Genomic DNA, 57,671 nt, shown 5'->3' with positions numbered 1-57,671 from the left:
ATGATAAGGATGGAAACTTGAAAAATCAAGTTACTTCCGGGTCATGGGTTGCCGGACCGATCATGAAGATCGACACGACAAACCGGCAAATTTATTTTATAGGCTTGGGCAAGGAGAAAGAGATCGATCCTTACTATTATGTCCTTTATCGTGCCGACTTGGACAAAACTAATGCGATAACATTATTGACTCCGGAGAATGCTTCCCATAACGTGAATATATCCCCGTCGAGCAAGTATTTCGTGGATAGTTATTCACGGGTGGATATGGAGCCCGTGAACGTGGTACGTGACCGGAAAGGTAAAGTGATTGTCGAGTTGGAAAAGGCGGATTTGGAAAGCCTTTATGCTTTCGGCTGGAAGAAGCCCGAGCGTTTTAAAGTGAAGGCGGCAGATGGGGTGACGGACATTTATGGCGTGATGTGGAAACCGGCGGATTTTGATTCCACGAAAACTTACCCGATTATTTCGTCCGTTTACCCGGGACCTTTCTTTGAATACGTGCAAACCCGTTTCACGGTAAACGATGACATGAATACCCGTTTGGCTCAAGTCGGTTTTATTGTTGTATCCATGGGACACCGGGGTGGAACGCCTATGCGGGGGAAATATTACCATACTTACGGGTACGGTAACCAGCGGGATTATCCTTTGGCTGACGATAAATACGCGATTGAGCAATTGGCACAACGTTACCCCTTTATTAACGTGAAAAAAGTGGGAATATTCGGTCATTCCGGTGGTGGGTTTATGTCCACGGCGGCATTGTTGACTTATCCGGATTTTTACAGTGCAGCGGTATCTTCGGCAGGGAATCACGATAATAATATTTACAACAAGGGATTTGTTGAAATTCACTATGGCGTGAAGGAGAAAAAGCAGGTGGTAAAAGACAGTGCGGGAAACGAACGGGAAGAAATCACTTTTGAAACCCGGAGCAAGACGAACCAGGAATTGGCGAAAAATTACAAGGGAGGATTGTTGATCGTGACCGGGGATATGGATCGCACGGTGCATCCGTCACATACCCTGCGAGTGGTCGATGCCTTGATTAAAGAGGGGAAGAACTTCGATATGCTCGTGTTGCCCGGTAATTCTCACGGATTCTCCGGTGAGGCGGAAGAGTTCTTTGAATGCAAGTTGTGGTTCCATTTTGCTAAACATCTGTTGGGGGATGCCTCGGCGGATTATCAGGGGGATTTGAATTACTTTTTGGAAAGATAATGTATTGTATGTGTACTATAATGTAAATCCAGTAAAAGATTAATTATGAAATTGAAAACAATTCTTTGTGTAGCAGCAGGATTATTTTTCATGCAGGCTACGTCGGTAACTTATGCCGGGGAGAGGAAGAAAAAGGAGTCCAAGAAAGAGAGTGTGGAGAAGAAGGAAACGGCGTATGACAAATTGTTCAAAGAGAAGAAGTGTGAAACCGTGAAAGGGATGGTCACGATTCACAAGATGGACGGGAAAGTTTATTTTGAATTTCCGTTGAACCTGTTAAACAAGGATATGCTATTGGGGTCTACGATTACCAAGATCACGAATAACGGTTTTGGAAGCGTGGGAGAGAAACCCTATGATCCGTTGCATATCACGTTTACCAAATTGGATTCAACAATTAATTTGTGTTTGGTGAACACGAATTACACGTCCAATGATAAAAAAATCAAAGAACGTATTGCTGAAAGCACGACTCCGGCAGTGATGAAGGCTTTTAAAATAGAGGCATATTCACCGGATAGTACTGCCGTTGTTTTTGACGTGACGGATTATTTTCTGTCTGACGACGACAACATCAGTCCCTTCTCGGCTTACGCGCCTATTTTATACCGTCGCCGGTTGGATAAGGTGTTCAAGAGAGAGGATTCACAAATCACGAAAATCAAAGCGTATGCCGATAATATCAGTGTCGGTTCGGCATTGAATTATGAAATCAGTGTCAATGACGAACGTTATTATTATATCTACAAGGCTCCTTTTACAGCCGAGATGACACGCAGTTTGATCCTTTTGCCGGAGGAACCGATGCGTCCCCGTTATGCGGATCCCCGTATCGGTATTTTTATCGGGGGAATGTCCGAGTTTACCAGTGATGGTTCCGGTGTACAGCCACTTTATTTTGCAAACCGTTGGAGATTGGAGCCGAAAGACGTGGAAGTCTACAAGCGGGGTGAATTGGTAGAACCAGTGAAGCCGATCGTGTTCTACGTGGATAATACTTTCCCGGAGGCTTGGGTAAAATATATCAAAGAAGGGGTGGAGCAATGGCAAGCTGCTTTTGAGGCGATCGGTTTCAAAAATGCTATTGTCGCGAAAGATTTCCCCACGGATGATCCTGAATTCGATCCGGATAATTTGAAGTATTCTTGTGTTCGTTATTCTCCTTCCTGGACTGCGAATGCGATGGGACCCTCCTGGACAGACCCTCGTACGGGAGAGATTTTGAATGCTTCCGTTTATTTATATCATAACCTGATCGAGCTGGTACAAAACTGGCGTTTCATTCAAGGTGGTCCGGCAGACCCGTCTGTTCGTAAAAAGGTATTGGACGAAAAGACTTTGGGTGACTGTATCCATTACGTGGTAGCCCACGAGATCGGGCATTGTTTGTCATTGATGCACAACATGGGGTCTTCTTCGGCAATTCCGGTAGACTCGTTGCGGTCCCCGTCATTCACGCAAAAGTATGGTACGACTTATTCCATCATGGATTACGCTCGTAATAATTACGTGGCACAACCTGGTGATGCAGCCCGTGGGGTGAAGATGACTCCGCCGGACTTGGGCGTGTACGATATGTATGCTATCCATTGGTTGTATACTCCTATCTTTGATGCTGCAACACCGAAAGATGAGGTGCCGACGTTGGATAAATGGATTACCGAGAAATCCAATGACCCGGTTTACCGTTACGGGAAACAACAAATCTATTACCGGATTGACCCGAGTTCCATGGAGGAAGATTTGGGAGATGATGCTGTAAAAGCTGCCACGTATGGCGTGAATAACTTGAAATATTTATTGAGCCACTTGAACGAGTGGGTTGGTGAGGATGATAAAGATTTCCGTTTCCGGGAGAATATTTACAATGAAGTGATCTACCAGTATGTCCGTTATATCAATCACGTGATTTTTAATATCGGTGGCGTGTATTTGAACGAGCGTTATGCAGGTGATGCCCGTCCTAGCTATCAATCTGTTGAAACCGAGAAACAGAAACGGGCTACCCGTTTCATGTTGGATCAATTGAAAGATTTGTCTTGGCTGGATAACGAGGAATTGTTGAAAAACTTTGAACTTCGTTCCAGAATTACTTCCGATTTGGAAGATATGATCCTGGATGGTTTGATGAAACGTTTCGGACCGGTAGCTATGAGTGCCGATAAAGCAGGCAAGGGCGCTTATACCCAGCGTGACTACATGAAAGATTTGATGGATTTCGTGTGGAACCCGACAAGACAAGGACGTTCATTGACTAATTTGGAGAAAAAATTACAATTGAATATGACTTCTTTCACGATCGGGAATACCGGAATCAATATGAACCGGGCTAACCCGCTAGCTTTCTCTGCCGAGAATTTGATGATTCAGGTTCCGGAATACGTGAAAGCCAAGAGCCGTGAAATGTATGGTGAAATCCCAGAACATTGGATGGGGATGTTTACCAACCGGGAAGTGGTAGGACATACCGGGTCATGTTGCCAGGGTGAAGATGTGCAAGGTTTTGGGTGGCATCTTTCCGTGACTCCTCCTTATGAACCGTTAGAGCATCTGTATTTCGAGTATTTACAGAATACACTGGCTTTATTGAAGAGTAAAGCAAATACCGGAAATTCGGATACTCGTCAACATTATCGTTTGTTGATCTACAAGATCGAACAGGCATTGAAAAAATAGTTGTATTCATGTTGATAAATAAGTTCGAAATGAAAAACGGAATCTATATATTATTAGCCTTTATCTTTCTTTTAGGAGCGAGCGGAAACGTGGACGCCAAAAATAGAAAGAAAGAACAAAAGGAGACGAAGAAAGAGGTGGAAACTCCCTATGATAAATTATTCAAGGGGAAGAAATGCACCACGGTCGACGGATTGATGAAAGTACATTGTATCGATCAGAAAGTTTACGTGGAATTTCCCTTGGCTTTGTTAGAGAAGGATATGATGTTGGCTTCATCTATCGAGAACATCAGTGATAACGGGGAAGGTGTGGTCGGTCAGTTTGCCGGGTATCCTTTCCGTATGCGTTTTACCTTGCAGGATTCTATGTTGCAAGCGAGAGCTGTGCTGTTTGATCTCCCTGTAAATACGGGTAAAGAGGTAAAAGTAAACCGTGCTTTGGCAGAAGCATCGCTACCTGGTATTTACGCCAGTTTTGACGTGAAAGCCTACACTCCGGACAGTACGGCTGTCGTTGTGGATATGACAAAACTGTTTTTGGAAAGTTCATACTACACGAACCCGTTTGCCGGTTACGCGGGAAACTCGTTGTTCGGTTTTGTTTCTCGTGAGCATAAATTCAGAAAAGAGCGTTCTTCTATTGTCGGGATTAAGGCTTATGACGATAATATAACCGTTCTGTGTAATATGGGATATAACGTGGATCATAAGGTGTTCGGGGCATTCATGATGAAGAAGGATGTACCCGTGACGGCGACGATCAACAAGATGTTGCGTTTGTTGCCTGCCGACCCGATGATGCCTCGGTTGGCAGATTCCCGTATAGGAGTCGCTCATGTTACTAAAACCGATTATTCCGGGGGAAGCGAAGGATTCAAACCGGTTTATTACACGAAACGTTGGCGTCTGGAACCAGCCGACGAGGTGAAATATAGAAATGGAGAGTTGGTGGAACCAAAGAATCCTATTGTCTTTTATTTGGATACTTTGATGCCTGAATTTTGGAAGCCTTACGTGAAGGAAGGCGTGGAGGCATGGAATGAAGCCTTCGAGAAGATTGGGTTCAAGAATGTACTTTCTGTTCGGGATTTTCCGGCTAATGACCCGAATTTCAACGCGAATAACGTGAATTATAATACAATTCGTTATGCTCCTTTGTGGATGTATTTTATCCAAAATTCGATACAGATAGATCCTCGTACGGGTGAAATATTGAATACGTCGATGTATATTCACGATAACGTGGTTGCTGGATTGCACGAAGATCGGTTAATGAACACCATGGCTTCTGATCCTTCTGTACGCACGTTGAAGCCGACTCCTGATTTGGATGGCGAAGCGCTTCGGTTGAAGGTGATGCAGATCACGGGAAAATGTTTGGGATTGGAGGAGAATATGGGGGCAAGCTATGCTTATCCGACCGATTCTTTGCGTTCGGCATCCTTCACGAAGGTGCATGGATTGAGCCCGTCTATCATGGATTATTTCATGTTTAATTATATCGCCCAGCCGGAAGACGTGGAGAAGGGAGCTCGTTTGACGACAACAGGCTTGGGTGCCTATGATTTTTATGCTATTAAATGGTTGTATACTCCCATCCCGGATGCCAAAACTCCGCAAGATGAAACGGCGACATTAGACAAATGGATTCGTGAACATCAGGACGATCCGATGTATCGTTTCGGGATACGCCAGCCTTCATACGCTTCGTATGATCCGACCTCTATGTATGCCGACCTGGGAAATGACCCCGTGAAAGGTTTGAAGTATGCCATTAATAATATAAAAGCTTCGATTCAGAATGTATATACCTGGTATGACGGAAACGAGGATCGCAATATGGCTAAAAGAAAAGGAATGTACAATTCTTTGGTTTCGGCGTTACGTTCTAAATTGGGCTACGCGTATGCCTTGATCGGTGGAATGTACTTTACCGATAAACGCGAAGGAGATGTGCAACCTTCTTATCTGCCCGTGGATAAAGCCCGTCAGAGAGAAGTGATGAAATATATGGTAGAACTTTCCCGAGATCTTTCTTGGTTGGACAATGAGTCTGCATTGAAAGAGTTTGAAATCGGGGATAAGGCTGCGGCAAAGAACGAAACGGAAATTATCTACGGATTGTTAGATCGTATTCGTTACATCGCTATTGCGGCAGAACGGGGTGGTGAATATTCTCCCCAGGAATATATCAATGACATTTACAATATCATCTGGGAGCCAACGATCAAAAATCGGAAGTTGACCATGAATGATATGAAATTGCAAAGTAATTTCTTGGCAAGCATTATCGCGACCTCATCGGTTACTTTGCCGGCAGCCGTGTTTGAAGTTCCCCGTGAAGCATTCCGTTTGACTGATTTTCAAGCTCAATGTGCCCGGAATATCCAATGTCGTGATTATTCCTTGCTCGAGAATGCAGCATTCCCGGTAACTTTCGGGGAGGATGGATTAGTTTTGGCTCAAGAAAGAAAAGGTTTTGGAGAAATGCCTTTCATTGAGGCAAAACCCTATCCGACGACGCATCTCTTTTACAGTATGTTGCTAAAAACCAGAGACATGTTGAATACGGCTGTTTCAAGAAACACGGGAGAAGCTAAAGCATATTATGAACTTTTGTTATTCAAAGTTCAGAAAGCGCTGGACAATAAAAAATAAGTTTGCCTTGAATAAGGGCGGGACAGATTGTGATGAGTTGTTTTAACAACCTTCAGGAAAAAAATAAAAAGAGGTTGTCAATTTATTTTGAACAACCTCTTTGAAATTATAAAAGAAAAAAAAATGAAGATTCGGAAATATTTAATTGTATTATTCTTGCTGGGAATTGTTCTACCTGCCGCGGCACAAAAAAAGCCCCTTGATATGGAGGCTTATAAATTGTGGCGCAGAGTTGAAGGTCAGCATATGTCGGATGACGGGAAATGGATCACCTATCGTTTCGTGTATATTGACAGCGACGAGCATGAAAAAGATACGCCTGTCACTTACCTGCATCATAACGAGTCTGGGAAAACCTACGAGTTGGAAAATGTACGGCAAACCAATTTCTTTAATAACGGAAAATGTTTGAAATACGTGGTATCTCCATCTCCGCAAGATACTTCCGGGTTGGTGAAAGATTCCGTTTTCCTGTTGACTTTAAAGAATATGAAAAAACAGTTGTGGGATAGACCTTATGACTGTAACGAATCCTCTGATTCTCCCGTGATGACTTATTCTTATCCTATCGGTAAGAACGAGAAAGGCAATGACATCAAGAGGTTGGTGATTTGGAATTTTGAAACGGGAGATTCTACGGTTATGGATAGCCTGGATTACCATATACTGCTGGATAATAATAAAACGATCATCTACACGAAAGAGCGTAACGGTTATAAATCCTTGTATGCTGGTCCGGTGAAAGGAAAACAACGGTTGATTTATGGTGACCCGGATGCCCGTTTGATAAGTTTTTCTTTGGACAGGAGAGATTTGAATGGTGTATTCACCGTAGCGTCGGACACGTCTTACCTGAAGGATCCCGATCTGTTGTATGCTTTTAATTTGAAAGACGGCAAGTATAAACAGATCATGGATGTCAAGGAAATCGAACTTCCGGGAGATTATAAGGTTCGGGGAGGAATACACACCCCGTTCAATAACGGGAAGTATATCTTCGTGGAGGGTTCGCCTAAAGTTCCGGCTCCTCGTCGCCCTAAAGTAGAGCCGGACAAGAGTTTCGAGCTGGAATTGTGGAAATGGGATGATGAACTCTCCCAAAGCCGGCAAAGACACGGGCGAGGTTATCGGCGCAATGTTCCGAAGTACGTTTACCATATCGATACTAAAAAATGTGTTCTTGTATCTCCACCCGAGATGGATAATATGTTCAATCCGACTTGCGATGAATACAATTACGTGATTATCGCGGATGAATCTCCTTACCGGGGACTCACGGATTGGCGTGACGGAAACGCGATGGATTTGTATCTCGTGAGCCTTGAAACAGGGGAACGGAAATTGATATTTTCGGATTTCCGCCAGCGTCCGGTATGGAGCCCGAACGGGAAGTATGCCTTGTTTTACTACGGGGAAAAGAAAACGTGGTATAAATTAGACCCGACCACGGGAGAGTTGACAGATATATCCACGGCAATTGGTTATCCCGTGTACGATGAAGACCACGATAAACCGGTTCCTGCCGGCTCATATGGTATTGCCGGTTGGCTTGCCGGGGGAAATGAAGTTGTCCTCTATGACAGGTATGATATGTGGGTGGTTGACCTGACGGGTAAGAATCCCACTTATTCGCTTACGGACGGTTGGGGAAGGAAGAACAACGTTTCTTTGCGATTGTTGAAAACGGATTACGATTCTAAATGGATCGATACGAAGCAAAATATTCTGTTGAGAACCGTGAACACGGAAACTTTGGATCAGGGGGTATATGCGTTGACGCCTGCCCGTAAGATTCGTAAATTAATGGAAGGGCCTTACGCATTCAATTTTAACCAAATGACACGTGACGGGAAATATTGTATGTTCATTCGCCAGAACTACCAGGAGTTCCGTGATATATGGTGGAGTAAGACCGATTTTGCCCGTCCGGTGAAGATTACGGACACGAACCCGCAGCAGAAGGATTATCACTGGGGAAGCGTGAAATTAGTCGAGTGGACAAATTTCGAGGGCAAACGGAACCGGGGGCTGTTGTATCTGCCGGATGGTTACGATCCGTCGAAACGCTACCCGGTCATCGTGAACTTTTATGAAACACACACGGGAGATATTCACGTGAATCCCGTGCCTGCCTTGAGTAGTGCCATGATTAACGTGGTAACCTACGTGAGCAACGGGTACGTGGTCTTTATGCCGGACGTGCATTTCACGGTAGGAGCTCCCGGGGAGAGCAGCTACAATGCCGTGGTGAGCGGTTCCCAGATGTTGATCGACCGGGGAATTGCCGACAAAGACCGTATCGGGATACAGGGACATAGCTGGTCGGGCTATCAGGTGGCTTACCTGGTGACCCGCACAAATATGTTCCGGTGTGCTAATCCCGGTGCAGCCGTTTCAAACATGGTTTCGGCTTACACCGGAATTCGGGAAGGAAGTGGAATGCCCCGTATGTTCATGTACGAGGAAACACAAAGCCGTATGGGCAAAACACTTTGGGACGATCCCGAAATGTATATTAAAAACTCCCCGATATTCTATGCCGATAAGATACAGACACCTTTGTTGATTTTCCATTGTGATAAGGATGAGGCGGTGCCTTACTCGGAAGGATTGAATTTATTCCTAGCCATGCGTCGTTTGCAAAAGCCCGCTTGGTTACTGAATTACAAGGGCGACAAGCATTTCTTGTACAATAAAGCGGCAGAGAAGGACTGGACGATTCGTTTGCAACAATTCTTTGACTATTACCTGAAAGATGCTCCCATGCCTCGTTGGATGAAGGAGGGGATAAATATCGACGAGAGGGGGATAGACCAAAAGTATGATTGAGTGAAATAGTCTAACGTAAAAAAACTCGTTTTACAGCTGTAAAACGAGTTTTTTATTGCAAAATAGTTGTGGTGCGAACGAGTAGAATCATTCGTAAAATTGTTATTATCATTTTTTTCTCTATTTTTGTGACCGCAAGAGTTTTTTCTGGTGTAACTCATAGAATTATGTCTGAAAGTGATCAAAATAGCGAAGATTTTTTATTTAACTCCATTCGTGCGGGTAATATTGCGGCTTATGAAGTCTTATTTAAAAAATATTTCCTGTCTATGTGTATGGTCGCTTGCCGTATTGTTGGAGATGAGGATGTTGCAAAAGATATTGTTCAGGAGGTGTTTATGCGTTTGTGGGAAAAGAGGGAAGCTTATGATTTTTCAACCACACCGGATATATTTTTATATGTAACTGTCAAAAATAAATGCTTCGATTATTTGAGGATGCAAAAGAAAATGCCTATTCAGGATAATTTAGGAGCTGCTGACAATGAATATTTTTTTCGAGACATATTGATTGAGGAGGAAACATACCGGATTGTTAACGAGGCAATCGATGCACTGCCGACTCAAAGTCGTCGAATTATAAAATTGAGTTTGGAAGGTAAGCAGAATAAAGAAATTTCAGAGGAATTGGGGATTGCGGTGAATACTGTTAAATCGCTTAAATATAAAGCGATGGATGTCCTGCGAGTGGCGTTGAAGGATTATTATTATGTGTTTTTGATTCTGCTGTTAAAAATATAATTGAAAAAAAAACGAAAAGTTCACTCATCCCTTTTTGAAATTTTGACGTTCTGTAAATAGAAATATAAATTAGAATTAGGACGTTTTATGATGGAATATCCGAAAGATTATAAAATATCTCGTTTGATCGCCAAAAAAATGATCGGAACAATTCTTCCCGCCGAAGAAGAAAAATTGGAGGCGTGGTTGAAAGAGGATGTTCGGAACGGGGAATTGTTTCAACGTATCCTTGAAGGGAAGAATGTTCCTGACAGAGATTTGTACGCCGAACGTTTTGAAGTGAATGAGTCATGGGTGGTGATAAAGAAGCAGTTGGTAGAACAAGATAAACGCTGGAGTATATCTCCCTGGTGGATGGGGATAGCGGCTTCTATCGTATTACTTGTCGGTATCGGGTTGTACCTGGGACTTTTAAGGAAGCCGGCGGTACAAGAGATTGCGCAACCGATAGCCCGTATTGAAACGGGTGGCTCCAAGGCTGTTTTAATTACTTCCTCTGGTGACAAGATTGTATTGCAAGATACTTCCATGCAATTGATTTCGCTGGGAAGCGGCATGATAGCCCGCAATGACGGTAGCCGGGTTTCTTACGAGGGAGTCGGGGAAGGAGATGGAGAAGATGTGCTGGCGTATAATACGATTCGGGTACCCCGTGGCGGGGAGTACAAATTATTTTTGTCTGATAGCACGGAAGTGTTTTTGAATTCGGGTTCCGAGATCCGTTTCCCTGTAAAATTCGGGAAAAGCAAACGGGATGTATTTTTGCGGGGAGAGGCTTTCTTTATCGTCAAAAAAGATGCTTCACGCCCGTTTGTCGTGAATGCGGATGATAAGGTTTCTGTCGAAGTGCTTGGAACTCAATTTAATTTGCAGGCTTATCCGGATAAGAAAATGGTGGAAACCACGTTGAATGAAGGATTGGTGCGGGTGTATGATAAAAAGCAGAGCGTGAAGATTAAGCCGGATCAACAAGTTGTATATAATTGTGAAGACAGCAAGCTGGTTGTGCGAGAGGTAGACGCGAGTCTTTATTCCGCGTGGAAGGACGGAAGACTTGTATTGTTGAATAATACGCTGGAGGATATTATGGCTTGTTTGGGACGTTGGTATAATATTGATGTATTTTGGGTAAACCCGGAATTGAAAGAGTATCATTTTTCCGGAGAGTTGGCCCGATATGAGGATTTCATGGAGATCTTGGATATGTTGGAGAAAGCTACGCGGGTACATTTCGAGGTGAAAGACCGAACCGTGTTCGTGAGTAAAATATTCAAATAGATGTTGTTAAATATAAAGAGCAGAAAATATTGGTACTATTTCCTGCTCTCGAGTGAGTTCTAATAACGATTAAAAAATCAATTATTAATCATTAAGCATGTAAAAGTATGAAAAAAAACGGAATTGAAGTCTTTAGCGGGATGCAAAGATTTAAAAAGATGCGATTTATTTTTAAACGCGCTCTTCTTCTTCTGTTTATGTTTCTCTTCCTCCTGCAGGTAGATGCGCAATCTCAGGTCGCAAGATTGACGATGAATCTGGAAGATGTTACGATTGACCAAGCTATCACGGACGTGAGTCAAAAAACAGGTTATCGTTTTTTGTACCAGATAGAAGAGGTCATGAAGTTCGGGAAACGGGATTTGAAGGTGAAGGACGCAACTTTGGACGAAGTGTTGAAGGTGTTACTGAAGGGAACGCCCTTATCTTATGTTATTCAAAACGATGTGGTCATTATCACTCCCGCAAAGGAGGGGGAAGTACAGAAGAAAACCCGGCAGATAAAAGGTAAAGTGATCGATGAGAAGGGCATGTCGTTGCCCGGGGTCACAATCCTTATAAAAGGTACTAAACTGGGAATGGTAACAGATGTGGATGGGAAGTTTAAAGTTGAGATACCCCAGATGGATAGTACAATTCTGGTATTTTCGTTTATTGGGATGGAAACAATTCATTACCGTTTGAGTGACGACAGGAAGAATGACGGGAAAGAATTGGTTATCACGATGAAGGAAGATGTCGCGGAGATGGAAGAGGTGGTCGTGACGGGATACGGTAATATCAAAAAGGAGAGCTTCACGGGTAGTTCGATTTCCGTGAAACGGGAGGATTTGTTGAAAGCGTCCCCCACGAACGTTATTCAGGCACTATCTTCATTTGATCCCTCGTTCCGTATCCAGCAAAGTAATAAATGGGGATCAGACCCAAATGCTATACCGGAGATTTATATCCGCGGTCGTTCGGGTATCGGGGTGAAAGATTTGGATAAAGACGCGTTGTCAAAATCTTCTTTGAAAAATAATCCGAACCTTCCGATTTTTATCATGGATGGTTTCGAGGTTAGCGTGCAGAAGGTGTATGATATGGATCCGATGCGGGTGGAAGACATTCAGATATTGAAGGATGCGGCTGCCACAGCCATGTATGGTTCCCGTGCGGCGAATGGTGTTGTCGTGATCACGACTGTTGCGCCCAAGCCCGGAGAGGTGACTATTTCTTATAGTATGACCGGAACCGTTTCCATGCCAGATCTTTCTGATTATAATTTAGCTTCGGCTAGAGAAAAATTGGAGATTGAAACGAAGGCAGGGATTTATACTCCTAAATATTTTCTAACTTGGAGGCAGGCGTTGGATGCGTATAATGAACGTTTATTGCGAGTGCAGGAAGGCGTGAACACGGATTGGTTGTCGTTGCCTTTGCGGAATGCCGTGAATCACAAGCATAGTTTGTCTATCGAGGGGGGAAATGCTGATTTGCGTTATGGGCTTGACCTTTCCTATAATAACAACAATGGTGTTATGAAGGATTCTTACCGGAACACGATGAATCTAGGATTTCACGTGGATTACCGGCTTAAGAATTTGCAGGTCGTGAATTATATCGAGTACAATTACACGAAAGCAAATGAATCTCCTTACGGTGATTTTTCCGATTACGCTCACCTGCAGCCTTATGATCGTCCTTATACGAAGGATGGAAAGTTGATAGAAGGTACTTTGGAGTTTTCTACGATACCTCATCGGGATGATAAGTTGAATAATCCGTTGTATGAAGCTCTTTTGGATAATTTTGAGTTTGAAAAAGGGGATGTATTTATTGAACGATTGATGGCACGGTGGTATCTGACCGATTATTTATACCTGAAAGGGCAATTTGCCATAACGAAAGAGTTTAACAAGAGAGAGCGTTTTATTGATCCTCTTTCCTCGAATTCGACCTCTAAAACACAGGGTGAAGATAAGGAGTTGGCGGGCGATCTTTATTTAATGAAAGGAGAATCTACCAATTGGGATATGCAGGTTGGGGCATATTTCTCGAAAGTATTCGGCAGTCATGCGATCAATGCCTCGGCGGTGATGAATGCAACTTCGCGTTTCTCCGAAAGTACTTCCAGCCACTATCGAGGGTTTCCTTCTGGGGAATTCCACTCACCTAATTACGCTGCTGAGATTACTGTAAAGCCGAACAAAACACAGAGTGCAAGTCGTTTGGCTGGATTCTTGTTAATGGCGAATTATACTTGGAACGATATTTATTTGGCAGATATATCCGCTCGTTTTGACGGTTCTTCCGAATTTGGGTTGGATCAGAAATGGGCTCCGTTCTGGTCGTTGGGAATGGGTATTAATGTTCACAAGTATAACTTTTTGCAGAGTAGTAAAATTATTAATCGCATGAAACTTCGTGTTTCATACGGGCAAACCGGCAAAGTGAATTTCCCGTCTTATAGTGCGAGAACGGTTTACAAGACTTTTGACCGTTGGTATATCAGTGGGTTCGGTGTCGCTCTGAAAGCCTTGGGAAACAGTGATTTGAAATGGGAAACGACGAATAAATTGAATGTTGGTACGGATTTGGAATTTTGGAGTAATCGAATTTCTCTTGTTTTTGATTATTACTACAATAAAACTGTAGATTTGATTACAGACGTGACATTACCGGGATCTTCGGGATTTTCTTCTTACAAGAGTAATTTGGGAGAAACTTTGAATAAAGGTTTTGATATTCAGTTCCGCTTCGATGTGCTGAAAGATAAAGATTGGAATGTGGCTTTATGGGGAAACTTGAATCACAATAAAAATGAGATATTGAAAGTGTCGGATGCCTTAAAATCGTATAATTCTCAAGTGGATGAGTATTATGAACTTGCGGAAGAGAGTCAAACGTCGACGTCTGCATGGATTAAAGCCGGGAAAACGTATGAAGATTTTATTAAGCCGGTTATGAAATATGAAGAAGGGGCTTCTTTGACTGCGATCTATGGTGTGCGTTCACTGGGTATTGATCCTACTAACGGGAAAGAGTTATACTTGTATCGCAACGGTAAAGCCAGCAACGTGTGGAAAGCTAGTGAGGAGGTTGTACTCGGAGATACGGAGCCTAAAGCGAGTGGTTCATTCGGTATAAATGCAACTTACAAAAATTTGTCGTTGTTCATTTCATTTGCTTATGAATGGGGAAAGCAAACGTATAATGAAACTTTGATTGCGAATGTCGAGAATGCGGATATATTGGGAAGTAATGTAGACAAGCGGGTGTTGACTCAACGTTGGGAAAAACCGGGCGATATTACGCCTTTAAAGGATATACAGGATATGAATAGCGTTACTTTGCCGACCTCTCGTTTTGTCCAGGATGAGAATGTTTTATCGATGAGTGCGTTGAATTTAAGTTATGACTTTAATTCGGCGTGGTTGCGCAAGATTTATTTGAAGACCCTTCGCCTAGAAGTAAGTACAAATGAGTTGTTTCGTTTATCAACAATCAAGCAGGAGCGAGGTACCAGTTATCCTTTTGCCCGGACGGTGAATTTTTCTTTACGTGCAACGTTCTAGTTAGTTAAGAATATGAGAAATAAGTTATTATATTTGATTTTAGTTTTGCCATTCTTTATGTCATCATGTAATGGATGGTTGAATGTGGAACCGGAAGATGAGATTACTGAGGAGAAGCTATTCACCACGGGTAATGGTTTCCGTCATGCGTTGAATGGTATTTATTATAGCATGGAATCGCAGAACCTATACGGGAAACAGTTGACATGGGGAGTTGCGGATGCATTAGGGCAAATGTATTCTTATAATAAATCCGGTAGTGTAAATGAAATGGAATACGGAGCCAAAAAGTATGCGTGGGATCATTATGCGCTGAAGCCGGTGATTACTTCTATTTGGAAAGAGGCGTATAATGTCGTGGCTAATTGCAATAATTTGGTACAACAGATTGAAAATGCCGATTCTGAGATGTTTGATTGGAAAGGTCAGGAGAAGGCTATGATCTGGGGAGAGGCGTTGGCATTGCGTGCCTTCATACAGTTTGATATGTTACGCTTGTTTGCACCTGCTCCTGCTGCCAATCCTGGGGAACGTAAGTTTATCCCTTATGTAGATACGTATCCCTCTTATGTTTCAAAGCCGAAGACGGTTGATGAATGTTTGGAATTGATAGCCAAAGATTTGAAAGAGGCAAAACAGTTGCTGTGGAAATTTGATACGGCAAAAACTTTCAGCCGGAGTGATAATTTTGAAACTAAGGGGAATACATTTCTAGGTCGTAGGGGATTCCACTTGAATTACTGGGCTGCGACGGCTTTATTGGCACGAGTGTACTTGTATGCGCAGAAAGAGGACGAGGCTTTAGAGCAAGCCAGTGAAGTGATTAATTTTGCCTCGGAGAAAAGGGCTTTTAGTATTGCCAACAGGTATTCCTATGGGGATCGGAAATGTTATTCGGATGTTATATTTGGGCTGCACGTCATTGATTTGTTGAAGTATAATTCGGCCGTAAATATCATGGAAAATGAAAGTAGACCTTATTATTTGTGTGTTTCCGAGATTGAGAAAAATTATTTCGGTGAAGATTTGTACAAAACGAAGGTTGAAAAAGAGGAAATCGTGAAGAGTAACGATTACCGCTTCACGTACTGGATAGAGGATATGAAAAATCAACATTCAAATTACCGGTTTAGAAAATATGAAGCGATGTCTTCCGGTTCGACGGCATCAGTGATAGATGTTTCCGATCATATTGTCCCGTTTATTCGGATGAGCGAAATGTATTATATTGCTTCCGAGATTTTATGCAAACGGGGTGCGGAAGGATTAAGTAAGGCAAAGACTTTTTTGTCCTATGTAAAGAAGTGTCGTGGATTGAAGGATAGTGACGTGTCCGTGAAGCAGATTGCAACAGCTAACACAGATGACTTTGTGAATCTTTTGATTAATGATATGCGTCGTGAATGGCTGGGTGAAGGACAGACTTATTTTATTTATAAGCGTTTGAATAAGAATATCCCGGCAGAAAAAGGCGGTTTTATTGAGGCTGCGGAAAATGTATTCGTCGTACCTGTTCCGGATATTGAAACTAATATAAAATAATGGATTATGAGAAAATATATATTGTTGGTATTCGTATGGATGTGTGTCCTCTCGGCTTGTAGCGAGAAAAATATAATGGAGTACTCCGAGGATACGCTTTACGTGTATTTTGCGGCAGATGCGACTGTCGATAGTACAACTTATTCGTTTAAAACTTTTCCCAGCGGGAAAATTCATATGAAGATTCCGATGAGGTCTAACGGTGTTTGGCTAACAAAGGAGCGGGAGTATACGGTGTCGGCAGACGAAGAATTTACAACCTTGCCTTCCGAGTTGTACGTGTTGCCGGAGAAGTGTTTTTTCCCGGCAGGGCAAGCACAGGACACGATAGAGGTCGTTTTGTTGAACGGTGATCTGTTGAAAGAGAAGACTTGCCGTTTGATGCTGAAAGTTGATGAAACGGAATGGATAAAAGAGGGTGATGATAAATATAGCCGAGCGATTATCTTGGTTTCCGATAAACTGGAGCGTCCCCAATGGTGGACTGTGTGGGATGGTGGTTATGGTGGCGTCCCCTATTATAATATTGCTGAATATCTCTATTTAGGAGCCTATTCGGAAACGAAATACACGATGTTTCTGGAAGAATTGGCGAAAGATGGGGTGGAGTTTGACGGACAAGATAAGATGATTTTGAAGAAGTATTCTTTACGCTTGAAGTATCGGATTGAAGCATTCAATAGCGATCCGGAAAATATAGCATCGGGGGAGGCTCCATTAAAAGATGAATTTGGTAATGAAATAATTATTCCTGCTGTAGGATAAAAAATGAGTTATTATGAAAAAAATTTTAATATATATATTCATTCTATTGTTTACTGTGGGGTGCTTGGATGATAAAAGCAACTACGATTACAAGGATTTGAATGATTTTGCAAATTGGGATAAGAACGGAGTGAACAATGTAAAGAATAGTTATACATTGTATCCCGATGAGGAAATCAGGTTTGAACCAAAGGTGCGTTTTTCTATCGATACGTTGAATCCGGATGCTTCTTATGCGTGGTATTTGGGAGAAGAAGAGAAAATGACGTTGTTGAGCGATCAATTGAATTACACGTATCGGGCAGAACAATTGGGTGATTTTGTCTTGTTATTCTGTGCAACGGACAATAAAAGTGGTGTCACGTTTTCCAAGGAAATTGAAGTGACAGTTGTTGCCCCATGGAAAAATGGCTGGATGATTCTATCCAGATCCGCGGGTAACGAATCCCAATTGTCGTTGATTTTATCCAAAAAGCAGTCAAAGACAATGGTTGTTGATGGCAAAGAACAATCAAAGGATACCGTCGTTTATGTAGGGGAAGCTATGAATGTTGTGCCCGCTTTGGGGCAAGGACCTCGTAAATTGGTCGAAAATTTTATTTATCCGACGGCTTCTGGAATTGCTGTGGAAGATGAAGTGATGGTTTTGCAGGAAAGTGGGGCTGTCGAATTGGATGGGAATGATTTGATTCCAGTCGGGTACGCGAAGAATGAATTTTTTGATGGAGTCCCGGATAATTTTGATCCGGTGGATGCTGTGTTGAGTTATGGCGGGAAGTGGCTGTTAAGTGCCGATAACTATATTTATCAGGCTAATCTTTCGGTTGCTATTGATTTGCATTCCGGATTTTATTTGAAAGATCCTAGTTTGAATGGTAAGAAAGTAAAAGCATTGTTGCCGTATTTCAAGGGAGATAACTATGGAAACTTCCTGATTGTCGGGATTGATGAGAATAATACTTATTTCGGAATCATGGATGATGGGGAATGTGCTAGAGATGATAATAGTTATACTATATTGCCTGCAAATTACATTGGTTCTTATTTGGAATTGGTAAATCTTTCCCAAGATGAGCATCCTTTTTTGTTTAAAAATGTAGAAGGAGAGTTCGTGTTTCATGCTTGGGCGAATAGTGCGGGTGGACATTATGCTCCTCCTGCCTACTTTTCAATCCTTCGTCAGAACGGGAATTATTATTGGCATCGTTATGAACTCAACAGAGCGAATTATTCATATAAGCCGGGACATAAGATGATTGTCGAGTCGAGTGAATATGGGGAATTGCCCGCTTCCATCATGAATGATTATCGGTGTGCGGCATTGTTGCCTTGGCAGGAATTATTGGTGGTCGCTTCCGGCAACAAATTGAATATTTATAATTATTGGGATAAATTTATTTTTAATTTCGCTTCTCTTCCGGTGTTTAATTCTGAAATTGTCGGGCTTGCCGTGAAGGATTATGACACGTATTACAAGACGCTCAACGCTCATCTGGCTGTTGCCTTAAAGTCCGGGGAAGTCTATGTTTTTGAAGTGAAATATGATAATGCGGAGCAGACTGCTGAGTTCGTGGAATTATATCATAAAGACGGCTTCGGGGAGATTGTGGATATCGAGTATAAATTTGGTAACGGAAGTCGACCGGGGTCTGGCGGTTTGTATTAATATGTTGTTTCAGTATATTGATTTCGGAGGGAGCATAGCTCCCTTCGTATCTTCTTTCGTGTGTAAAAAAAAGAGTGGGTTGTTTGTTAATTGTATGTAAATCAATCGATGATATGAAAAGGGTATTTGTATTGTTGTCATTGCTATTGTTGTTCGTGAGCGGAAATGCCCAACAGAAGGCAAATTATAAGTTGGCAGAAAAATTACGGAATGTTTCATTTGGTAGCTTGGTCGGAAAATACAGCATGGGTATATTCCCCCGGCAAATCAATGATACGGACAAGTTTTGGTTTGAATTCAGCACGGAAGACGGAAGGAATTTCTATTTCGTCGATCCGGCAAAAGGAGAGAAACGGTTGCTTTTTAATCCCACGGATATAGCTCAAGGAGTGAGCCGGATTACTCGTAAAGCTTATAACGAGAAAGATTTGAGAATCTCTGGTATGGAGTTTTCCAAAGATTTGTCCAAAATGACCTTCTCGATGGATGGTCATTATGAATTTGATTTTAAGACGAAAAAAGTTCGGGCGTTAGAAGAAAAGAAAAATTCAGAGGAAGACAACGAAGTCATATACTCTTGGATGACTTTCTCGCCGGACCGGAAATATATATTATATGCTAAAAACCATAATCTGTACGTGAAAGGGAACAAATATAAGGGCATGGATACCACGGAGATTCAGTTAACGACTGATGGAGAAAAATATTATTCTTTCGCGCGGGATCCCGAGGAGGATAAAGAGGGTGAGGCGGAAACCAATGCCCGATGGTTTAAAGATTCCAAACATATTTACGTGGTGCGGGAAGATAGCCGGAAGTTGCAGGATATGTTCGTGATAAACTCGTTGACGAAGCGTCCCACTTTGGAAAAATATCGTTACGAGATGCCCGGCGAAAAGGATTTATGCCAGTACGAGCTATGGATTATCGATGCCGGGGAAAAGACTGCTAACCGGGTGCCTGCCGATAAATGGACGGATCAGTATATTCAAGTGCTCCAACCTGGGGAGAAAGGGGATAAACTTTTCTTCCAGCGTTTTAAACGCACGTGGGATGAGGTAGATATTTGCGTGGTGAACACGGAAACCCTAGAGGTGAAGGAATTGATACATGAAGTAGATAAGCCCTATCGGGATTATCATATGCAGAATACCGTGATATTGAATGATGGAAAAGATATTCTGTTTCGCTCCGAACGAACGGGGTGGGGGCATTATTATCACTATGACGGGGAAGGACGATTGAAAAATCTGATTACTTCCGGAGCGTGGGTAGCCGGACCAATAGCCGCTATCGATACCGTGGGGCGCACGCTCTATTTATATGGATATGGACGGGAAAAAGGGGTAGATCCTTATTATTATATCCTTTATAAAGCACACATAGATCGGGAGGGTGTTACGTTGTTGACTCCGGAGAATGCCCAGCATAATACTTCATTCCTGTCTTCCCGGCGTTATTTTGTGGATACATACTCCCGGGTAGATATGGAGCCTAAAATTGTATTGAAAAATAATCAGGGAAAAGTAATTATGGAACTGGCAAAACCGGATACCCGGCGTTTGCGAGAGATGGGATGGCGTGCCCCGGAACGTTTCACCGTGAAAGCGGCTGACGGAATAACAGATTTATATGGCATTATGTGGAAGCCTGCGGATTTTGATCCGAATAAGAAGTATCCGATAATTTCCTCCGTGTATCCCGGTCCGTTTTTTGAATACGTGAATACTTCGTTTAGCTTGGATGATAGTTATAACATGAGGTTGGCACAACTCGGTTTTATCGTGATGTCCGTGGGGCATAGGGGAGGAAGTCCGTTACGGGGAAAATTTTATCATCGGTATGGGTATGGTAATTTGCGGGATTATCCCTTGGCAGACGATAAGTATGTCATAGAACAATTGGCTGATCGTTATTCTTACATTGATATTACCAAGGTCGGGATATTCGGTCATTCCGGGGGAGGATTCATGTCTACTGCTGCTATTTGTACTTATCCTGATTTCTATACTGCCGCGGTGTCTTCTGCAGGGAATCATGATAATAATATATTTAATCGGGGATGGTCTGAAATCTATCATGGTGTGCGTGAGTCTGTCAATACCGTGAAAGGTAAAGACGGGCAGGATAGTACGGTATACACTTATTCTTGTAAAGTGCCGACGAACATGGAATTGGCGAAGCGTTTAAAAGGGCATTTGTTGTTGGTCACGGGCGATATGGATAAAAACGTGCATCCCGCGAATACCTTGCGAATGGTCGATGCCTTAATTAAGGCAAAGAAAAACTTCGATATGATCGTGTTACCCGGAAGCGGGCATGGTTTCAGGGGAGATGCCGATGCTTTCTTTGAACGAAAGTTGTGGGCTCATTTTGCGAAATATTTACTGGGGGATTCGTCTGCCGATTATGAAAGTACAATTGAAAAATAGAAGGTATGAAAATAAATAAAATGTTGATAGTTATATTTTTAATTGTTTTTTGTGTTACGGGATTCGCGCAACAAAAGGCAAATTACGAGTTAGCGGAACGTATGCGGGAGATCACGCAAGCTCCGATAACGAAGAATACATTATTGGTAAGACCGAATTTTATTAAGGGAACCGATTGTTTTTATTATTCTTTCCGGACAGAGGAGGGGAAAAATTATTACTGGGTGAATCCCAAGCGGAAGATCAAAAAATTGTTGTTCGATAATGTTGAATTAGTATCTAAAATCAGTGAGATAACGAGAAAGCCGTATAATCACAAAAATTTGGATATTGAGGTGAAATTTTTAGATAAGGAAACATTCCGCTTCTATTTTGATCGTCAGGATTATACTTATAATATTCGTACAAAAGAATTGAAACGTTGGGAGAGTGAAAAAACGATTGATTCGACTCCTTATTGGATGTACTATTCTCCGGATAGCAGTTATATGCTATTTGCCAAGCGTCATAACCTGTATCTTGTTGGTAATCCGATAAAAGGAAAGGACACGACAGAAATACAACTGACTTTTGATGGTGAGAAGAATTACTCTTTTAACCGTGAGGATGAAGGGGAACTGGATGGACGTTTTTTATGTAGTGCCAAATGGTTTAAAAGAGGAAATAAATTCTATGCGTTGCGAGAGGATTCCCGAAAAGTGAATGATATGTGGCTGGTAGATGTACTTGCTCAACCTCGTCCGAAATTAGTAACATACAAGTACGAAATGGCGGGAGATAAAAACGTGATACAATATACTTTGCTTATCGGGGATGCGGAATCACGGGAGGTTCGAGAGGTTGATATCACCCGTTGGGCGGATCAATACGTGGATATTGTTTATAGCAGCAATGATGGCAAACGCCTTTATCTTCAAAGATACAAACGCACGTGGGATGAAGCGGATATCTGTATGGTTGACGTTGAAACCGGAGAGGTGAAATCGCTTATTCACGAGGAGAATAAACCTTATTTGGATTATCAGATGAGAAGTATTGCTTTTCTCAATGATGGCGAAGAGATCTTGTTCCGTTCGGAACGTAGCGGTTGGGGGCATTATTATTTGTATGACAAAGACGGGAATTTGAAAAATCAGGTTACCTCGGGAGATTGGGTCGCCAGCCCCTTGATGAAAGTGGATACCCTTCGCCGGCAGATCTATTTTTATGGGTATGGACGGCAGCAAGGGATTGATCCTTATTATTATATCTTGTTCCGGGCAGATTTGGACAAAGAGAATAAACTGGTTTGCCTGACACCGGAAGATGCGACGCATAATGTGGCAATCTCTCCTTCGAGTGAATATTATGTGGATGGATACTCTCGTGTGGATATGAAACCCCGGAATGTGGTTCGCGACCGGAAAGGGAAAGTGATAATGAATCTGGAAGAACCTGATTTGCATCGTTTATACGAGATGGGATGGAAAGCTCCGGAGCGTTTTTCGGTGAAAGCAGCTGACGGGGTTACCGATCTGTACGGGGTGATGTGGAAACCTGTCGATTTTGATTCCACGAAATCTTACCCGATTATTTCTTGCGTGTACCCCGGTCCATTCTTTGAATATGTCCCCACTCGTTTCACGATCAATGATGCTTTGAATACCCGTTTGGCTCAGTTAGGATTTATCGTTATTACCGTGGGACACCGGGGATGTTCTCCAATGCGGGGGAAATACTATCACGCTTTCGGGTATGGAAATCAACGAGATTATCCTTTGGCTGACGATAAATATGTAATAGAACAGTTAGCGGATCGTTATGCTTTTATCAATAAGAAAAAGGTGGGTATTTACGGCCATTCCGGGGGAGGATTTATGGCTGCAGCGGCGATTTGTACTTATCCGGAGTTTTATTCGGCGGCAGTAGCTTCAGCCGGGAATCATGATAACAATATGTATAACAAAGGGTGGGTAGAGATTCATTTTGGAGTACAGGAACGGAAGAAAATAGTAAAAGACTCTTTAGGCAAGGAACATGAGGAGGTCACGTTCCATACATCCAGTAAAACGAATATGGATTTGGCAAAAAATTATAAAGGCGGATTGTTGCTCGTGACGGGCGATATGGACCAGACCGTTCATCCTGCTCACACCATGAAAATGGTAGATGCTTTGATTGAAGCGGGTAAACATTTTGATATGCTGGTGCTTCCTGGGCAGGATCATGGGTTTAGTGGAGATGCCGAGGTGTTTTATGAACGAAAGCTGTGGCATCATTTTGCCCGTTTGCTTTTAGGGGATTCTTCTGCGGACTATCAGACAGACCTGGATTACTTTATGAAGAGATAAATCCCTGAAGTATGGAATATTAAAATTATCATGATGAAATTGATTAAATGCGGAATAATTTTCCTGTCGATCCTTTTGGGCGGGGAAATCGGATTTGCCCAGAAAAGGGCTTTGGACACGGCGGCATATAAATTATGGCGAAGAGTGGATGTTCCCAATCTCTCGGATGACGGGAAATGGGTGACATACCGATTGGTTTATATCGATTCCGACCATGACACGTTGCCCCCGGTGACCTATTTATATCACCCGGAGAAAAAAGTAAAAATAGAGCTTAAACACGTTGTTCGACCTACCTTCTTTGCGAACGGGAAATGGTTGCGTTACACGGTGGCTGCTTCCGAATCGGACTCCTGTGCCTGCGATTCGACTTTTTTGTTGCGTTTGCGGGATATGAAAAAGATTTATTGGGATAGAGAATATGATTTCAGTGAATACAGTACATCAGAATTAATTACTTATTCTTATCCGATAGACAAGGAACAACCGGATATGAAAAGGTGGGTACTTCGGAACATCGGGACGAACGATTCCATCGTGATGGATAGTGTCGAAAATTGTATTTTGCTGAAAGGGCATAAATCCATGGTTTATATCAAGAATCATGGGGATTACAAGTCTTTGTGCTACCGTCCGTTGCGAGGGAAACCTGTCGTTATTTTTTCGGATAGGGGGAAGGTGTTGAAAGATTATTCGTTATTGCCTCACCAGATGCAGGGAACCTTTGCCGTCGCCTCTGATTCTTCGAGAAGCAAAAATCCCAATCTGCTTTATTCTTTTTCTTTGCCGGAAGGAGAGTGTCGGCTTTTAGTGGATTGGGAACAGGTGCAATTCCCTGAAAACTATATATGGCGGGGAAGGGCTTATCGGTTGTCTGATAACGGGAACCGGATTATTTTGGATGTGGATACCGTGTACCGGGAACCGGCAAAAAAGCAAGGGAAGAAAGACGCCCGCTTCGAGTTGGAATTATGGACTTGGGATGATGAGGTTTCATCTCTTCAACAGCGAAGTGGTAATTACAGGGCAAGCAACGTGAAATTTGCTTATAATCTCGACACGAGGACGTGTTGCCGGGTAACCAATCAAAAAATGGAAAAGTTGATTTTACCGGAGAGTAACCAATACGATTATGCTTTTACCTTGGATAAAACTCCCTATAAGCGTTTTGCCGACTGGAAGAACGATATTAACGCGGATATTTACTTGGTCGATCTGAACACGGGTGAAACGGTGCTCTTTGAGCGGAATGCTTACGAGGAACCGGTATGGAGTCCGAACGGTAAGTATGCTTTGTGGTATGATGCGTTGGGAAAGGCCTGGTATAAAATTGATCCGGCAACCCGTGAACGGGTGAATATCTCCGGGGGAATAGGTTATCCCGTCTATAACGAATGGCACGACCTTCCCAAGCCTGCCGATGCTTACGGTATTGCCGGGTGGACGAAAGACGGGAATCAAGTTGTCCTGTACGATCGTTATGATATGTGGGTCGTAGACCTGACCGGTCGGGAACAAGTCTATTCATTGACGAATAGGTATGGGCGAGCCACGGGTCGGCAATTCCGTCGGTTGAAAAATGATTACGACGATAAGATGATCGATTTGGAAAATGGCTTTTTGATGACTTCCGTGAACCTGGATAATCGGGATGAAGGAATTTATCGTTTTTCACCTAACGGGAAAATAAAGAAATTGATTGAAGGGGCTTATTCCATTTCAATCAACCAACGGTCCGATGATGAGAAATATTGTATTTTTTCCCGGCAGAGTTACACGGAATCCCGTGATTTATGGTGGAGTGATTTGGCCTTTACCCGTCCCGTGCGGATAACGGATGTAAACCCGCAACAAAAAGATTATGCCTGGGGAACCGTGAAATTGATCAAGTGGATGAATTACGGAGGGAAAGAAAATGCCGGCTTGCTTTATTTGCCGGAGAATTATGACACGAGCAAACGCTACCCCGTCATCGTGAACTTCTACGAGACTCATACCGAGGGTTTGCATGAATATGTCGTACCCACTTGGAGCAGCGGGATGCTGAATGTCGTTTCTTACGTCAGCAACGGATACGTTGTGTTTATGCCGGATATTCATTTTACAGTAGGTGCTCCCGGCGAAAGTTGTTATGATGCCGTGGTCAGCGGGACACAATGGCTTATTGACAACGGTATTGCCGACAAGGATCGTATCGGCATACAAGGGCATAGCTGGTCAGGTTATCAAGTTGCTTATCTGGTGACCCGGACGAATATGTTTGCTTGTGCCAGTCCGGGGGCTGCCGTATCCAGTATGGTCTCCGCGTATACCGGTATTCGCGCGGGTAGCGGGATGCCCCGGATGTTCATGTACGAGGAAACGCAGAGTCGCTTGGGTAAATCCCTGTGGGAAGACAAAGAGATGTATCTTCGCCATTCTCCCATCTTGAATGCCGATAAAATACAGACCCCTCTGTTGATATTCCATTGTGACAAGGATGAGGCTGTCCCCTATTCCGAGGGATTGAATTTATTTCTAGCCATGCGACGTTTGCAGAAACCTGCTTGGTTATTGAATTACAAGGGAGAACGACATTTCTTGTACAATAAAGCGGCAGAGGCGGATTGGACGATCCGGATGAAACAGTTTTTTGATCATTACCTGAAGGGTAGCCCGATGCCTCGTTGGATGAAGGAAGGGATTCACGCGAATGAGCGTGGTTTCGATCAAAAATATGATTTGATGAAGTGAATTTTGAAGTAGTAATTTTAATTTAAAATAATATGAGAAATTTGTTATGTATAGGTTTAACCTTACTTTGTTTGGCTTGTACCAGTGATCCGCAAAAAGAGATGGAGAAGAAAATTATCGGGGAATGGTGCAATCCCTACACTTACGAGTCGACCGGGGAATTAAAAGGATTTCGTTTTAAGAAAGGTGGCGTGTGTGAAGCGATTAATATCCCGAGCCTAGACCTGAAAACCTGGAATATTAAAGAAGGGTATTTATTCATAAAAGGCTTTAGTATAGAGGAGAATGGCGGGAAAGAAGTTTACGAAACAAAAGAGAAGATTGATCTCTTGAATGCCGATTCTTTATGCCTTGTGGCACGGGAATCAGCTCCCCGGCTTCTTTTTTTGTATTTGAATTCGAAGATTATTAAAGAACGAGTTTCCGTGGATACTCAGTCACAAGAGTAGTATTACAAGATGTAAGAAGCCCGCCTGACTTTTTTTTGTTGTCAGGCGGGCTCTTGCTTGATGTTTTATATTATTTTTTATTAGGCACTTTTTTCAAAGACCGGTTGATCAGGGGCGACTATATATTTCCTCCAACTTTGAGAGTTACATCCACTATTTTTCCTAAGTCAACCTCTGGTCCCGATTCCCAAAGGAATTTTTCTGCATCTGAACTTATTTGTTTTGCTTCTTTCGTGTTCAATAACAGAACTCCGCCATTGTCCAAACCAATGATCATTTCATCGCCCTGGTATGTACGTCCATTCATGTCGACGACATTTCCTTTGCAAGTGTAATAGTGTCTGATCCCATTTTGAGGCACATCTCTATCCATGAAGTAAATCTCTTTGCCATGTGCCAAGAATATATATTTGTTTTGCTTGGAAGCAAGCGTACAGAACTTGCATTCTTCTAATGGAATAGGAGAAGTTATAGGGCATGAAAATAGCATCTCGGAGTTTTTATCGGAACCGGGAACTTTTCCTTGTGGATAAGATAAGCCCTCCCCGCTATATTCACGCTTGATTTCAAAGTATTGATATTGGTACGTGCCGTCGGAATTTTTCAAAAACATGGTATATCCGGCATCTGTTTCCCAGCCGATAGCGACATAACCAATGTGTAATACTTTGGAATCGCCAAGGTCCGTTAAGGGTTTGAAATTTTCTGGCCATCCGTCTTTCGGTTCCGGTAATGCGACCACTTTACCGGACGAATTAACATCACTGAATTGATCGCGGATGTCATGTACGAGCAAAAGACGGTTTTCCGGATTTTCCGATGTCCCTCTGGAAAGAAGCAAGGTAAGTTGTTTACTTTGAATTTTTTGAGTATTAATAATACTTGCTCTAACCTCCTTGTTTTCAAAGAATAGAGGAGTATGTATGTAGTAACCGCTTTGGAATAATTTGTACGAATCTTTTAGCTTGGAATAAATTTTACCGTCATAATTTTCTATCAAGTGCGTGTAATCCATCATTTCTGCATTTACAGGATGAAAATCTTTTGGGTAAGCCCCTCCGATAAAAGCATCGGCGAGTAAGATGTCTTTAAGCATAGTAGTTCCGTCTAAATCAACAGATCCTTGCCCTCCTTCTTGAAAGACAATAACGTGTCCATCGGAAGGGAATACTTTAGCTACATGTTCTTGGAGAAAAAGAGGGTGAGAGCCCAATGCTTCTTTGTTTTCTTTGTAATATATATCTTCGATTACCTCACACTCCAGTATCTCCCGTCCGAACTCGTCTTGGATATACTCTCCGTCTTCATCTTCTTTATATCTTCGCAAGATATAGGAAAGTATCGATTGGCCATTCTTTTCGGATAACACAAGGTAACTATCATATGACGTGTAAACCGTAGTCGGTATTATTGTTGCAGATTGTATGTAAGTCAAATTATTCTCTACGTTGGTCACCCGTAAGACAAGTTTATGCTGAACGTGAGTATCAAGAACCCAAACAAGCTCCCTTTCTTGACTGATTACTTTATTTGCGTAAGTCCATTCATATTTCAATTTTAAATCAGAACTGTCATTGAGGGCGTATTTGAATTTGGGATGCACCTTGATTTCGTCGCCAATTATTTGATATGCATCTACTTCTGGGATGAATTCAATCTCGATGTCGTTTAACTTTTCGTAATCATAGTTCCCTTTGTCATCATAGCACCCCATGAATACGGATAATGCTAGGAACAAAAATAGAGTATATTTATTTTTCATAGTCATTTATTTTTTATTAATAAACAGGAATGCCATTTACCATAGGTGTTTTGCCGTCATCCTCCATGATATTGTTTTCAATCAAATAAACCTTGAATTGCATTGTCAATTCGCGAGCTTCCGACAAACTTATTCCCGTAAGGTCATTTCTACCTGTTGCGATGATAAAATGCCTGAATTTGTTGGGCGAATACGCTCCTAAGATTAATTTTTCTAAATCACCGTCCCACCACAGGGGTTTGCTTTCAATATTGTTGAAGATAACGCGAATCATTTGTTTGCCGGATAAACCGGGAGAGAAGTTTTTATTTGCGGCGATTTTAAACGTCACATGAACTTGTTGCGTTTTTAAAGCTTCGCGGGTACCATTGCAGCGTATTTTTAACGTGCTCAATGTTTCTCCTGCCGGGAACAGTAATCCTTGCGGCATTTCGTAATCTTCTGCCAAGGCTGTTGTCAGGGAGTCTACCACTTGCAGTTCGTATTCGAGATCTTCTTCCGCGGGTAAGCCGGTAAGGGCGATGTAAAAAGAGGCATCATGACTAGTCTCTCCAGGATAGTGGGAAAAAGAAAATTTAACAGAATCCAAACCCTTCAAGGAATCCTGAAAGAACAAATATCTCGGGGAGGAATAAACATCAACCTCCTCTGTATTGCAGGCACACATTCCTGCGATAATCAAGCATATATAAATAATATATTTTCTCATATTTATATTGTTTAGTGAATAGTTTCGTTTTCCGGTTTGGGTAAAATCATATCAGCGTCTTTCATGCCGGTTTTAGGAAATATATTGAAGCGTTTGTAATAAAAGAATGCTTGTCCTTCTTGCATGAATTCTCGCAACGCTTCCTTTGCCATTTGCTGTTTGAAGGATTCAAGGTCTTTGATTTTCTTGCTCATTTCGCCCATGCTACCGGTTTGGCAGTTGCGGGCATACCTTACTTTATCAAGTTTCTCTATTGCTCCTTGAATATCACCTTGGCGGCAAAGATGTTCTGCTTGTATGTAGTACAATTCGCCTAAACGGATCATGGGTAACATATCTTGGCAGTATTTGAATTCGCCTATATCTCCAGATGGAGCGATGTTTTTAGTACAAATTTGATAGCTGCCGCTGGCTTCTATTAATTCCGTCCACCGGGCGTCGGCATTATCGTCAAACAAGGAACCGGGAGATTGCAGATAGAATTTAATCTTAGGTGAATTGCTTGATGTCAGAAGTTCGTAATTTTCCATTAGTTTTTGGTTGGAAAGGCAGAAAAGTATCTCCTCGTACCGTTTCTTGTTTTTATCCGTGTAATAATATTTCGTGAAGTCTAAAGTTTGGCGGTAGCTGTTTGGGTCTATGGCAAACGTAAGGACATGTTCTGCCATGTCGTATGATTTTTGGTAATAGGTTGCGTCCAATTCTCCCATGTAATTGTACACCCTTGCCAATAATGCGCAAACGGCGAGATAATTCATTCGGAACCCTCTGTTCTTGAAGAACAAATCTGGATTTGCTTTTGGATTTAGTCCATCGTAATGTATTCTTTGAGCATCTGTCAACATATACCGCCAGTCTAATGTGTCATGCGGAGCGACAAGGTTTTTGGCTTCTTCCAAATCCTTGATGGCAAGTTCCAAGACTTCTTTTACCGTGCGGTCCGGTTCGAACGTCGACGGATAAGTCGTGAAATAGGGTATGTGTGTTCCTGTGTTTTTGGTCACCGGAGCTGGGGCAAAGAGCCTGAGTAAGTCGAAGTGTAGGAAAGCCCGTAACGCCAATGCTTCTCCTTTAATCAATAATTTTTCGTGATTCAAAGCCCTGAATAGCGTGGAATCTGTTTCGTCTATTTTGCTTAACAGGCTATTGCAATTAGCTATGGAATTGTAAGCTTGCGACCAAATAGTCTGGATGACGGGTTTTATATCCCTGTCTTCGTAATTGTATTTCGTTATAATCTTGTAATAGTTCGTGGCCGAACCGAAAGCTCGTGATTGATACAATTGCGCCATTACATCCAGCATACCCCAGCTTAATTCCTGTCCATACATGGAGGAGGTTGCCATTTGTTTGTACACGCCGTTTAATACGTTACGGTATCCGTCCCCTGTGGCGAATAGCTTATCTTCGTCCACCGTGTCTTGGGGGGTGATGTCTAGCCATGAGTTGCAGGAGGTCAAGGCCAGAATGAATATTGTTGAAATGATACTGATTACTTTCATAACAATTAAATTTTAGAAAGTTAGGTTTAAAGAAAAATTCATGGTTCTGGCAAAGGGGTAACTCAATCCTCTTTCTGCCTTGATGCTGGACCAATAGAATAGTTCGTTGGCCCCGATTTCAAAACGCAACATACTGATGCCGCTCGTTTTCAACCAACGGTGAGAATCGGCTTGCAGGCTGTATCCCAGTGTGATAGAATTTAACGATAAATTGTTGTTTTTTTGAACGAACCGTTCGGTAGGCCGGGTTGTGGGTATCGAGAACGAACCTTTGTTTTCCCTTAATGCCAATTTGCGGTATTTTTTTACATCTCCCGGTTTTTGCCAACGTTCCGTTAAAATTCGCTTATCGACATTCATCGTGTAGATATTGGCGTTTTCGACTTTATCTACTAAAGTTTGATTGTAAGCGTCTCCTCCGAATTCGTACATGAAAGTGGCGTACAAACTCCAATTTTTCCAGGTCACGTTGATTCCGAAAGTACCCTGTGCGTCCGGTTCCGTGTTCCCCAGTACGGTTTGTTCACTGGAAGACCAGGTTTTTGTTTGCTCTCCGTTACGCTTGAGTAGAATCTCGTCGCCTGTGGCAGGATCTATGCCCAGGGAGCGCATACCGAAGATGGAAGTCAGTGACCCTCCTTCAACGTATTTTAAAAATGGTTGATTTTCATCTCTGTCCTCTTTGAAGTGTTGGTCTATAGAGTCGTTGTATGCTTTTAAGCTTTCGGATATTTTTAAGATTTTATTTCGATTGTGAGCCAGGTTAGCGAACAATGCCACGAAAAGGTTATCCTGTCGTATAACGTTTGCCCTGAAATTCAATTCGAAACCTTTATTTTCGATTTCTCCTATATTATCCATGTAAGTAGTGAATCCGGTAGAACTGGGAATGGTTACGTTGTTAATCAAGTCTACGGTTTTTTTCCGGTAATAAGTGGCATCCATGTATAGTAGATCTTGTAATATGCCCACCTCGATACCGATGTTGTATTCTTTGGTCGTTTCCCAAGTCAAATCCTTATTTCCCAGTGCCATTAACGTGGCTCCGAATCCGGTTTTGTACCATTCGTCGGAGAGGATCTTGAATGTCGTGCGGGCAACGTAAGAAGGGAAGTTTACTTTTCCTGTTTCCCCGTAAGTTCCTCTTATCTTCAATAGATCGAACTTGCCCCAATTTTTCATGAATGCATAGTTGTGGATATTGATTCCGACCCCGAATGATCCGAATGGAGCGAAACGTTTGTCCGAACCGAATTCGGAAGAACCGTCCATACGCACGGATGCATCCAGCAAATAAATGTTATTATAGCTGTAGTTGATTGTTCCCAAGAAACCCACAAGGCGGGTGCTGTTCTCGGAGGCTTTTGGCTTCTCGTATATTTCTTCCGCGTAATTGGGGGAATTTAATACTCCGGAAGGAAATCCCCGGTATTCGGCGGAAATGCTTTCCGTCTTTGAAGCTTTTTGGTTGACACCGACCAGGAAATTGATATTGTGTTTCTCGATGGTACGGTTATAAGAGAGGGTTGCCTGCATATCCCAACTGAAACTATTGCCGTCCGTGGTATGTAATTCTCCTGAAGTCGAGTTAAAGGTGGAAATGGGATTGGCATTTTGTTTAGATAACGGATCCAAGAAACGGCGACTTTCGTTCATTCGTCGGGTGAGACTGAACTGGCCTTTCAACAACCAGTATTGCCCGATGTTCCAATTTACGGATAGATTGTTTATAAATTCCTCCGTCTGGGATTTGTCAAAGTTTTTTAAAGATGCTTCATACATGGGATTGGGGAATGTGTTTCCTTCACCCCAGGTATTCAATTCCTCCAAATAACGTCCGGCTTCATCTTTGTATTCGTTATATGGTAATGCGTTCGCGAAATTGCTGAAGGAACCGTAGGGTGATTCTTTGGATTTTGTGATGTTGAAACTGGTTTGGTTCTTTACTTGGAGATTTTTGAAGCGGTAATCTAAAGTGACTCCGGCTCCCAAGCGGTCTCGGAAAGAGCCTTTCATCACGCCGTCTTCGTTATAATACGACAAATCAACGCCAAAACGCAAGTTGTCCGAACCGCCCTCGATAAACAGGCTGTGTTTGTGGTTAAAGGCAGTTTGCAGGGGGAGCGACAACCAATAAGTGTCAACACCTTTTACAATGTTATTCAGTTTTGCCTGGTATCTTTGTTCCAACTCTAAATCAATATCATACTGGTAGGGACCTTCATAGGGTTCAAAAGCTCCGGCAAGTCGTTCCGTTTCCAATTTTTCTTTGGCGTTCATCAAATTGTAGGCGGACAAGTCCGGCATGGTTACTTCTCCCGTTAAGCTGTACGATATGTTCAGTTTCCCCGGCTTCGGGGCTACCGTGGTGATGATGACAACCCCATTGGCAGCGCGCGAACCGTAAAGTGCGGTTGCGGCAGCGTCTTTCAGTATCGTGATGTTAGCAATACGTGCCGGATCCATATCGTATAGTTTTTGGACGCTGATCTCAAATCCGTCCATGATAAAGGTCGGCAAATTCGGGTTATTTTGCAGATTCCCTTTACTCGTGTAATTGGCGTCCAGTTGTTTGACTCCAATTCCCGAACGTCCCCGGATATACATTTCTGGCAAAGCATTCGGGTCGGATCCCCATTGGTTGTTGGTTTGTATGCGGAAGGAGGGATCGAACGCCTGTAAAGCTTTCAAAACATTGGTTTTAGAAACTTTCATCAATTGTTCTTGCGATACGCTGACGCTGCTTCCCGTGAAACTTTCTTTCCGGACTTTACCGTAACCGGTAACCACCACCTCTTCCATCTCGGTGATGTCCTCTTTTAGTTTGATGACAAGTTCTTTTTTATCATCTTTCGGGTCTTCGCTCAACGGGAGATGCAACGTTTCGTATCCGATAAAAGATACTACCAGAACGATACTGTCCATCCTGGGAATTTCCAACTTGAATTTCCCGTCGGCATCCGTTACAACTCCTACAGCAGTGCCTTTTATCATGATTGTGGCTCCCGGTAGCGTCTGCCCTTTTTCATCATAAACCGTTCCTTTTATATTTCGTGCTTCCTTTGTTTTTTTATCATCATCTTTGGAAGGACGAATGATGATCACGTCATTTTCTATTTCGTATGACAAATTTGTCCCTTTCAAAATGTTTGTTAAAAATTCTTCAATGGATGCATTTTGGAGGTTTACGTCCCGTTTCCCGTATTTATTCACTTCTTCAATACGGTAAAGAAACTTGTAATCGGTTTCCGTTCTTACGGTTTTGATTAATTCATCAATGGTGGCATTTTCCATCTTCATCGTGATTTTAGCCACTTGTCCCGACGCATTCGCTTCCACGGTGAAAGCCTGAATGAGCAAGAAAAAGAGAGCTGTTCGTAGAATGAGAAGCATCTTCTTCCCCTTTTGATGAAAATCAAAAGTACTCTTTCGTTTTTTTTCCATAATTTTAAAAATTAATAATTTGGATGATAGTTTTAAAATTGTTTGTTTGGTTATTGTTTGACGATAACGGTATTTCCATTTATAACGAATTGAATGGATGTTGCTTTTTCTATCATATTAAGTGCTTGTTGAAAATTGCTATATCGCTCGAGGTCTCCCGTGAAATGATAGGTTTTCACGACAGGGGATTCGTAGAACACGTGGATGTCATACCAGCGGGAAAGAGTGTTCATGATATTCTCGAGAGATTCATTTTCGAACACGAACATTCCTTTTCTCCAAGTTGTGTACGCGCGTGTGTTCACTTTTCGGGTAGATAGATTCTTGTCCGCTTTCACGTACACCGCTTGTTGGGAAGGATGTAGGGTTACGCTGTTTTCTCCATCAGAAACTTTGACAGAACCTTCGCATAAGGTCGTTTCCGTAACTTTTGCATCGGGGTAAGCTTGAACATTGAATTGTGTACCCAATACTTGAATGTCAAGATTATTCGTCTTCACGATGAATGGGCAGTCTTGCATTTTGGCAACATCAAAATAAGCCTCCCCGGAAAGTAATACTTCCCGTTTGTCGTTGCTGAATTGAACGGGGAAGGATAACTCGGAATCCGAATTGATCCATACATGAGTTCCATCCGGTAATATTAATTCATATTCTCCTCCTCTCGGAACCCGAACGGTATTCTTTTTCCCTTTATAATTGATAGCTTTGTCGTCACCGATGTATTCAATGCCTTGCTTTTTGGCAATAACTCGAATGCCGGAACCAAGTTCAAGGATGCGGGTTGTATCTTGAAGCGAAAGATTGAATTGTTTTCCTTCGGGAGTGATGAATGTCGCCTTGAAACTTCCCGGCTGTACTTTGGCTACAGGAATGGCATTTTTCATCTCTTTTTTCGAAGAAATATTGGGCAATAATGCCAGAGCTAACAAAATAATAGCGGCGGCAGTGCTTGACCACCATGCAAGTTTATGTATACGCGCCTTGCTTTTTCGTGAAATGCGTTTCTCCACTTTTTGCCATGAAGAATTCGTGTCCAATTCATGTATAAGCGAAGTGCGTCGGCGCTTGTTTTCCGGGTCTTCGATTTTAATCCGAAGCGACTTGTTGGAAGGGTTGTTTTCCCATTCTTGCAGTTCGTGCTCCTCTTCTGGAGTGAGAGAGCCCGTCATTTGTTTCGCTAAAAGCTGTGCGATCCGGTATTCTTTTGTGTACTCTGGCATAAGTTTCCGATATTTAGGTTTCATTATCTATTTACAGAACACATGAAGTGTGTAAAAGGATGAATGCAACAACAATTATTTGCTTTTTCGTTTCCACCACAAGCAAAGGTATAGTAAGACAAGAATTCCCGGGATCATTCCCATGAAAAGAATGTTTATCCAGATTCCCGCTTTTTGTCCCAAGTGTACACCTCTGTCCGAAGAATAATTCCGATGCGTGTCCACGGGGAATTCCCCGTTGGAAAGCAATCTGAAAGATTCTGTTACAAGCGTGAAGTTTTTTGCGTCAAGTCCGTTGCGCTGTTTAGACAACTCTCCATTTCCGATACAATCAGCATCCCCGAGGACGATGACACGCTGTTCTTTGCCATTTATTTGCCGGGTAAGGTATAACATGGTGGCGTATGCTTTCTCTATTTCTCCGATAGCGGGATTGACACGGGCTGTGTCTTCAATGAAATTAGTGGTTTCCAATTCATTCCATGTTCCGGTTGAATCCGTCATTAATAGCGGGGTCAGGGTGAACCCCTTTTCTTCAACCTGTCGTATTTCGACAGCGGTTGGCATTGTTGCTTTGCTACCATAACGAGCCATCCTGTAGAAAGAGCGAGACAATTCGCTTGCGGCTTGAGTGGCAGAAGCTAAAATCAGGTCGGCAGAAAAATCTTTACTTTCCTGTACAAGAATACCGGGCATAAACTTTAACCCGAAAAGGGCGAGCAATGGGTTCATTTGTTCTTGACGCCGGGGCTCGCCCGCGATTAAAAGATTTCTACCTTCTCCAACATAGTTTTCAATAATTTTTTGTTCTCTATCAAGTAAAGATGTGCGTATGTCTGAAATGACGAGAATATCAACGTCATTCGGGATGGCATCAAGGCTGTCAAGCGACAAAGATATGCAGTTAAAGCCTTGATTGACGAGTGAATTGCGGAAAGATTTATATTGGGAGAAGGCGTAATAATCGCGTTCTCCGGCTCCGTTAATATTCCGTTCTCCGTGACCGGTGAGAAATGCTACCAACGGGGATTTTACCACCATGCGTTTGAGTGCGGCCGTGATTTCTGTTTCAGAAGGATGCCTGTAGTTATCATCGTATATTCGGAGAAAAGCTTTTTGCCCGTTGCCGCGTTCTATAACGCGGACAAATTTATTATATTCGCCCGAAAGATCTTCTTGCTTGCGAATTTCTTCAGGGGTAAGGATGTCTTCTACGTCCACGTCTTCAACTTCACATATCTTTTCCAGGCATTGCTCGTCTGTCAAACCAGGATAACGTTGTTGAAGGCGCGGGTTGGCAACTTTGTCATAATAGTAGACATATTTCATTTTAATTTCCGGTTTAAAACGGATATATTTTTCAAATCGTTTGTTATCATCGTTGTAATAACGGGGCATGCCTCGGTAATAGTCTTCGTCCAACATGTTGACGTATGTCGTGATGGATAAGGGACCATCCAGTTTTTTCATGACATCCTGGCTGTTTTGGGTCAAGGTGTTTTCTTTCATTTCCGTTGCATCGTAATATACGCGTGCATAAGGACGGGAACTCGTGTAACCGATAACGAGAGTCAATAAAATAACGCCACCATACCGGAGTGTATTTTGTGTAGCGGAACGTTTGGTGCGTTCTGCTTGTAAGCGAAGTATGGAAAGTGTTATGAAGAGCGCGATAACAAGAAGGAAATAGAGCAAATCTTCACTGCATACAAGGCCGCGGAAAAAGGTATCCGCACGTCCCGATATGGAGAGCCAATAAGTGATGTCGCGTACGAAAGGTATTTCTTGTCCGATATTACCGATATAATTCAAGGAGGCCAATACTGCCAGCGTCCCCACGGCGGCAACAACTTGGTAAGATGTCAGGGTCGACATGAACAAACCGATGGCAGCGTAAGCGCACACCATTAGGAAAATTCCCAATAAAGCGACAAAAACGTAAGGAGTATCTATGTTTATTATCGAAAATGCAGCGAACACGTAATAGATAAAAAGAACCGCGATGAGTAATAGCGCGTAAACAATCATGGAAAGGTATTTCCCAAAAATAATCTGGCGATTGCTTACCGGGGAGGAATAAAGTAATTTGATGGATCCTCTATTATACTCTTGGCTCATGAGTCCCATGGTCAGGAGTGGAATGTAAAGGTACAGGTTATCTTGCATGCCGGATATGGCTCCAGCATAGCCGAGAAGCAAACGTTCGGTAATATTGTACAGGTTATAACCGAGTGCCAGTGAGCGTAAAATGCCGGCCCAAGCGTCCGCGAAAGTCATTCCCGATTGGAACGTGAAGATAATAAGAATAAGCCAGGCTATTGGGGAATAGAATAGCGTGCTAAGTTCGTTTTTGGTTATCTTTAATATTGTTTTCATAGATGGGGTTTCATTTTTTACAATTGAACTTTTTTCCTGATAGCTGGGCGAAAATCGTGTCAAGAGCCAGTCGCTCCAGTTGAATCTCGCATAATTGCCAAGCATTGGTCACGCTGAGTTGAACAATCCGTTCGCTAATTTCTTTTGACGCGTCAAATCGCAGGCGATAGCTTTGCCGGTCGATTTGTTCCACGGAGTCAACATCTTCAATCGCTTCAAGAGTCTGTAATGAAGGGGCGGCTTCAAACCGGACTAATAAAGAGGATGGAGCCACGTAGTTGTTGAAGTCATCCATGCTTCCTGAGAATACAAGTTTCCCCTGTTCGATCATTTGGATATTGTTGCAAGTTGCCTGTACCTCGGATAAGATATGGGTAGACAACAATACGGCATGATCTGTGGCGATTTCTTTTATCAAGCGGCGAATCTCGACAATTTGGTTCGGGTCAAGACCGTTTGTAGGTTCGTCCAAAATAACGAAACTGGGATTATGTACGATAGCTTGTGCGATACCCACCCGTTGTTGGTATCCCCCGGAAAGATTACTGATCATCCGGTTGCGGAAATGCGTGATGTCGCAGCGTTCCATGGCCCGTTTGACGGCTTCGGGTATATCTTTTGTCGGCATGAGTCGCAAGTTGGCACAATAAGTTAGGTATTCTTCCACGGTAATATCCGGGTAGAGAGGAGGTTTTTGGGGAAGGAACCCAATATGGCGTTTCGCTTCTATTGGGTTCTCCCGGAGGCTGTAACCGTTAAGGTAAACCTCTCCTTCGGTCTGGTTCAATACGCCGCAAATAATATTCATGGTAGTGGATTTCCCAGCTCCATTGGAGCCAAGTAACCCCAATACTCCTTTTTCTTTGATTTCGAAATTAATATCTTCTATTGCCCAATGTATATGATACCGGTGAGACAAATGTTCGACCTTTACAATTGAATTTTCCATGTGTTGTAATTTAAAATTTAAAACTTTCTTCTCTTGTACCACACCATAAGTCCGGCGAAAGCCAGGATAAATGGAATTACTCCTAGTGAAAAAGCTTTTATCCACGGGGTGGCTTTGCGGGTTAGGAATATCGTGTTATCAATGGCTTCAGGACGAGAGGTTTCTATGGGGAATTCTCCGTATGACAACCATTTAAACGTTTCGCTGATGAAATCGAAATTAACCGCGAAAATACCGTTACGGCTGTTTGCCAATTCCGTGTTGCTGATGCAGTCGGCATCTCCCGCGATCACGATACGTTGTTCTTTAGCTCCCCGTTGGCAGGTTAGTGCTAGGACGATGGGATAAGATGCTTCCTTCTCGCCGATAGCTTCGTTGATGGACAACTCCCCGTCTAGGAAGTCCGTTGTTTCCAATTCATTCCAACTATCTTTCGGAAGAGTCGTCGCGATAGGTTTGACCGTGTATCCTTTGTCTGTGTCATATTGCAGGGCGGAGGCATCGGGCATGGCGATACAAGCTTCCCAATCTTTGACTTTGGCATAGCGGGGACTTTGTGCCGCGGCATGGTCCGTAAGGCGTGCCGTGATAACGGATGGCAGGTAATCCTGGTTGCGCTGCACGAGAGTTCCGGGCATAAGTTTTACCCCGAAACGAGAGAGCAACGGGTTCATGGCTTCTTGTCGATTGGGTTCTCCAAGGATGAATAGGTTGCCACCTCGATCGATATACCTTTCCAGTCTTGCCATTTCCTCGTCGGAAAGCGGACTGCGCATGTCGGCGATAACCAGTATATTTACATCTTCCGGAATATCTTTATCTTTAATGGATAAGGTCATGGCGTCAAATCCTTGGTTGATCAACGAGTGGCGGAAATAAATACTCCGGGCAAACGTGTAATAGAAACGGTCTCCACCACTGTTCACGCTACGTTCGCCATGACCGGTAAGGAACGCTACTTTGGGGGCTGGTACTAAAAAGCGTTTCAATGCTGTGGTAATCTCTGTTTCCGATGGATGTTTCATCATGTCGTTGTAAAGGCGCAAGGTTGCCTTTTGCCCGTTTTCCCGTTCCAGCACGCGGACGAAACGATAGCCTTCGGATTTTAAATCGATGACTTGATCTATTTCTTCCTGTGAAAGGAACATATCAAAATCCAGATTCATGATTTTACAGATACGTTCAGCTCTTTCTTTCCCTTGCAACTCCATGAATCGGCCATCGAAAGAGGGCTCCACGGAAGATGCGTAGTAATAAACGTATTCCATTTTGATTTCTGGCTTGAAGCGCACGTATTGTTCGAAACGTTCGAAGTCGCTTTTTAATTGGCTGGGAAGGGCACTGCCATAATTGGCGTCCAAAATATTCATGTAAGTTGTGATTTTCAGGCCTCCATCAAGATTTTTAACAACTTCTTGACTGCCGGGAGTCAGTGTGTTTACCTTGAGGGCTGTCGCGTCATAATAAAATTTGCAGACAGGTAACGATGACAGGTATCCGATAAAAAGCGCGCAACCGACAACTGCAAAGTAACGGGCGGAAGTAACAAGCGAACTGCGTTTTTTCCGGGCAGCTTGTAGGCGCATGACAGAAAGTAGGATAAACAACATCACCACGATAATGAAGTACAAAATGTCCTCGCTGCATATTATTCCGGCAAGGAACTTGTAAGCGCGTCCCGAGATAGACAGCCAGTATGTGATGTCGCGCACGAGTGAAATATCTTGTCCAATTTCACCGATGAAATTCAACACGGCCAAAACAGCCAATGTTCCCATGGCGGCGACAACTTGGTAAGATGTGATGCTTGACATGAAAAGCCCTATCGCGGCGTAAGCGCACGTGAGCAAATAGAGCCCCAGTAAGCCGGTAAGGACGAAAGGCAAATCCATATTCTCTATAGTGAATGCACCGAAAACAACGTATATTAATAAGATAACCACTAGCATTGCACCGTAAATCAACATGGAAAGGTATTTGCCGAGAATAATTTGCGTTGTAGTTATCGGTGATGAATACAAAAATTTAATAGAGCCGCTGCTTAATTCCCGGCTCATTAGTCCCATGGTAATAAGCGGAATGTAAAGGTACAGGCTTTTGAGCATGGAAACGAATAACCCCGTGTACCCGGCAAATGTTTCTTTGGTAATCCCGCCCAGCCCGTATTCCAGGGCTTGGCGTTTTAATTGTCCACCGAAGTTGTCCGAAAAATTTAACCCTGCCTGAAAGGCGAAAATCACTAGGATCAGCCAAGATACAGGCGAACAGAATAGAATGCGAAGTTCTGTCTTCGCTAGTCTGAATATTGTTTTCATATATAAATGGTGTCTTTTATTTTTGAATATTTTTTCCTGACAGTTGGGCAAATGCCGCATCGAGAGAATCTCTTTCCAGTATAATCTCGTGCAGATGCCAATTATTGGTAACACTCAATTCGATCATTTTTTGGGTAATCTCTTGTCCTGAACTGAAATGCATTCTGAATCGGGTGTCCGTGATATGCTCCACGTGAGTGATTCCCGGGATTTTTGATAAGGTGTCTATTGACGGGGGGGCTGTCATGGAAACGATAAAAGTATTAGGCTCCATGTAATTGGAAAAATCATCCATGGTGCCCGAGAAAACGATTTTCCCGTGTTCGATCATGATAATGTTGTCGCAAGTGGCTTGTACTTCCGGCAAGATGTGAGTGGAAAGCAACACGGAATGGTCTTCAGCAATCTCTTTAATTAGGTGTCGTACTTCTACGATTTGATTCGGGTCCAATCCGTTTGTTGGTTCATCAAGAATCACGAATCTCGGGTTATGCACGATAGCTTGGGCAATACCCACTCGTTGCTGGTACCCTCCGGATAAGTTTTTGATCAACCGTCTGCTGAAATGTGCTATACCGCAGCGATTCTTTGCTTTTTCCACTGCGGTTTTGACTTGATTTTTATCAACCAGACGCATCAAGGCGCAGTGAGTCAGGTATTCGTCGACCGTGAGGTCCGGATACAATGGCGGTTTCTGTGGAAGAAAACCAATATGTTTTTTAGCCTCGACCGGATTTTCCCGAAGATTGATACCATTTATATATACTTCTCCGGCTGTCTGATTAAGAACTCCGCAAATGATATTCATCGTGGTGGATTTCCCCGCCCCGTTCGAGCCGAGCAACCCGAGAGTTCCTTTGCGTTTAATTTCGAAATTGATGTCTTTAATCGCCCACTGTACGCTGTAGCGATGCGAGAGATGTTCGACTTTTACTACTGATTCTTCCATAATCTTTTTATCGTGTTATTGGATTTTCGTTTCTAATAGCAGAACACGACAAAACTGGGAAAGGATGAATCGAGGGAGCTTTTTCACGTTATTTTGACATTTCTTTTAGAATTATTTTTCTGCCAGAAATAGCAAAAGAACGTAAAAATAGTCTTTTAATATCGTTCGTAACGAATTTAGTGCGTTGTATTTTAGCGTTTTAACAGAATTGACGGAAATATTTAGGATTTCTGAGATTTCTTTGTTTTGTTTTCCTTCTAAATACATTTTAACTATTCGTGCGCTTTGCGGGGGTAGGGCGTTTACTGCATCTTCTATAATTCGATATGTTTCCTCCTCGATCAAAAGATCTTTGAAAATGACCTCTTGCTTTTCCGCTTCAGGCGAAGTATAGTCGATAGTGACCTTTCTATCCCGGATGTGATTGAAGCATAAATTCTTGACAGACACGTAAAGAAATGTTTTTAAGCTAGGAATATCTTGGTAAGCATTTCGTTTTTCCCACAGTTTGATAAACGCCTCTTGTACAATGTCTTCTGCCGCTGTTTGATCAGCGATGAATTTCGTAGCGACAATACACATAGAAGGATAAAACTCTTGAAAGAGAGTTTCAAAGGCTTTAATATCCCCATTTTTAATGTCTTCGTATGTGATTATAGCACCCATTGCATTAAACCTTCGTTTATTGATTTCAAAAATACGAAAAAAAACATCTCACAGACTTTTAGATAGGATGTTTTTTTCCTCTGACAATTAGATGGTTTCGTGAAGTTCTCTTTTTTTACGGGAAAATATGGCATGATAGCAATAAACGAAGGTTTAATGATAGATACTTAATTATAGATTTATCATTCATATCAAACTTCCACGTACTCGCTTGGGGAGAACCGATTGGGGTTCTCGTTGCCGAAGAATAAATAGAGGTGTAAAGGGGTTCCATCCGGTTGTTTTGCCGTGGGAATTTCGATGATAACTTCGCCGTCGCCCCGGTGGGAGTTGATGCAGGTGATAAATTGCGGGGAACGGGGTTGCGTGCCGTAGAAGTAACCGATGTATACTTGGTCGGAAGCGCTTGCTTTCGGGCAATCAATATCGTTTTCCCATCGCAATGTGACTGTCCAGCCGTCACGTTCGGCACTCGTGATCACGGGAGCATCCAGTGTCCCCATCGAGAACCGGAACGTGGGGAATGCCCATACTCCTTCACCCGGGCGGAAGCAACTCCCGTTCACGGAATGGAATAGTGTGTCGCTCTTGGGAGCCCCTGTTTCTCTCGCCCACACGTTCCATATCGGCAATCCCCCGATGGCACGGCGGTACACTCGCCACATTTTGCGGACTTCGGTAAAGCGGTTCGAGGATTTTTCCTCGCCTTCCGTTCTTGTTTTTTTGGGACCTCGTTTGGTTTTGCAGGTTCTTACTTGACCGCCTTGAAGAAAGTAGGTAACCCCGTCCATTCTGATCGGTCCGTTGGCGAGTAGCGCGAGAAGTAGTGGTGATGTTTTATCCATAACCTATATGAGTTAAGTATTAATAGTGTATCAATTCCGGTACAATAGTACAAATAATATTGTAAATATACAATAGGTTCGCTGTAGCAACGCTGTATATATATAGCGTTGTTACAGCGAATCTACAGGGAATCTACAGCGTTTTACACGGTATTGATTCTGTATTGTTACGAAAATAAAACTAAAATAATTTATGTATTTCCCTTGTCTTGGGTTAATTTTGAATTTATTTCCTTATTTTTGTAAATAGGAAAAATAAAGTAAGAAGTTTATGGCAGAATTTGTAAATCCAATAGGAAAGATTAGGGGAAAATACGGGAACGTTATCGGTTACGTGAGGCCCGACGGGAAAAATTGTTGTAGAAGTACCTCGTTGAAACGTAAATCCGGGGGAGAACCACAAAAACGGCAGTCCATGGCGTTTGGGACTGTTGCGGGAAGAAAGCAGTGGATGATGGTGGTGATTCGGTTGGGTTTTCCCGGGGGAAACGGGTATGGCAAGGGGTTTAACGGGTTTACCGGTGCGAACGTGAAGAGCGCGGTCGTCGTGGAGAAAATAGACCCGGAAAAACCGGTGAGTAATCGTAAAAAGGCGGAGAAGGAATTCTCGGGAGTGATTGATTATGGCAAATTGCGCGTGGCGGCGGGACAGTTAGTGTCCCCGATGGTCGATGTCGAAGTTGATGCGGGGAACCGGAAGGTTGTTTTCACCCACGAGGGGATGCCCGTGGAGTCGGTTGATTGTTTCTCTGATGATAAGGTGTACGGGGTAATGCTTTCCGTGCCGAAGCGGCGTTGTCGGTTGCAAGAGTTGGGAACTCGGGGTGAATCGTTTGTTGCGAGCATGGATTTTCCCGGCAAAGCGGATGCGGACGGGCTTTTTGTTTATGTTTTCGCCGTGAGAGCTGACGGGAAAGATACTTCCGATTCGATATGCGTGTGGGAGCCGGAGGCGTGAGGGTATTTACTTGTTTCTCTGCTGATAGTATGAAAAATAGAAATTGTGTTTCGAGTGTATATTTTAGTGAATAATAAGAGGGGGCACTTTATTTCAAAATGATTGTGCCACCCCCTTTTTACCCAAAAGAACAAACCGTTTTGTCCGTTTATTTGTTCAAGGCTTTTATTTTGAACAGGATCGCCTGGTAGTGTGCTTTATCTATTTTGTTAGCAGAGGCGATTCGATTTTCCAATAAGTTTTTTACTTTGTTGAGCATGGTTATGTAGCAACTTTCGGATTCGTCGATGCTTTCGATTTCTAGTTTCTTTTGCCACTTGTAGCCGTAATCGAAATTTTGTTCCAACCGTTCGGCGATGGCAGCCTGTCCTTTTTCTTTCTCGATTTCTTTCAATTCTTTGTAATACCGCTGGGTCATGCCGGACGGGTCAAGGCGATAATCGATGATTTCGTCCAGCGAGGGGGCATAGGCATTGAAAAGCGGATCCTTACCTTCTATGATTCGTAGTGTTCCTTTCACGAGAGCCTGCATGGCGGAGCGTTGCAACATCCGGTCATTCGCGGTTAGTTTTTTGTTGTCGATGGTGTTTTTCCAGATTCCGGCATACAAGTCATCGTAGTAATCTTGTATCGTGTAAGGATCGTCTGACAGTTGGGCTGCTACCTGTACTTTGTTGGATAAGGTTTCAAATATGGTTTCTGCCATACTGGAAACGACACGGGAAGACATCTTCAGGGAAAGGCTTGCCTGTGGAGCGTTTGTCTGATTGTCCAGCCATTCGCAGTCCCGGAGTTGATTTAAGACCCAGTTGATGGAACGTTTTTGCAGGGCTTTGGGCAGGGGTTCAAAACGTTTGCCCGGCGTGCCTTCTTTTACTGCGGTCATGCGTATGCCGCCCACGTTGTACATCACGTTGCGAAGGTAACGGAAGTATTGGCTGGCTAGTTCCCCGTACAGTTCCTGCCGATGGAGGGTAGTTGCGTCGTCTTGAATCCAGTTGTTCAGGTTGGCGAAGATGTATTTCAGGTTTTTGATCCCGTATTCGCCTGCTTTAATCGGGTCGTCGCCGAGGTCTTCCTCGATGGCGGTCGGGTCGTAACGGCTCAGGATTTGTTGTTTGCCGTAACGGAAGCGGGGATCGCCGGCTTTCTCGTCCACCCATTTTTCCAGAATCTTGGCTTCTTCGGTGGAGGTCAGGTTGCCGGAGATGGGGGAGTACAACCATTTGATGGCGAATTCATCATATACGCCCAAGTCGGGAGGGGTTAATCTTACGCCTTGGTCACCCGGTTGAGCCACGTAGTTGAATCTGGCATAGTCCATGATAGACGGGGTGGTGCCGTATTTTTGGGTGAAGGTGGCTGAACGTAACGAATCGACAGGGTAGGCATTGGATGCGGACATATTGTGCATTAAACCGAGAGTGTGTCCTACCTCGTGGGCGATAACGTAGGCGATGGATTCCTTCACGATGTCGTCCGGCATTTTCTTGGTGCGGACGGAGGGATCGATATGTGCCGTTTGCACGAAACGCCAATTGTTGATTAGTTTGATGATGTTGTTGTAGACGATAACCGATGCGTTGATGATTTCCCCGGTCGTGGGGTCAACCCAAGAGGGACCCATGGCATTTTCGATGCTGAGCGGGACGTAGCGGATGCAGGAATATTTCAGGTTATCCGGGTCAAAGTCCGGGTCGTTTTTCGGGAAGTCCCGGACTTGTACGGCGTTTTTGAAACCGATTTTTTCGAATGCCTTGTTCCACCGGAGTACGCCTTCTTTTATGGGGTCTTGCCACAGTTGCGGGAAAGCGTTGTCGATGTAGTACACGATCGGCTTCTTCGGTTCTACCAGTTCGCCCCGTTCCCATGCGTTCATGTCTTTGGGTTCGAGCCGCCAACGGTTGGCTATGCTGTAAAAGTTGATTTTGTCTTCGTCCGTGGAGATATGTTGTTTCATGGTGAGGAAGATGCCCACGCGGGAGTCGGATATGCGGGCTTTCATTTTGTCTTCCGGTAGTAGCAGCACGGTGCGTACTACCCGGGCTGATACGTCGCCGCCGCCGCCGGAGAAGAACAGGAAGCGCAGGACGTAGCTGAATGACAAGTTGGATTCTATGGTCACGTTGTCGTCGAATGCCTTGATGTTGCCTAACGAGGATAGGTCTGATTTCATGTTGGAAACGACAGACAGGTATCCCAGTTGCGTGATGATGGGGGATAGTTCGGGTTCGTTGCCCATGAACATGGACGTCATGTCGAAGACCACTGCCGTGCTGTCCGGATTGTACGCGAGGACGGGGTATTTTTTGATGTACACGTCCTTGAAGCTGCTTTTGACAGCCCGGGTCAGGTTCGGGTCGGATTCGTCATATGTTACCGAGCTGGTTACGCGTTGCAGGTAGACCAGGCTGTCCTCGAGGACGAATTTCACGTGTATGGGGTCATGTCCCTTGTACCCGATGGGGCATACCGTGGGGTCACTGGATTCTGCCGGGGTGGAGGCGATCAACATTTCCCGAGTCATGTATTTTAACGGGAATTCAAAGTAGATTTTCCCCCCGAGTTTGTGTAAGGTGATGAAATTCCCTTTCGCGGTTTGGCAACCCGGTTTTTTGAGGAGTTTGTCATATTTGCTGACTTTCTTTTTTATGGAGTCTGTTTGAGTGGTTTTCTTTTTGTCCTTTCTCTTTTTTTCTCCTCCATACGCTAGGCTACATGGCACAAGAAGGGCTAGTGCCAGGATGAGTACATACAATCTTTTCATACATCCAATTTTTAAAGTTAACATTTTGTTTTTATTGTGTGATTATTTAAAAGGCTCGGATCGCTCTCACCCACCGTTTTGTTGTTTTGGAGGTGTAGGGCATACTTTTTTCGTTTGTTTTAAAGAGTACCTGGTAGGCATTTTGTGCGGTCATTTCGGAAGATGCCCACAGGTGCATATTGTTGTTATAGACGAATGGCGTTCCGCCGGCGGCAGTGACCATGGTATCGAATTGGTTTCTCCACGTGATGTTGTGTGTCCCGGCGAGTTGCTTGCATCCGGTGGCGGCGAAATAAAGTTCCTGTAATTCCTGGTAGGAGGGCAGGTACCATTCCCCGTCGGGGTTGTTGCCGTTTTTAGTGTTGTATATCCAGTGGAATATCGGGTATTTCCCGGCAAAGTCGGGGTCGTCTTTGTGGTTGCGGATGACGGTACGCGTGTTGTTTATGCCGTCGGTTTCCGATTGTACTTTTTCAAGCGCATCCGATACGCCCCACTCCCCTTCAAACATGTCGAGAGACATGATTAGACCGTGTTCTCCCCCGTGGGTGACTTTGTAGATGATGCCGATGGGATGGGTGGCATCCGGGTACGGGTCGCCGATAGCCCGCATGCTGGCTTTTTGGGTTACCATGAGGAAGCCTGGGGTTTTGCGTGAAACGACAATCACCCGTTCCGTTCGTTCCGATTTGGTGGGATTGGGCTCGGCACCCACGACCACGTAGCAGCTGTCACGGTCTGTTGTTAGCCATGAATTTTTGGAGGCGACAATTCGCCATTGGGGGTTGTCCGTGAATACTTCCACTTTTTGCGGTTCTCCGCTTGCCTCCAACGTGATGGTTTCTGTTGATAAGTCCAGCGTTTCCTCTTTGTCATCGTTACAGCTAATCATGCTACCGAGGCATAGGGTCAGGAGTAGATATATTAACTTTTTCATGTTCGTCGAATTTTAAGGTTTTCCGAATTACTTTTTTGACGTGGCTTGCAGTTCGTTCGAGAATTGCAGCGCTACTTGGTATTTGTCGAGTATGATTTCCATGTAGTGTTCCGCGTATTCGTCCACGAGTTCCTGAAATTCTTGTTCCGTGAGGTCTTTCAGGTCGTCCTCGTCCAGGTTCTCTTCCAGGAAGTCGGGGATGATTTTATTCATTTCTTTTTTCATGTTTTCCCGAAATCGATCGAGGGCTTCCCCGTACAGGAGCGTGGCTTTGAGGTAAGCGGCAAGGTCTTGCGCTTTCGTCGGGGTAGTGTATTCGTCAACGTCGGAGTATCTGCCGTCCGGGCTGGGAGCGAGGAAACCGAAGCCGTACCAGATATCGAATGCCGGGTGGGTGCCCCTCGGGTCTTTGTAATAATTGTCCAGGACACAGCCGTATATGGTATGCCCGGCTTCCGGGTCTTCCCATTCAGCCAGTTCCTCGGAGAGGGCGTAGAAATTTTCGACTTGTTCCGTCGGGTTCTTGTACAGGTGAGCCCCACAGATTTCTCCCGTGATTTCGGCTGCAAAATCATCTTGTTCGTCGGCGGTCATTCCTTGAATGTCTTCGACAGCGCCGATGGCGGTCGTCATCATTGCCGTCCATGTTTTCCCGACTCTCATGGTGGTAGAGGATGTCGTGTTGAGTATCAATTCCTTGACGAGCAGTAAACTTTTGGGATAGGCAATAGCCGGAATGGCGGGTATTACTTTTTGCTGGACAAATTTGATTGCGTCGTAAAGTTTGTCTCGGTCTGCCGACAACGTGTATTCGACGGTCTGGTTGTTCTCTTCTATCGTGTAGCATAAGTCCAATATCTCGTAATGGATGACTGAATCGCCGTATCCGGACATTCCCCTGTATTGCGAACCGATGGTGTCGTTGTAGTAGACGGAAATCCTGTTTTTTTTGTAAATATCGTAACGCAGCCCGTCTAACGGGTCGTCGCTGGGCTGGATGGCGAACCAGTCGATGTCGGCGTACGTGGGGTCTAATCTGCCGTCGTCGCTTGTGCATCCGCAGAGAAGTAGCCCCGCTAAAAGAATGTATAGTAATATATTATTTTTCATATTATGGTGTTTTTTATGGTGTTATTCTTTACTTTCCGGTTGCCGGTCTTTGCGTTCTTCGTTTTGGATCAGGGCACCCTGGTTTTCGGTGATTTCGTCTTCCGGGATCAGGAGTGTCCACCCGGAGGGTTCTTCCGAGTATTTGCCCAGTACCATGTCGTTCAAGGTGACGGCGGAACCATCCTCGTAGTAGGGGTGGCGGATACTCGTTTCGGAAGGGTATTTGGGACTGACGGCATAGCGCCGCAGGTCAAACCAGCGATGTCCTTCGAAGGTGAGTTCAAGTCGTCGTTCGGTACGGATGAAGTTTACCAAGTCTTCGCCGCTTTGAGTGATTGCACCACCGCTCTTGTCCGCGAATCGTTTTGCACGCAGGGCTTTGAGCAATTCGATGGCTTCTGCGTCTTCGCCTAGGATGGCTAAGGCTTCGGCTTTGTTTAGGTAAGCTTCGGATAGCCGGAGCCCGAAGGTGTCGGAGTATTCCCCTCCGGCAGAGGATGCCTGTTTGTTCGGGTAGTTGTAGCGGGCACCACCGAAATTACCCGATTTGAAGAATAGTTTGTTGCGTAAATCTCCCTGCACGTACAGTTTTAAGAATTCGTCCCGAACCCGGAAAAAACTACGGTACATATACATATATAGTTCGTTGGAACCGCCGAAGGAGTTGCCGCCATTGGTGAATATGGTTTCCGGTGACGTGGCGGATAACGCTTTGCCCGCGGTCACGGAATTGTAGTCGAGGAGGTGGTATTGGGGTTTCGCCATCACGGAGTCGCAATGTTTGATGCATTCGTCCCATTCGCCCATGTACAGGTACAAGCGGCTTAACAGAAGGTGGGCGGCTTCTTCCGATGCCCGAAAGGTGGTGGGCTGGTTGATGCCTTTCAGGCATATGATGGCATTTTTCAGGTCGGAGATCATTTGGTCGTAACATTCTTGCAGGGTGTTGCGGGTGAAATTGCGGTCTTCGATTTTTGCCGTTAGTTTCAACGGTATGCCCAAATCCAGCTCTGCCGTGGCTTTCGAGTAGGGTTTCGCGTAAATGTTTGTCAGGAAAAAGTAGTATCCTGCCCGGAGAAAGTGTGATTCTCCTTTGATTCGACGGTAGCCGTCGCCTTTTTCATCCTTGAAGTCATCGATTTCACTGAGGATGGTGTTCAGGCACAAGATGTGTTTATACAGGTCGCTCCACGTGTCCTCAGAGTCCGGGTTCGCTTCCCAGTTGTAGAATTTCAGGTACTGTTGCATGGAACTCATGACGGCAGTCACGGTGCGGGTGTATTCCACGTCGTCGTCCATGAGATTGAGCCATTTGCCGATGTCCCATCTGGTAGGACCGGAGAGGTAGCCGTCACCGATGAGGAGTTCATTGAAGTCGTCGGTGCTGGTGGGGTACACGGTGTCTTTCGGGTATTTGGTAAGAAAATCGTGGCAGGAGGTTAGTGCCAGCACGATGATGACCGATATGTAAAGTATTCCTGTTTTCATAGATCGTTTATTTAAAATGAAATATTCAGGTTGAAAGAATAGGTCGGGCGCAAGGACATATTGATTTGCGGTGCCGAACCATTTTGTGTAGCGGGATCTTGCCCCTTGAGTTTTTTGCTGCAGAAGGTATGCAGGTTGGTCGCCGAGAAGCTCACGTAACAGGATTTTAAACTCAGTTTGTTACACAGGTTGTCGGATAGGTTGTAGCGTAATGACAGTGACTGGATTTTGACGTAATTGCCGTTCACGACTCTCAGATCCGAGTTGTCGTACATTTGCCACAAGTCTGACGCAAAGCTGTAAGAAACTCCCGCTTCGTTTTTGGCGTTGTAGTTGTTCCACCATACTTTGTCGTGAAGCGTGTTCACGAATTCGGGTCCGGAAACGACTCCCGGGATGTCCGTGCGTAGTTCGTCGCCGGGGACTTGCCAGCGTTTCAGAAATTCCCGGCGTACATTTTCAGTCGGTCGGGGAGCGATCGTGCCATAGTTGGAAGATACGTTGGAATACATTTTTAACAAGCGTATTTTAGCACCGAAGCTGTAAGCCACGTTGATAGCCATGGTGAAACGTCGCCAGGCAAACGTGTTCTGGATGCCTCCCTGGATGTCGGGTACCCGGCTTCCGGAGTAGACCATGACTTCCTGCCACACGTCTTGGCGGTCGCTCATTTTGTTGTATCTTTCCATGAGGTCGGTTTTTTTGCCGTCGATGTAAGTGGTTTGGTCGGAACCGAAGAATATGGGCAACCCGTTTCCTGGCTCCAGCCCGATGTATTGGTACGAGAAGAAGGAGTTGAGCGGGCGACCGGCGATGTCTGCCGAGCCATTGAGGTACATATCGTAAGTGACGGTTTGTTCAAAGGATCTGTCCTTGCGTGACCGCCGGTTTACCAGTTGGTTGATGACTTGCCCGATGTTGGGGTTGAACGTCCAGCGGAACCCGTTGATGTTGACGCTCCGGGTGTCTATGGGGGTGAAGTTCATGGATACTTCGATTCCTTGGTTGGTGATGACTCCCTGGTTTACTGTCCAAGTGTTCAGCCCGTTGATTTTGGATACGTTTTTCGTCAAGAAGGCATCTTGTGTCCTCTTGTAAAAATAGGACACGGAGCCCCGGAGAAAATTTTTGAAGAAGGAGAAGTCGAGCGAGGCGTTGTAGGAAGCTGTCTTTTCCCATTTCAGATCCGGGTTCGGGTAGTTTTGCACGGTAGAGTAGTATTCTTTCCATGTGTCTTGTATGCCTTCTTTGCGGATCACGAGTTTTGCCGAGGCGTTGTCCAGCATATTTCCCTGGTAGCCGAAAGAAGCTCTTAAGTCTAGGGTATTGATCCAATTGGCTTTTGACAGGATACTTTCTTTGATGTTCCAGCGTCCGGATACCGACCAGATGGGTGCCAGTTTCTCGTTTGCCCGCGAACCGAAACGGTTGGAGGCGTCTATCCGGATGTTGGTATTCAGGGAATACATATTTTTGTAGCTATAAGAGATTGTGCCGTAGAAGGAAGCGACGTTGGTCAGTTTATCTGCCCATTCGCCCATTGCTGCCGAGGTCTTGCCTCTCCATTTCATGAAATCTTCGTATTGGCTCCAATCGGTGATTTCTGCCATCTTTTTACCCCTTTCCCGCAGGTAGCCCCGGTAGGTTTGATTGAGCCCGTAGTATTGGGTGGAAGATATTTCTCCCCCGGCGGAAGCGGAGATCAGGTGAATTTGTTCGGAGTCGATGAATTTATTGAAATCCAGTTGTGCCCGTACGACGTAGGAGTATTTTTCGGAATTCTGGTAAATGAGTTCTCCCCCGAATGGCAGTACATTTTGGATTTGCAGGGATTTGGCGTAGAATGATTTCTCGCCGTGCCAGGTTTCCTGGGTGGTGTTTGCCGTGGAGTACGAACCGGTGACAGAGGCTTTCAACGGATCGAGGATTTTGTAGTCTACCGTTGCCCGGATGGTCATGCCCGTTGCCCGGATGTCCTGTGAGGTGTTGGCGACGTCCTCGAGGATATTGAAGTCGACGGGTTGGTTGTTTGACGTGTAACGCTGGTAGTACCATAATTCGTCATTCTCGTTGTAGACGGGGAGTGCCCGTGTGGTGTTGTAAGCGTACGTGGTGACGCCGACGTCCCCCGGTGTGTATTTCCGTTTACTGGCGTCAGCGGTGATTCCCATGCGGAAGGTGAATTTGTTGTAGTTTGCCGTCAGGTTGATGTTTGCCGTGTAGCTTTTGTTGTTTTCGCCTTTTATGCTTCCGCTGGCGTCGCTGAAACCGACAGAGGCGTAGTATCTCAGACTGCTACTTCCCCCGGAAATGCTTAGTGTATGTTTGTGCGTGAAGGAGTTGCGCATGAGCAGGTCAAACCAGTCTGTGTTCACGGACTCGTAGTACCCGACTTCTTTCTGCATTTCCTCGAAGGATATTTTGTTTTCCCAATAGTCCCGGAGGGGTTTCTCGTATCCCATCCAAGTCTGCAAATCCCCGAAAGGAGCCCTCTTTTCGATGAGTTCCCGGGAATAAGCGATTCTCTCGCGGGAGTTCATCATATTCACGCTGTTGTCCCCGTAGTGCGGGCGGCGCATGAAGCTTCCCGATAAGGAGTACGAGATGGTGGGCGGTCCGGGTTTGCCTTTTTTGGTCGTGATTACGATTACCCCGTTGGCGGCACGTGCCCCGTAAAGTGCGGTTGCCGAGGCGTCTTTCAATACGTCGATTTGTTCGATGTCTTCCGGGTTGAGCCCGGATATGGCATTGCCGACCAAATTGACGAAGTCCAGGTCATTGATCTGTTCCGGATCGACATCCACGGGGTTCTCCTGTACGATACCGTCGATGACCCACACGGGTTCCTGGGAACCGAGCACGGTGGACGTTCCCCGAATGCGGATGCGGGGGGTAGCCCCGATCTGACCGGAGTTTTGCATGAAGGTCATGCCGGGAATGTAGCCTTCCAGCATCTGGTCGATGGATTGCAATCCAGCGACAACGATGTCCGAGGCTTTGATGGATTGTATGGCACTGGTGGTCTTGCGAAGGTCGATTTGCTGGTAACCGGTGTTCACGATGACTTCGTCCAGCATTGCCGATGATTCTTTCATCACTACGTTTATGGTGTCTTTGCCCGTGTATTTGATTTCCCGGGTTTCCATTCCGATGAAGGAGTAGACTAGGGTGATAGAATCCAGTTTCGGAAGTACGATCTGATACCACCCGTTGATGTCGGTAGAGGTGCCCATTTGACCGGATTTCAGGCGAACAGTCACGCCTGCCAGAGGCTGCTTTTGCTGATCCGTTACTTTTCCCACGATGCGGATTTCTTTCTTACCTTCCGGTTCGGTGGGTTTTTCGCGAATGATTACCACGTTATCATCCCACTGGTATTCCAGACCGAATCCGGGTAGGAGTTCGTCCAGTATCTGTTTGAGTTCTTTGTTTTTGGCAACGAGGTTGACTGTACCCTTGCTTTTGATGAGGTTGTGATTGTACAAAAAATCACATTTTGCCTGTTTCCCGAGTTCTTTGAATACGGCGGTCAAGGATACATTCTGCATATTCGCGTTGATTACCGCTCGTTGAGAGAAGACGTTTGCTTGTACTGTCATAAATGTACAACATAAAATGATCCATGCGAATTTCATAAAGATTAACATTTTACGCAACGAAATCCAAGGTATGGTTTTCGTTCCCATTCGTTTTTTTTCCATAAATTTGTAGTTGAATAGTTATACATGTTACACCTATTACTTGCAAGGCTATAAGTGTAATTTAACTTGGAGATTGGGAATTGACGGATTCCCAATTTTTTTATTTCTTCTTTATCGTTACACTCCTTTCTTTAATAATGAATTCGACTTCATTGGTTTGTTCAAATTTTTTCAAGAGGTTTTCTACATTCTCGTATCTTTTCAGGCGACCGGTGAAGAGAATATTTTTTGTTTCCGGGTTCTGGTAGAATATATTCAAATCATACCATAATGCCAGCGTGGACATGATCTCTTGCAAGGACATTTGTTCGAATTTGTAGTACCCTGATTTCCATGACGTGTAGAGTTCCGTGTCTACTTCTTTTATTTCGATTTTTTGATCTGTCGTGTTGTAGGTGATTTGGCTGCCGGGGGTGATATTATAGTTTTTGCCCTGGCAGGTGACTTGTATTTTTCCTTCCTCCAGCGTGGCTGCCGTCTGTTCCTGTGCCGGGTAGGCTTTCACGTTGAATGAGGTTCCCAGTACGCGGATGGACATCTGTCCCGTTTTCACGATGAAAGGATGAAGAGAATCTTTGGCAACCTCGAAGTAGGCTTCCCCGATAAGACATACTTCTCTGTTTTCTCCCGTGAAGCCGGTGGGATAATGGAGTCCCGATCCGGAGTTCAGGTGTACTTTTGTCCCGTCGGACAGGATCACTTTGTATTCGGCTCCCAGGGGGACGGAGAGGGTGTTGTACGTGATGTCCTTGGTTGCGGGGTCCTTCGTGTCGTAGATCAAGGTGTGGGCTTTGTTTTTGATCTCGAGGGAGCTGTCAACCATGATGTATTCCCGTTGACGGGCGTTTAGTGGTATAACTTCTCCCGTGGCTAGTTGCAACAGGGCTTTGGATTCTCCCGGTTTTATTTGTTGGGCAACGGGTGCGGGAGTTTTTATTTCGGGGTGGCGGTTGTCACTGAAATAGTAGAACATTCCCAGTATGATGAGGATACTTGCTGCCGCGGATAACCAAGCGAGATGTTTTTGTTTTTGTCGTTTTGTTTCTTGTTTTTTGATTTTTTGTTGTATTCGTTCAAAAAGGATTTTTCGATCGGTACCCCGCAGGATGCCTGAGTTCCTCTCCATGAGCGAACGGAATTGCCGGTATATCGCTTGATTTGCCGGATGGGCTTGTTTCCATGCCTCGAATAATCGGGCTTCTTCGGTTGATAACGGTTCCCCGGACAGGTCGTTGGCTAATATTTCATAGATGTTTTCTGTCATATCCCAAGGATCCGTGTGCTCGTTATTTTGATTTTCCATATTTAGTGCTTTTTATGGAGATAGCACCGGTACTTTGATTTTGTGTGACAGGGAAAGATTATTTTTTTTATTTTTTTTCTAGCATTTTGTCCAAAGCTGGAATAGCGTGATAAAGATGTTTTTTTGTAATTTTTCCCGCAGGAATTTGAAGGAACGTCCCATTTGTTTTTTGACGGTGTTGATGCTTATGTGTAGTTTTTCCGCTACTTCTTGGTATTTCATGCCCTCCAGGCAGATCATGAGGAATATTTTTCTTCGTTCTTCCGGCAGTTCATTAAGCGCCTTGTATAAAACTTCGTCGTTCCATTCGATTTCACTGGCATTCAAATTTTCTCGTTCGTTTTTCTCGGCGGCAATATAGTATTTTCTCCTTCTTTTTTCTCCCCGCAGATGGTTGAGGGTAGCGTGTTTCACGGATTGGAAAATGTATTGTTCTAATCCGTTTGGAAGATTAGCAAAACGGCGGTGTACCCAAAAGTCGACAAAACAATTTTGAACGACATCTTTTGCCGCTTCCGGATCATCGATCATTTGATTGGCGAACAGCAACAATGTATCATGATAAGTATCAAAAAGCAGCTTGAAAGCCTCTTCTTCATTTTGTTTAAATAGAGATAATATGGTTTCCGCCTGTCCCATAGCACGTGTTTAAGTTTTACAAATATAAAGAATAAAATTATCTTACAAACTTTTGTCTTTTAAATTTAACGTGATGGTGTTTTTATATCGTGCAGAAAAAGGTTACCAGGAAGGGGACGCTCAGGTCGACGGTGATGCCGTGGACTATGGAGATAACCACGAATTCTTTGCCACAGAATTTGGTGATGATGGGTAATGTGGTGTCGGCAGTTGTGGCGCCTCCCACGGAGATGGGGGCTAATTTCCCGAAATAGCGGACAAGGAGGGGGGCGGCAAGTAGGGCGAGTAGTTCCCGCATGATGTTCGAGACGAGGGCGATAGTGCCCAATTCGGCTCCCTTGTACTGGGTAATGAATATGGAGGAAAGGGAGTAGTAGCCGAAACCTGATCCCACGGCAAGGCAATCCGTGATGCTTCTGCCGCTTAGGGCGAAACTGATTAGGGCGGAGCCGATGAGCGTGCCGATGACGGTTGCCAGGGGAACGAGTACGATTTTCAAGTTTTGTTGTTTCAGGGCTTGCAGGGCTTTTTTGTCGCTCCCGATGCTGATGCCGACAAGAAACATGAGTATATACAGGACATAGAGCGTGGGGGCTTCTGCTGTTAATATGGCGGGGATGTCGACGAAGCGACCTAGTAATACCCCGGCGATGAAGAACGAAACGATGATGATGCTACCTTTCATGGAGGAATGTTATTTGGAGGTTGCGAAGAAAAAACGATATACTCCCCACGCGCAAAGAACGCTTCCGGTGACGGCGGCAAGAGTGATGAACAAGGCGTCATAACCGATGGTATCCAGGTTGTTCATGATATCCCCGTTGGCGCCGACGGTTATTCCCAGTAGGAAAAGTAATAAGAATATAGCGTAGTTAATTAATTTGTGTATAATCTTCAAATTCCTCTCCCGGAAGAGGTATCCCAGAATGATCCCGCCGACCATTAAACCGATAACAATACCCATAGCTCGATAATTATTTCCCGCGAAGCTACGATTTATTTTTTAAAACACTATCTTTACAATAGACGTGTAGAAATTGAAACATTCTTAAAAGAGTGTTCGTTATTAATTACAGTTTTAATCTTTAAAAATGTTGTTATGAAAAAAGTGATTTCGTCGGTTATATCTCCCAACCAAAGGTTTTTGA

General features: G+C 44.1%; 36 protein-coding genes (2 of these 36 cut by a window edge). 16 read left to right on the top strand and 20 right to left on the bottom strand.

Going from position 1 to position 57,671, the window contains the following annotated elements; all coding sequences use genetic code 11:
- From A3CY_RS0118260 to A3CY_RS0118195, 14 genes are all read left to right on the top strand, one after another.
- Positions 1-1,223 carry the 3' portion of a S9 family peptidase gene (locus A3CY_RS0118260; RefSeq protein ID WP_018339394.1) on the top strand. It extends 1,102 nt beyond the left edge of the window, so the window shows 1,223 of its 2,325 coding nt (coding positions 1,103-2,325); the start codon falls outside the window, past its left edge; its stop codon occupies positions 1,221-1,223.
- Between the two features lie 45 nt (positions 1,224-1,268).
- Positions 1,269-3,899 (top strand): zinc-dependent metalloprotease, encoded by a 2,631-nt coding sequence (locus tag A3CY_RS0118255; RefSeq protein WP_018339393.1) that lies wholly within the window; start codon positions 1,269-1,271, stop codon positions 3,897-3,899.
- Between the two features lie 29 nt (positions 3,900-3,928).
- Positions 3,929-6,559, top strand: a complete 2,631-nt coding sequence (locus A3CY_RS0118250) for a zinc-dependent metalloprotease (protein ID WP_040372044.1) — start codon at positions 3,929-3,931, stop codon at positions 6,557-6,559.
- A 123-nt stretch (positions 6,560-6,682) separates the two neighbouring features.
- On the top strand, positions 6,683-9,388 hold the full coding sequence (locus A3CY_RS0118245; protein WP_026207857.1) for a S9 family peptidase: 2,706 nt from the start codon (positions 6,683-6,685) through the stop codon (positions 9,386-9,388).
- Between the two features lie 71 nt (positions 9,389-9,459).
- The gene (locus tag A3CY_RS0118240) at positions 9,460-10,128 is read left to right on the top strand and encodes an RNA polymerase sigma-70 factor (protein WP_240388187.1); all 669 of its coding nucleotides are present in this window, start codon (positions 9,460-9,462) and stop codon (positions 10,126-10,128) included.
- Between the two features lie 87 nt (positions 10,129-10,215).
- Entirely contained in the window at positions 10,216-11,406 is a 1,191-nt protein-coding gene (locus A3CY_RS0118235) for a FecR family protein (protein WP_018339389.1), read from the top strand.
- Between the two features lie 107 nt (positions 11,407-11,513).
- Positions 11,514-14,963 carry a SusC/RagA family TonB-linked outer membrane protein gene (locus A3CY_RS0118230; RefSeq protein WP_018339388.1) on the top strand — a complete coding sequence of 1,150 codons (3,450 nt, stop codon included), beginning with the start codon at positions 11,514-11,516 and terminating at the stop codon, positions 14,961-14,963.
- Positions 14,964-14,975: 12 nt separating this feature from the next.
- On the top strand, positions 14,976-16,505 hold the full coding sequence (locus A3CY_RS0118225; RefSeq protein WP_071596010.1) for a RagB/SusD family nutrient uptake outer membrane protein: 1,530 nt from the start codon (positions 14,976-14,978) through the stop codon (positions 16,503-16,505).
- A 6-nt stretch (positions 16,506-16,511) separates the two neighbouring features.
- Entirely contained in the window at positions 16,512-17,270 is a 759-nt protein-coding gene (locus tag A3CY_RS0118220; protein ID WP_018339386.1) for a DUF4843 domain-containing protein, read from the top strand.
- Positions 17,271-17,283: 13 nt separating this feature from the next.
- A complete protein-coding gene (locus tag A3CY_RS0118215; protein ID WP_018339385.1) occupies positions 17,284-18,936 on the top strand; it encodes a PKD-like family lipoprotein in 1,653 nt (550 codons plus the stop codon).
- A gap of 113 nt (positions 18,937-19,049) precedes the next feature.
- Entirely contained in the window at positions 19,050-21,368 is a 2,319-nt protein-coding gene (locus tag A3CY_RS0118210) for a S9 family peptidase (protein ID WP_026207854.1), read from the top strand.
- A gap of 5 nt (positions 21,369-21,373) precedes the next feature.
- A complete protein-coding gene (locus A3CY_RS0118205) occupies positions 21,374-23,698 on the top strand; it encodes a S9 family peptidase (protein WP_018339383.1) in 2,325 nt (774 codons plus the stop codon).
- Positions 23,699-23,728: 30 nt separating this feature from the next.
- Positions 23,729-26,431, top strand: a complete 2,703-nt coding sequence (locus A3CY_RS0118200) for a S9 family peptidase (protein WP_018339382.1) — start codon at positions 23,729-23,731, stop codon at positions 26,429-26,431.
- Between the two features lie 32 nt (positions 26,432-26,463).
- Positions 26,464-26,880 carry a lipocalin family protein gene (locus A3CY_RS0118195; RefSeq protein WP_018339381.1) on the top strand — a complete coding sequence of 139 codons (417 nt, stop codon included), beginning with the start codon at positions 26,464-26,466 and terminating at the stop codon, positions 26,878-26,880.
- Between the two features lie 118 nt (positions 26,881-26,998).
- Here A3CY_RS0118195 and A3CY_RS0118190 read toward each other — a convergent pair whose 3' ends face one another.
- The 11 genes from A3CY_RS0118190 to A3CY_RS21585 all read right to left on the bottom strand — a co-directional run bounded on the left by A3CY_RS0118190 (position 26,999) and on the right by A3CY_RS21585 (position 43,620).
- A complete protein-coding gene (locus A3CY_RS0118190) occupies positions 26,999-28,642 on the bottom strand; it encodes a PKD-like family lipoprotein (protein WP_018339380.1) in 1,644 nt (547 codons plus the stop codon).
- Positions 28,643-28,658: 16 nt separating this feature from the next.
- A complete protein-coding gene (locus A3CY_RS22320) occupies positions 28,659-29,351 on the bottom strand; it encodes a DUF4843 domain-containing protein (RefSeq protein WP_018339379.1) in 693 nt (230 codons plus the stop codon).
- 11 nt (positions 29,352-29,362) lie between these two features.
- Positions 29,363-30,853 (bottom strand): RagB/SusD family nutrient uptake outer membrane protein, encoded by a 1,491-nt coding sequence (locus A3CY_RS0118180; RefSeq protein WP_018339378.1) that lies wholly within the window; start codon positions 30,851-30,853, stop codon positions 29,363-29,365.
- A gap of 12 nt (positions 30,854-30,865) precedes the next feature.
- Positions 30,866-34,297: a SusC/RagA family TonB-linked outer membrane protein gene (locus tag A3CY_RS0118175; protein WP_018339377.1), complete on the bottom strand. Its 3,432-nt coding sequence runs from the start codon at positions 34,295-34,297 to the stop codon at positions 30,866-30,868.
- Between the two features lie 50 nt (positions 34,298-34,347).
- Positions 34,348-35,520 (bottom strand): FecR family protein, encoded by a 1,173-nt coding sequence (locus A3CY_RS21590; protein ID WP_018339376.1) that lies wholly within the window; start codon positions 35,518-35,520, stop codon positions 34,348-34,350.
- A gap of 75 nt (positions 35,521-35,595) precedes the next feature.
- A complete protein-coding gene (locus A3CY_RS0118165) occupies positions 35,596-37,896 on the bottom strand; it encodes a Gldg family protein (RefSeq protein ID WP_018339375.1) in 2,301 nt (766 codons plus the stop codon).
- 10 nt (positions 37,897-37,906) lie between these two features.
- Complete coding sequence (locus tag A3CY_RS0118160) at positions 37,907-38,845, bottom strand: ABC transporter ATP-binding protein (RefSeq protein ID WP_018339374.1); 939 nt, start codon at positions 38,843-38,845, stop codon at positions 37,907-37,909.
- Between the two features lie 17 nt (positions 38,846-38,862).
- Entirely contained in the window at positions 38,863-41,160 is a 2,298-nt protein-coding gene (locus A3CY_RS0118155; protein WP_018339373.1) for a Gldg family protein, read from the bottom strand.
- Positions 41,161-41,176: 16 nt separating this feature from the next.
- Positions 41,177-42,109 (bottom strand): ABC transporter ATP-binding protein, encoded by a 933-nt coding sequence (locus A3CY_RS0118150; protein ID WP_018339372.1) that lies wholly within the window; start codon positions 42,107-42,109, stop codon positions 41,177-41,179.
- Positions 42,110-42,220: 111 nt separating this feature from the next.
- On the bottom strand, positions 42,221-42,775 hold the full coding sequence (locus tag A3CY_RS0118145) for an RNA polymerase sigma factor (RefSeq protein WP_018339371.1): 555 nt from the start codon (positions 42,773-42,775) through the stop codon (positions 42,221-42,223).
- 191 nt (positions 42,776-42,966) lie between these two features.
- Entirely contained in the window at positions 42,967-43,620 is a 654-nt protein-coding gene (locus A3CY_RS21585) for a hypothetical protein (protein WP_240388186.1), read from the bottom strand.
- Between the two features lie 271 nt (positions 43,621-43,891).
- On the opposite strand from A3CY_RS21585, the gene A3CY_RS0118135 reads away from it, so the two are divergent.
- A complete protein-coding gene (locus tag A3CY_RS0118135) occupies positions 43,892-44,578 on the top strand; it encodes a hypothetical protein (protein WP_018339369.1) in 687 nt (228 codons plus the stop codon).
- 148 nt (positions 44,579-44,726) lie between these two features.
- Here the strand turns inward: A3CY_RS0118135 and A3CY_RS0118130 are convergent, their stop codons facing one another.
- The 9 genes from A3CY_RS0118130 to A3CY_RS0118090 all read right to left on the bottom strand — a co-directional run bounded on the left by A3CY_RS0118130 (position 44,727) and on the right by A3CY_RS0118090 (position 57,487).
- Positions 44,727-47,345, bottom strand: a complete 2,619-nt coding sequence (locus tag A3CY_RS0118130; RefSeq protein WP_018339368.1) for a zinc-dependent metalloprotease — start codon at positions 47,343-47,345, stop codon at positions 44,727-44,729.
- Positions 47,346-47,391: 46 nt separating this feature from the next.
- Positions 47,392-48,282 (bottom strand): BACON domain-containing protein, encoded by an 891-nt coding sequence (locus tag A3CY_RS0118125; protein WP_018339367.1) that lies wholly within the window; start codon positions 48,280-48,282, stop codon positions 47,392-47,394.
- A 27-nt stretch (positions 48,283-48,309) separates the two neighbouring features.
- On the bottom strand, positions 48,310-49,392 hold the full coding sequence (locus A3CY_RS0118120; RefSeq protein ID WP_018339366.1) for a hypothetical protein: 1,083 nt from the start codon (positions 49,390-49,392) through the stop codon (positions 48,310-48,312).
- Positions 49,393-49,413: 21 nt separating this feature from the next.
- Positions 49,414-50,880 (bottom strand): RagB/SusD family nutrient uptake outer membrane protein, encoded by a 1,467-nt coding sequence (locus A3CY_RS0118115; protein ID WP_018339365.1) that lies wholly within the window; start codon positions 50,878-50,880, stop codon positions 49,414-49,416.
- Between the two features lie 11 nt (positions 50,881-50,891).
- A complete protein-coding gene (locus A3CY_RS0118110; protein ID WP_240388185.1) occupies positions 50,892-54,479 on the bottom strand; it encodes a SusC/RagA family TonB-linked outer membrane protein in 3,588 nt (1,195 codons plus the stop codon).
- Positions 54,480-54,681: 202 nt separating this feature from the next.
- Positions 54,682-55,884 (bottom strand): FecR family protein, encoded by a 1,203-nt coding sequence (locus A3CY_RS21580; protein ID WP_018339363.1) that lies wholly within the window; start codon positions 55,882-55,884, stop codon positions 54,682-54,684.
- Positions 55,885-55,962: 78 nt separating this feature from the next.
- Positions 55,963-56,523 (bottom strand): RNA polymerase sigma-70 factor, encoded by a 561-nt coding sequence (locus A3CY_RS0118100; RefSeq protein ID WP_018339362.1) that lies wholly within the window; start codon positions 56,521-56,523, stop codon positions 55,963-55,965.
- Positions 56,524-56,605: 82 nt separating this feature from the next.
- Positions 56,606-57,208, bottom strand: coding sequence for a lysine exporter LysO family protein (locus A3CY_RS0118095; protein ID WP_018339361.1), 603 nt, complete (start codon positions 57,206-57,208; stop codon positions 56,606-56,608).
- Between the two features lie 9 nt (positions 57,209-57,217).
- Entirely contained in the window at positions 57,218-57,487 is a 270-nt protein-coding gene (locus A3CY_RS0118090) for a LysO family transporter (RefSeq protein ID WP_018339360.1), read from the bottom strand.
- A 135-nt stretch (positions 57,488-57,622) separates the two neighbouring features.
- On the opposite strand from A3CY_RS0118090, the gene A3CY_RS0118085 reads away from it, so the two are divergent.
- Positions 57,623-57,671 carry the 5' end (the start) of a DoxX family protein gene (locus A3CY_RS0118085; protein WP_018339359.1) on the top strand. Its footprint extends 389 nt past the window's final position, so only the first 49 of its 438 coding nucleotides appear in the window; its start codon is at positions 57,623-57,625; the stop codon falls past the right edge of the window.

Source organism: Butyricimonas synergistica DSM 23225, assembly GCF_000379665.1.
GTDB classification, from domain to species: Bacteria; Bacteroidota; Bacteroidia; order Bacteroidales; family Marinifilaceae; genus Butyricimonas; species Butyricimonas synergistica.
This window is presented reverse-complemented; position numbering and strand designations above follow the sequence as displayed.

What these genes read in the sequence shown, in the direction of transcription:
- A3CY_RS0118130 (WP_018339368.1), bottom strand. Translation starts at nt 47,345, where the DNA reads ATGAAAAGATTGTATGTACTCATCCTGGCACTAGCCCTTCTTGTGCCA.
- A3CY_RS0118215 (WP_018339385.1), top strand. Translation starts at nt 17,284, where the DNA reads ATGAAAAAAATTTTAATATATATATTCATTCTATTGTTTACTGTGGGG.
- A3CY_RS0118165 (WP_018339375.1), bottom strand. Translation starts at nt 37,896, where the DNA reads ATGAAAACAATATTAAAGATAACCAAAAACGAACTTAGCACGCTATTC.
- A3CY_RS21580 (WP_018339363.1), bottom strand. Translation starts at nt 55,884, where the DNA reads ATGGAAAATCAAAATAACGAGCACACGGATCCTTGGGATATGACAGAA.
- A3CY_RS0118200 (WP_018339382.1), top strand. Translation starts at nt 23,729, where the DNA reads ATGATGAAATTGATTAAATGCGGAATAATTTTCCTGTCGATCCTTTTG.
- A3CY_RS0118190 (WP_018339380.1), bottom strand. Translation starts at nt 28,642, where the DNA reads ATGAAAAATAAATATACTCTATTTTTGTTCCTAGCATTATCCGTATTC.
- A3CY_RS0118135 (WP_018339369.1), top strand. Translation starts at nt 43,892, where the DNA reads ATGGCAGAATTTGTAAATCCAATAGGAAAGATTAGGGGAAAATACGGG.
- A3CY_RS0118095 (WP_018339361.1), bottom strand. Translation starts at nt 57,208, where the DNA reads ATGAAAGGTAGCATCATCATCGTTTCGTTCTTCATCGCCGGGGTATTA.
- A3CY_RS0118255 (WP_018339393.1), top strand. Translation starts at nt 1,269, where the DNA reads ATGAAATTGAAAACAATTCTTTGTGTAGCAGCAGGATTATTTTTCATG.
- A3CY_RS0118180 (WP_018339378.1), bottom strand. Translation starts at nt 30,853, where the DNA reads ATGAAAGTAATCAGTATCATTTCAACAATATTCATTCTGGCCTTGACC.
- A3CY_RS0118120 (WP_018339366.1), bottom strand. Translation starts at nt 49,392, where the DNA reads ATGAAAAATAATATATTACTATACATTCTTTTAGCGGGGCTACTTCTC.
- A3CY_RS0118210 (WP_026207854.1), top strand. Translation starts at nt 19,050, where the DNA reads ATGAAAAGGGTATTTGTATTGTTGTCATTGCTATTGTTGTTCGTGAGC.
- A3CY_RS0118150 (WP_018339372.1), bottom strand. Translation starts at nt 42,109, where the DNA reads ATGGAAGAATCAGTAGTAAAAGTCGAACATCTCTCGCATCGCTACAGC.
- A3CY_RS0118220 (WP_018339386.1), top strand. Translation starts at nt 16,512, where the DNA reads ATGAGAAAATATATATTGTTGGTATTCGTATGGATGTGTGTCCTCTCG.
- A3CY_RS0118230 (WP_018339388.1), top strand. Translation starts at nt 11,514, where the DNA reads ATGAAAAAAAACGGAATTGAAGTCTTTAGCGGGATGCAAAGATTTAAA.
- A3CY_RS0118160 (WP_018339374.1), bottom strand. Translation starts at nt 38,845, where the DNA reads ATGGAAAATTCAATTGTAAAGGTCGAACATTTGTCTCACCGGTATCAT.
- A3CY_RS0118205 (WP_018339383.1), top strand. Translation starts at nt 21,374, where the DNA reads ATGAAAATAAATAAAATGTTGATAGTTATATTTTTAATTGTTTTTTGT.
- A3CY_RS0118245 (WP_026207857.1), top strand. Translation starts at nt 6,683, where the DNA reads ATGAAGATTCGGAAATATTTAATTGTATTATTCTTGCTGGGAATTGTT.
- A3CY_RS0118235 (WP_018339389.1), top strand. Translation starts at nt 10,216, where the DNA reads ATGATGGAATATCCGAAAGATTATAAAATATCTCGTTTGATCGCCAAA.
- A3CY_RS0118145 (WP_018339371.1), bottom strand. Translation starts at nt 42,775, where the DNA reads ATGGGTGCTATAATCACATACGAAGACATTAAAAATGGGGATATTAAA.
- A3CY_RS0118115 (WP_018339365.1), bottom strand. Translation starts at nt 50,880, where the DNA reads ATGAAAACAGGAATACTTTACATATCGGTCATCATCGTGCTGGCACTA.
- A3CY_RS0118250 (WP_040372044.1), top strand. Translation starts at nt 3,929, where the DNA reads ATGAAAAACGGAATCTATATATTATTAGCCTTTATCTTTCTTTTAGGA.
- A3CY_RS0118225 (WP_071596010.1), top strand. Translation starts at nt 14,976, where the DNA reads ATGAGAAATAAGTTATTATATTTGATTTTAGTTTTGCCATTCTTTATG.
- A3CY_RS0118100 (WP_018339362.1), bottom strand. Translation starts at nt 56,523, where the DNA reads ATGGGACAGGCGGAAACCATATTATCTCTATTTAAACAAAATGAAGAA.
- A3CY_RS22320 (WP_018339379.1), bottom strand. Translation starts at nt 29,351, where the DNA reads ATGAGAAAATATATTATTTATATATGCTTGATTATCGCAGGAATGTGT.
- A3CY_RS0118125 (WP_018339367.1), bottom strand. Translation starts at nt 48,282, where the DNA reads ATGAAAAAGTTAATATATCTACTCCTGACCCTATGCCTCGGTAGCATG.
- A3CY_RS0118195 (WP_018339381.1), top strand. Translation starts at nt 26,464, where the DNA reads ATGAGAAATTTGTTATGTATAGGTTTAACCTTACTTTGTTTGGCTTGT.
- A3CY_RS21590 (WP_018339376.1), bottom strand. Translation starts at nt 35,520, where the DNA reads ATGCCAGAGTACACAAAAGAATACCGGATCGCACAGCTTTTAGCGAAA.
- A3CY_RS0118110 (WP_240388185.1), bottom strand. Translation starts at nt 54,479, where the DNA reads ATGACAGTACAAGCAAACGTCTTCTCTCAACGAGCGGTAATCAACGCG.
- A3CY_RS0118175 (WP_018339377.1), bottom strand. Translation starts at nt 34,297, where the DNA reads ATGGAAAAAAAACGAAAGAGTACTTTTGATTTTCATCAAAAGGGGAAG.
- A3CY_RS21585 (WP_240388186.1), bottom strand. Translation starts at nt 43,620, where the DNA reads ATGGATAAAACATCACCACTACTTCTCGCGCTACTCGCCAACGGACCG.
- A3CY_RS0118090 (WP_018339360.1), bottom strand. Translation starts at nt 57,487, where the DNA reads ATGGGTATTGTTATCGGTTTAATGGTCGGCGGGATCATTCTGGGATAC.
- A3CY_RS0118155 (WP_018339373.1), bottom strand. Translation starts at nt 41,160, where the DNA reads ATGAAAACAATATTCAGACTAGCGAAGACAGAACTTCGCATTCTATTC.